At 46.2% G+C, this 40,743-nt stretch carries 36 protein-coding genes; 18 read left to right on the top strand and 18 right to left on the bottom strand.

The window, feature by feature from the left end; all coding sequences use genetic code 11:
• Both QUB20_RS17515 and lnt read left to right on the top strand, forming a co-directional pair.
• Positions 1–255: hypothetical protein (locus QUB20_RS17515; RefSeq protein ID WP_333291523.1), on the top strand; the 255-nt coding region annotated here is incomplete at its 5' end.
• Positions 195–1,949, top strand: coding sequence for an apolipoprotein N-acyltransferase (lnt, locus tag QUB20_RS17510; protein WP_445299414.1), 1,755 nt, complete (start codon positions 195–197; stop codon positions 1,947–1,949). The genes QUB20_RS17515 and lnt, both read left to right, overlap by 61 nt.
• A gap of 73 nt (positions 1,950–2,022) precedes the next feature.
• Here the strand turns inward: lnt and QUB20_RS17505 are convergent, their stop codons facing one another.
• Positions 2,023–2,928 (bottom strand): bestrophin family ion channel, encoded by a 906-nt coding sequence (locus tag QUB20_RS17505; RefSeq protein WP_333236675.1) that lies wholly within the window; start codon positions 2,926–2,928, stop codon positions 2,023–2,025.
• A gap of 375 nt (positions 2,929–3,303) precedes the next feature.
• Here QUB20_RS17505 and QUB20_RS17500 point away from each other — a divergent pair, with 375 nt between their 5' ends.
• Positions 3,304–5,451 (top strand): DHH family phosphoesterase, encoded by a 2,148-nt coding sequence (locus QUB20_RS17500; protein WP_333247729.1) that lies wholly within the window; start codon positions 3,304–3,306, stop codon positions 5,449–5,451.
• Positions 5,452–5,557: 106 nt separating this feature from the next.
• On the opposite strand, the gene psb30 is transcribed toward QUB20_RS17500, so the two are convergent.
• The gene (gene psb30 / locus QUB20_RS17495) at positions 5,558–5,698 is read right to left on the bottom strand and encodes a photosystem II reaction center protein Ycf12/Psb30 (protein ID WP_333054512.1); all 141 of its coding nucleotides are present in this window, start codon (positions 5,696–5,698) and stop codon (positions 5,558–5,560) included.
• A 491-nt stretch (positions 5,699–6,189) separates the two neighbouring features.
• On the opposite strand from psb30, the gene QUB20_RS17490 reads away from it, so the two are divergent.
• From QUB20_RS17490 to QUB20_RS17480, 3 genes are all read left to right on the top strand, one after another.
• Positions 6,190–6,558 (top strand): YkgJ family cysteine cluster protein, encoded by a 369-nt coding sequence (locus tag QUB20_RS17490; RefSeq protein WP_333247731.1) that lies wholly within the window; start codon positions 6,190–6,192, stop codon positions 6,556–6,558.
• Between the two features lie 162 nt (positions 6,559–6,720).
• Positions 6,721–7,044, top strand: coding sequence for a hypothetical protein (locus tag QUB20_RS17485; protein ID WP_333054510.1), 324 nt, complete (start codon positions 6,721–6,723; stop codon positions 7,042–7,044).
• Between the two features lie 230 nt (positions 7,045–7,274).
• Positions 7,275–7,562, top strand: a complete 288-nt coding sequence (locus tag QUB20_RS17480; RefSeq protein ID WP_333102770.1) for a YggT family protein — start codon at positions 7,275–7,277, stop codon at positions 7,560–7,562.
• 259 nt (positions 7,563–7,821) lie between these two features.
• Here the strand turns inward: QUB20_RS17480 and QUB20_RS17475 are convergent, their stop codons facing one another.
• The 4 genes from QUB20_RS17475 to QUB20_RS17460 form a co-directional block, all read right to left on the bottom strand.
• Positions 7,822–8,253: a hypothetical protein gene (locus tag QUB20_RS17475; protein ID WP_190657424.1), complete on the bottom strand. Its 432-nt coding sequence runs from the start codon at positions 8,251–8,253 to the stop codon at positions 7,822–7,824.
• 107 nt (positions 8,254–8,360) lie between these two features.
• A complete protein-coding gene (locus tag QUB20_RS17470; protein WP_333247733.1) occupies positions 8,361–9,356 on the bottom strand; it encodes a shikimate dehydrogenase in 996 nt (331 codons plus the stop codon).
• A 96-nt stretch (positions 9,357–9,452) separates the two neighbouring features.
• Positions 9,453–10,817: a P-loop NTPase fold protein gene (locus tag QUB20_RS17465; protein WP_333247735.1), complete on the bottom strand. Its 1,365-nt coding sequence runs from the start codon at positions 10,815–10,817 to the stop codon at positions 9,453–9,455.
• Between the two features lie 1,365 nt (positions 10,818–12,182).
• Positions 12,183–14,954 carry a phycobilisome rod-core linker polypeptide gene (locus tag QUB20_RS17460; RefSeq protein WP_333247737.1) on the bottom strand — a complete coding sequence of 924 codons (2,772 nt, stop codon included), beginning with the start codon at positions 14,952–14,954 and terminating at the stop codon, positions 12,183–12,185.
• A 655-nt stretch (positions 14,955–15,609) separates the two neighbouring features.
• Between QUB20_RS17460 and QUB20_RS17455 the strand changes: the two genes are divergently transcribed.
• Positions 15,610–16,794 carry a class I SAM-dependent methyltransferase gene (locus tag QUB20_RS17455; protein WP_333247739.1) on the top strand — a complete coding sequence of 395 codons (1,185 nt, stop codon included), beginning with the start codon at positions 15,610–15,612 and terminating at the stop codon, positions 16,792–16,794.
• A 114-nt stretch (positions 16,795–16,908) separates the two neighbouring features.
• Here QUB20_RS17455 and QUB20_RS17450 read toward each other — a convergent pair whose 3' ends face one another.
• Positions 16,909–17,109 (bottom strand): hypothetical protein, encoded by a 201-nt coding sequence (locus tag QUB20_RS17450; protein ID WP_333054503.1) that lies wholly within the window; start codon positions 17,107–17,109, stop codon positions 16,909–16,911.
• A gap of 478 nt (positions 17,110–17,587) precedes the next feature.
• Positions 17,588–17,986 (bottom strand): DUF4342 domain-containing protein, encoded by a 399-nt coding sequence (locus QUB20_RS17445; RefSeq protein ID WP_333054502.1) that lies wholly within the window; start codon positions 17,984–17,986, stop codon positions 17,588–17,590.
• An 828-nt stretch (positions 17,987–18,814) separates the two neighbouring features.
• Here QUB20_RS17445 and QUB20_RS17440 point away from each other — a divergent pair.
• On the top strand, positions 18,815–18,982 hold the full coding sequence (locus tag QUB20_RS17440; RefSeq protein WP_333247742.1) for a hypothetical protein: 168 nt from the start codon (positions 18,815–18,817) through the stop codon (positions 18,980–18,982).
• A gap of 432 nt (positions 18,983–19,414) precedes the next feature.
• Positions 19,415–20,899: an ATP-binding protein gene (locus QUB20_RS17435; RefSeq protein ID WP_333247743.1), complete on the top strand. Its 1,485-nt coding sequence runs from the start codon at positions 19,415–19,417 to the stop codon at positions 20,897–20,899.
• Between the two features lie 189 nt (positions 20,900–21,088).
• On the opposite strand, the gene QUB20_RS17430 is transcribed toward QUB20_RS17435, so the two are convergent.
• The 4 genes from QUB20_RS17430 to QUB20_RS17415 form a co-directional block, all read right to left on the bottom strand.
• Entirely contained in the window at positions 21,089–21,469 is a 381-nt protein-coding gene (locus QUB20_RS17430; RefSeq protein ID WP_333247745.1) for a hypothetical protein, read from the bottom strand.
• Between the two features lie 116 nt (positions 21,470–21,585).
• Positions 21,586–22,554, bottom strand: a complete 969-nt coding sequence (secF, locus tag QUB20_RS17425) for a protein translocase subunit SecF (protein ID WP_333247747.1) — start codon at positions 22,552–22,554, stop codon at positions 21,586–21,588.
• Between the two features lie 194 nt (positions 22,555–22,748).
• Complete coding sequence (gene secD, locus QUB20_RS17420; protein ID WP_333247749.1) at positions 22,749–24,146, bottom strand: protein translocase subunit SecD; 1,398 nt, start codon at positions 24,144–24,146, stop codon at positions 22,749–22,751.
• Positions 24,147–24,285: 139 nt separating this feature from the next.
• Positions 24,286–25,269 (bottom strand): alpha-ketoacid dehydrogenase subunit beta, encoded by a 984-nt coding sequence (locus tag QUB20_RS17415; protein ID WP_333109434.1) that lies wholly within the window; start codon positions 25,267–25,269, stop codon positions 24,286–24,288.
• Between the two features lie 378 nt (positions 25,270–25,647).
• Here QUB20_RS17415 and QUB20_RS17410 point away from each other — a divergent pair, with 378 nt between their 5' ends.
• Positions 25,648–26,211: a Uma2 family endonuclease gene (locus QUB20_RS17410; RefSeq protein WP_333247751.1), complete on the top strand. Its 564-nt coding sequence runs from the start codon at positions 25,648–25,650 to the stop codon at positions 26,209–26,211.
• Positions 26,212–26,419: 208 nt separating this feature from the next.
• Here QUB20_RS17410 and QUB20_RS17405 read toward each other — a convergent pair whose 3' ends face one another.
• Together QUB20_RS17405 and QUB20_RS17400 are read right to left on the bottom strand one after the other, a co-directional pair.
• Positions 26,420–26,653: a type II toxin-antitoxin system HicB family antitoxin gene (locus QUB20_RS17405; RefSeq protein WP_333247754.1), complete on the bottom strand. Its 234-nt coding sequence runs from the start codon at positions 26,651–26,653 to the stop codon at positions 26,420–26,422.
• 81 nt (positions 26,654–26,734) lie between these two features.
• Positions 26,735–28,102, bottom strand: coding sequence for an NACHT domain-containing protein (locus QUB20_RS17400; protein WP_333247756.1), 1,368 nt, complete (start codon positions 28,100–28,102; stop codon positions 26,735–26,737).
• A 245-nt stretch (positions 28,103–28,347) separates the two neighbouring features.
• On the opposite strand from QUB20_RS17400, the gene QUB20_RS17395 reads away from it, so the two are divergent.
• Positions 28,348–29,187 carry an SH3 domain-containing protein gene (locus QUB20_RS17395; RefSeq protein ID WP_333247758.1) on the top strand — a complete coding sequence of 280 codons (840 nt, stop codon included), beginning with the start codon at positions 28,348–28,350 and terminating at the stop codon, positions 29,185–29,187.
• Between the two features lie 73 nt (positions 29,188–29,260).
• Here QUB20_RS17395 and QUB20_RS17390 read toward each other — a convergent pair whose 3' ends face one another.
• Complete coding sequence (locus QUB20_RS17390; protein ID WP_333247761.1) at positions 29,261–29,986, bottom strand: M15 family metallopeptidase; 726 nt, start codon at positions 29,984–29,986, stop codon at positions 29,261–29,263.
• A 300-nt stretch (positions 29,987–30,286) separates the two neighbouring features.
• Positions 30,287–31,582 carry an adenylosuccinate lyase gene (gene purB, locus QUB20_RS17385; protein WP_333141872.1) on the bottom strand — a complete coding sequence of 432 codons (1,296 nt, stop codon included), beginning with the start codon at positions 31,580–31,582 and terminating at the stop codon, positions 30,287–30,289.
• Between the two features lie 232 nt (positions 31,583–31,814).
• On the opposite strand from purB, the gene QUB20_RS17380 reads away from it, so the two are divergent.
• The 3 genes from QUB20_RS17380 to QUB20_RS17370 are packed head-to-tail and all read left to right on the top strand — an operon-like array spanning position 31,815 to position 32,520.
• The gene (locus QUB20_RS17380; RefSeq protein WP_333236627.1) at positions 31,815–32,045 is read left to right on the top strand and encodes a type II toxin-antitoxin system HicB family antitoxin; all 231 of its coding nucleotides are present in this window, start codon (positions 31,815–31,817) and stop codon (positions 32,043–32,045) included.
• A gap of 32 nt (positions 32,046–32,077) precedes the next feature.
• The gene (locus QUB20_RS17375; RefSeq protein ID WP_333247763.1) at positions 32,078–32,299 is read left to right on the top strand and encodes a type II toxin-antitoxin system HicA family toxin; all 222 of its coding nucleotides are present in this window, start codon (positions 32,078–32,080) and stop codon (positions 32,297–32,299) included.
• Positions 32,296–32,520, top strand: coding sequence for a type II toxin-antitoxin system HicB family antitoxin (locus QUB20_RS17370; protein WP_333236623.1), 225 nt, complete (start codon positions 32,296–32,298; stop codon positions 32,518–32,520). Before QUB20_RS17375 ends, QUB20_RS17370 begins: the two co-directional genes overlap by 4 nt.
• On the opposite strand, the gene QUB20_RS17365 is transcribed toward QUB20_RS17370, so the two are convergent.
• Positions 32,486–33,661, bottom strand: a complete 1,176-nt coding sequence (locus QUB20_RS17365; protein ID WP_333247765.1) for a DNA cytosine methyltransferase — start codon at positions 33,659–33,661, stop codon at positions 32,486–32,488. The genes QUB20_RS17370 and QUB20_RS17365 overlap by 35 nt on opposite strands.
• Positions 33,662–34,048: 387 nt before the next feature.
• Between QUB20_RS17365 and QUB20_RS17360 the strand changes: the two genes are divergently transcribed.
• The 4 genes from QUB20_RS17360 to QUB20_RS17345 all read left to right on the top strand — a co-directional run bounded on the left by QUB20_RS17360 (position 34,049) and on the right by QUB20_RS17345 (position 39,770).
• A complete protein-coding gene (locus tag QUB20_RS17360; RefSeq protein WP_333247767.1) occupies positions 34,049–35,104 on the top strand; it encodes an alpha/beta fold hydrolase in 1,056 nt (351 codons plus the stop codon).
• Positions 35,105–35,946: 842 nt separating this feature from the next.
• Complete coding sequence (locus QUB20_RS17355) at positions 35,947–37,548, top strand: metallophosphoesterase (RefSeq protein ID WP_333247770.1); 1,602 nt, start codon at positions 35,947–35,949, stop codon at positions 37,546–37,548.
• A gap of 145 nt (positions 37,549–37,693) precedes the next feature.
• Positions 37,694–38,422, top strand: coding sequence for a DUF3891 family protein (locus QUB20_RS17350; RefSeq protein WP_333236616.1), 729 nt, complete (start codon positions 37,694–37,696; stop codon positions 38,420–38,422).
• Positions 38,423–38,801: 379 nt separating this feature from the next.
• Positions 38,802–39,770 (top strand): YegS/Rv2252/BmrU family lipid kinase, encoded by a 969-nt coding sequence (locus QUB20_RS17345; protein WP_333247772.1) that lies wholly within the window; start codon positions 38,802–38,804, stop codon positions 39,768–39,770.
• 52 nt (positions 39,771–39,822) lie between these two features.
• Here the strand turns inward: QUB20_RS17345 and QUB20_RS17340 are convergent, their stop codons facing one another.
• Complete coding sequence (locus QUB20_RS17340) at positions 39,823–40,179, bottom strand: hypothetical protein (protein ID WP_006631047.1); 357 nt, start codon at positions 40,177–40,179, stop codon at positions 39,823–39,825.
• Between the last annotated feature and the right edge of the window lie 564 nt (positions 40,180–40,743).

The raw sequence follows: 40,743 nt of genomic DNA, 5'->3' as shown, positions 1-40,743 counted from the left end.
GTTCCACAAAGAGTGAATTTTCTTGTGGAACAGGCCGGAAAGCCTGTTCATAAAAAGCTTATTGAGAATGGTGCAACTTCTCAGTTAAATCCGTTAAATCTATTAAATCTCGTACACTGCGCGTTTCCGAGCTTTCTTCTTCCCGATCGATCTGATATATTGATTAAGAATTATTATTTTTGGCAAGCATCAAAGTGGCGATATTTAACAGGCACAAATTTGAAAAACTCGTGGTTCATAAATCAAAAACATTAGCCTGGGCGATCGCACTTTTCAGCGGCATTTTGATGGCATTGACAACCGCACCAGTAAATGCTTGGCTATTAGCTTGGGTAGCATTAGCTCCCCTGTGGATTTTGGTTGTCAGTTATCAAAAGCCAAAAATAGAAGAACAAAAACAAAAATTCTTCCTTCTTCCTTCTTCCTTCTTCCTTCTTCCTTCACTGTGGGGAATTGGCTATCACGGATTAGCTTTATCTTGGATTATGGGAATTCACCCGATGACTTGGTTGGGAGTTCCTTGGTGGCCGAGTCTGGCGATCGCACTTTTTTGCTGGGCATTCATCACCCTCTGGGGAGCCGCCTTAGTCGCCGTTTGGGCGTGGCTATTTGTAATTCTCAACTCCCTAACTTTACCCCGAAAAAATCAAAATCTTATTCTTAACTCCCCCCCTTTACAAGGGGGGGCTGGGGGGGGTAGCTCCGATCTTATTCTTCTTAACTCCCCCCCTTTACAAGGGGGGGCTGGGGGGGGTAGCTCTAAATTTTTAGCATTAACTCGCGTTTTAATTGGCACAGCTTTGTGGTGTGCCTTAGAAAGTATTTGGAGTACAGGTTCGCTGTGGTGGACATCCCTATCTTACACGCAAAGCCCCCACAATTTAGCAATATTACACCTCGGTCAACTCTCCGGGCCCAGCGCAGTAACAGCCGCTATTGTAGCAGTAAATGGCTTAATCGCCGAAGCTTTTATTGAAGGAAGAAGGAAGAAGGAAGAAGTCAGAAGGAAGAATTGGATTCCTTATATTTTGCCTGCGAGTTTGTGTTTAGTTTTGCATATTGCAGGCTGGAGTTTGTACAATCGGCCTTTAATTCAAGAGGCGGGAACATCATTAAAAATTGGCATTATTCAAGGCAATATTCCTAACGAGATTAAGTTTGACTCAGCGGGTTGGGGGCGCGCTTTAGAAGGTTACACCACTGGATACAAACAGTTAGCCGACAGAAAAGTCGATGCTGTGTTAATTCCAGAGACAGCTTTGCCTTTTATCTGGACAAACGAGTATCAGCGTTCTACTCTTTCTTTTTACCAAGCTATTCTCGAACGCGGCGTTGTGGCTTGGGTTGGAGGATTCGGCCAGCAAGAAAATAGTATCACTAACAGCTTATTGGCGATCGATCGCACTGGAGAAATTGTCGGCCGCTACGATAAACTCAAGCTAGTGCCTTTAGGCGAATATATCCCTTTTTACGAAATCTTAGGCGGGATTATTAATCGACTTTCGCCCTTAGATGCTCATTTAGTACCCGGCAATTCTCAACAATTGTTTGATACGCCGTTTGGCCGCGCCATTGTCGGAATTTGTTACGATTCGGCCTTTGCGGAAATTTTCCGATATCAGGCGGCGAATGGAGGCGAATTTATGCTCACAGCTTCCAACAATGCCCACTACAAACCGCCCATGTTGGATCAACATCATGCTCTAGATGTGATGCGGGCCATTGAGACGGATAGATGGGCAGTTATCGCAACTAATACGGGTTACTCTGCTTTTGTAAATCCTCGCGGCGAGACGGTTTGGAAGTCTGGGATTAATACCTATGAAGTCCGACATGCTACTATTTATCGGCGGCAAACTCGGACTTTTTACGTGCGGTGGGGAGATTGGCTGACACCTGTATTGTTAGTATTAGCGGGGTTAATGCGGTTGATTGTTAAAAAAAATTAATCCGAAGCTTTTAGATTTTAGATTTTATGTACCAATCTAAAATCTAAAATCTAAAATCTAAAATCGAATGACTCTACTTATCTTTCACGTGTTCGTGAACGCTAGGAGATAAAGAAATTAAATCGTCGATATTGCGCTGCATGGCAGCACAAATATTGTCCAAAGGCAAATCATTGTCATCGTGCCCGAAGGGATTTTCTATTTCAATGCCGATTTCTTCGATGCCGAACAAAGTAAAACTAATTAAAGCCACAACTAAGCCGGTTCCCCAACCCAAATCTTTCACCATTTGAAAGGGGAGGGCTAAACAGTAAAGCAACAATAGTTGTTTCAGGTGAATCGCGTAAGCCAAAGGGATAGGCGTCTTCAAAATCCGCTCGCAGCCACCTAATACATCAATCATAGAGTTGAGCAACTCATTCATACCAGTTAACTGATAAACATCGAGGCAATTGCGCTCGTACTGCTCGTGCAAGTAATCCTCAATCCAAAAGGCAATTTCTAGAGGCGGATTGTTCATTGATTTGAGCTTTTGGTAGTGCGCTGGGGACATTAACGGCTCCAACTCTGGATTGACTGATTCTTGCCGCAAGTGCAGTTTTAGGGCCACTGCAAAGGCGGGTAACAGGCGCAGGACTGACTTTTTGAGTTCGATATCCTGCGGGTCTTTTTCCTCAATTGCCACCCAGATTTGGCGCGCCAAATTGCGGACGTTGTTGACTAAAGTTCCCCACATTTTTCGGCCGTCCCAAAATCTTTCGTAGGCTGTATTTGTACGAAAAACTAATAGTAGACCCAGGACTATACTGGGTACAATACTCGACAAAATTGGTAAGGAAACTGGCCACTTAAAAAAGTGCAGTAGGGAAATAAAAACTCCAAAGCCGCCGCACAGCAAAACGCGGGGCAAAATTGAGAGAATGACAGACCCCCGAACCTGTAATGCCATTTTAAACCAAGGTGGTCGATCGTCACTCATGCAAGTCTCCTCATTAAATTAAATTAGCCTCGCCCTAGCACGGGCGGCACAACTGCCTGCTACACTTATTTCTTCGGCTCCCACCAGTCGATTTGAGATTCGAGATTTTAGATTGACTCCACAGATAAATCTGGGGCGTTTGAACTTTGGTCTAAAATTTTTTGGTCTCCATGACTGTGGGCAGGGCTTTGATCCCTATTTGGGTGCGGTGAGAGCTTCCGAAAAAAGCTTTCCTACAAACAACCTTTGGATTTTACCCAAAAAACTCATCAGCATCAATCTAAAATCTAAAACCTAAAACCTAAAATCTAAAATTGATTGACTGAGGCACTTAATTCGGTAAGATTAATCATGTATCTTTAAACCTCAGCTTCCGTGCAAGAGCGACCGACATCTGTGCCCCCGCATTTTCACCGATTGCCAAACCAACGGTGGCAAATTTATTCGCCTCAACCACAGCAAGCCGAACAGTTTGCCACTGAAATCGGTTTGTCGCCCTTGCTGGCACAGGTACTGATTAACCGGGGCATCGACTCTCTGAAAGAAGTGCAAGGGTTTATCGAACCGGAATCTCTGGTTTTGCCCGCGCCAACTGATGAGTTTCCAGATTTGGCTGCGAGTGTCAAATTGTTGCGGGAGGCGATTTCGAGAGGGCAAAAAATTGCGATTTGCGGCGACTACGATGCTGACGGGATGACGAGCACGGCTTTGTTGTTGCGAGCTCTGAGGGCTCTGGGGGCGAATGTGGATTATGCCATTCCCAGCCGGATGCGAGAAGGTTATGGGATTAACGATCGCATTGTAGAAGAATTTCACTCGGAAGGTGTCGCTCTCATTCTCACGGTTGACAACGGAATTGCAGCCTACGGCCCGGTTGCCAGAGCACGAGAACTCGGTGTCAAAGTTATTATTACAGACCACCATGATTTGCCGCCAAAACTGCCGCCGGCTGATGCTATTCTCAACCCGAAATTAATCGCGGAATCTTCACCTTATCGCGGTTTAGCTGGGGTAGGCGTGGCTTATGTTTTGGCTATTACTTTGGCTCAGGATATGCAGAAAGTTGGGGGGTTGGTGAATCCGCTGCTGGAGTTATTTACCTTGGGAACTATTGCGGATTTAGCGCCTTTGACTGGAGTTAATCGGCGCTGGGTAAAGCGTGGTTTGCGGCTGTTGCCTCACTCGCAATTGGCGGGTATTCAGGCTTTGATTCAGGTGGCGGGAGTGCAGCCTGGAAGTGCGGAAAGTTCATCTATTCTCAACTCAAAACTCAAGGGCGGGCACGGGGGCACCGCCCCTACTCAAAATTCGTTAAAGCCTGAAGATATTGGTTTTAGGCTTGGCCCCCGGATTAATGCTGTGGGGCGGCTGGCTGACCCTCAAATTGTGATAGAGTTGCTGACTACGGACGATCGCGAATTGGCTCTCAAAAACGCGATGCAGTGCGAACAAATTAATCAGCGCAGGCAGGAGTTGTGCCAGGAAATTGAGCAGGAAGCAATTGCTTGGTGTGAGGAAAGGGCGATCGATTTGCAGCAAGAACGAGTGTTAGTTGTCGTGCAACCGGGTTGGCACCACGGGGTGATCGGGATTGTAGCTTCTCGGTTGGTGGAACGCTACGGCGTGCCTGTGTTTATCGGTACTTTTGAGGATGAGGGCGGGCACGGGGGCACCGCCCCTACAACCTCATCCTCCTCCGTTCCCCCGTGCCCGCCCGCTAAAATTGTCCGGGGTTCGGCGAGGGGAATTCCTGAGTTTAATGTATTTGATGGGCTGAATTTTTGCGCGGATTTATTAACTAAATTTGGCGGACACAAAGCGGCTGGCGGTTTTTCTATGCCTGCTGAGAATCTCGACCAATTCCGCAGCCAATTGTCAATTTTTGCCAATCAATGTTTGCAGCCGGAACACTTAAAACCGCTGGTTTCAGTTGACGTGCGAGCGGATTTGGCTGAGATTAATCTCGACCTTTACCGACAAATTGATGCTCTGGAACCTTGCGGGATTGAAAATAAGGCTCCTGTATTTTGGACGCCTAATGTTTGCATAACTGAACAGAAAATTGTTGGTAAAGGAGGTCACGTTAAACTAACTGCAACTCAAGATGGAAATGTATCGGCTAGTGTGAAGGCGATTGCTTGGCGTTGGGGCGAATATTTTCCTTTGCCTCGGCGGGTTGATCTTGCTTACCGATTGCGGGAAAATAGTTTTAATGGCAAGACATCGGTTGAGTTAGAATTGTTGGGCGTTCGGCTACCGGCAAGTGTTGCTAGTTCCAGGCCGCCGAGGTTCGGAAAAGTTGAGTTTGATTATTGCGATCGCACTTATTCTTGCAGTCTGTCTCCCGCCGGCTCGATCGAGGAATTGAGAATTCGCAACTCTCAAGGACAAGTTTTGGCTGTTGCACCCGGACAAAACATCGGTTTGTTAGGTAACTCCCGCAAAGATGCTAGAGAAGTCGATGTATCTCTACCTTTTTTTGAGAATTTGATTCAAACTGCTAAACACGCCCTTGGTATTTGATAAGAAAGCTCGTGCTGCTGGGAAATTTGGCGATCGAGCGTTGTGAATTTTGCATAATGTGAAACTCAAAACTCCCAACTCTCGATCGCCGCCTAGCGTGCTATAATTACAGGTCGCCGCCTTTAGCTGCCAAGAGAAAAATCACGATCGGGCCAGAAAGCACGACGGCTGCGAGTAAAGCTACCTGAACAATGAGTTGGTAGTCTACACCACCCATACCACTGAAAAGATCGGTTATAAAGTCCATTTGTCCTCCTGACTGTAGTGATTAAGTCTAGATTGTTGCATTAGAAAATCCGCTTCTGATTTTACCGGGCGATCGACCATATTTTTTAAGGAACTTTACAAAATTCAACAAAATGTAAACTACGATCGACCTCTCAGTCATTCGATTTTAGATTTGAGATTTTAGATTTTGGATTGACCCCAGGGATAAATTCGGGGGACGCAAGGATTTTCAATTTTCGATTTTGGATTGATTCCACGGATAAATCACGTGGCGGGTACCACCTTTGAAAGTCTTGGTCACAGGGAACTGCGGACTTGATGCCCCTTCCCGGAAAGTCTCCCAAATCTCAAATCTCAAATCTCAAATCCAACCGCCCCTTCGGGATATGGGCCTCCGGCGCTGGCAATTGATATACTTGAAGAGCCCAAATCTCCTAAAGTTTGGCATTTTCCACATAATGCTCCGAATCTAAAATCTAAAATCTAAAATCTAAAATCTAAAATCAAACTATGGCTACTTGGCGTTGCGTAAAGCAGTGCGGTGCTTGTTGTTACCTCGACCCAACAGAGCGCCCAGACTTAGACGAGTATTTATCAGAAGACGAATTATCGCTCTATTTGAGCTTAGTCGGAGATGACGGTTGGTGTATCAATTTTGACAGAGAGACGCGAGAATGCGGAATTTATGCCGATCGACCGCGCTTTTGTCGGGTAGACTCAGAGGTGTTTGAGGAAATGTACGGCGTTGAGCCGGCCCAATTGAACGATTTCGCGATCGAGTGCTGCTTGGAACACATTGAAGATTTGTATGGCGATCGATCTTTGGAAATGATCCGCTTTAACTCTGAAGTCGGAATTCTCGCCTTACCTGACAACTAACCGACTTGATGCTCATTAGGCTTTCTCTTTGCGGATGATTTTTCGCGCTGGGCATCTCAATCTAAAATCTAAAATCTAAAATCTAAAATCGTCTGCCGGTTTCTCACCGGGAGAGTGTCAAAATAAACAAATCAAAGAAATATCGCGCTGTTGAGTTGAGCCATGAGCAATCGAGAGGGTTTTACGGGGGGATTTATTGCCGGAGCCGCAGTTGGCGGCTTGGTGGGTGCAGTTTTGGGCGCGGTGCTGTCGCGGCGCGCTGCTGAAGCTTTGCTGAGTGAACCTTCAGAAGCAAAGACAAGAAAGATCCGCCAGAGGAAAGCCAGCCAACTCGAAGCCGAAGGGATGGAAGTAGCAAGGCTGAGTTTAGAAGATAAAATTGCCCAGCTCAATCAGGCAATAGATGACGTGCGGCTGCAACTCGGCGACGTAAACGGCAACGCGCCGGCGTCGGGCAGCGAGGGTTCGATCGCCCAAGACTCCTGAATCCCTTTAAAATTTTAGATTAGTCTGGCCGATCGATGGGGGCTACTGACATCTTGCACCATTCTCGCTTAACAGGCCTTTCGGGCCTGTGAAGCCAAGAGTGAATTTTATTGTGGGCCGTTACTCTTCTAGCCCGCCCGTAAACAGCCTCATGCTCCCCCTCTCCCCGACCTATGCTAAACTTTAAGTTAAAGTGTCTGTAAACTTTACTCAAACTACAAGCAAAATTTATGAGTTCTTCCATAGGCCTTTTGGCAACCACGCTGTCCACATTTCTGCAAATCTATGTAGCCCTGATGATTATTCGGGTGCTGTTAAGCTGGTTCCCTAACATCAATTGGTACGACCCCCCGTTTTCAATTTTGAGTCAGTTAACAGACCCTTACCTCAATCTATTCCGATCGATTATCCCCCCCTTGGGAGGGATTGATTTTTCGCCACTAATTGCGTTTTTTGTACTGCAATTCGGCTCGGAATTCTTGATTGGTCTTTTGACCAGCTTGCAAACATCCTTGTAGTTTGAAAAGCTTAAGTTTTTAAGCATCGAGCGTAAATTGTTTTGCCGACCTAGCTGCCGACAACTAAATTTTAGATTTGACATTTTTAGATAAACTCCCCGGTTGAAAAGCTGGGGAGTTTATCGTACATGAGAAATGAGAAATTGCCAGCCACTCAACAATCGAAAATCGAAAATCGAAAATCGAAAACTGCATCGCAATTTCACGGCTAGCCAACCCAAAATCTCAAATCAGCAATCTAAAATCTCAAATAGTTTCGTTAGCGGCGAACCACGCCAGTAAAACCTGTAGCTTTAAATTGCTTGAGCTTCAAAGGTGTTCTCTGATTGGCTGCAACGGAAATTCTGAGCTGAAAATCGCTAACTCCGGGAGGAACTTCTTCTATAGAACCCAACCGAGTCCGGTTTTGCATCACCGGATTGTCGTCAGCATCATAAATGCGGCCGAAAATATCGGCATTGACAACTGGTTTGCCCGTGCTATTTTCAGCTTTCCCAGTAATCAAAAAGCAGGTAGCTTCCATAGAACTGCCGCTGGTGACTGTTCCTTCTCCCATTTCTGCGGGACATTCGCGATAAGAAAGGTCGGAAAGTTTAATCTGCGTCAGAGCCCAAGCAGGTGGAGTGAAGACCAAACTAAAAATTCCGATTAGGCAAGTAGCAAAAAAAAGGCTGATAGCTCGAAATTTCATAAATTGCGGGGCAAGTATATTTTAATTCTCAGCTTAGCGCGAATTCAGCCTCAAATTCCTACTTATAGGAATTCGGAAAACTAAAGCTACTTTTTGAAGAAATGGCATTAGTCTAGACCTAAATGCTGACGTAAAGCTTGGCGCATCACATCGACTGGGACAGATTCTTTATCCAGCCAAATTTTTAAGGCGGCTGCTCCTTGTTGAACTAGCATTTCGAGTCCGTCAATAGCTCGCGCTCCCCGAAGCTGTGCATCTTTGAGAAACTGGGTAGGATTAGGGGTGTAAATTAAATCATAGACGATCGCACCTGCTGAAATTCGATCGATCTCACCAGCCGCAACCGGCGACTTTTCCCCCTGCGGATACATCCCCACAGGCGTCGTGTTCACCAGCAAATCTGCCTGCGAGATTAAGCTTGACAAATTATCCCAAGTATGCACCTGCAAATTCTGCACGGGCATCGGAGAATTGACCCAACTCTGCTGAAATTCCGCTAAATTTTGTTCGTTGCGGCCGACAACGTGAATCTCTGCACATCCCAATTGAGCGCATCCAGCCACAACAGCTCTCGCGGCCCCGCCATTCCCCAAAATTACCGCTACTTTCTGACTCCAATCGGAACCCGGAGATCCCCCTAAATCCCCCTTAAGAAGGGGGACTTTGAGTGAATTCTCCCCCCTTTGTAGGGGCGGTGCCCCCGTGCCCGCCCTGCGGGGGGGATCTGAATCTGATTGGAAAGTTTGAAAAACCCCCGTTTGCAGCGGCGCGAGAAAGCCTTCAACGTCTGTATTTGTGCCGCACCAACCTTTGTCAGTCAGGTATACGGTATTGACTGCGCCGATCGATCGGGCGATCGGGGAAACTTCTGACAACAGCGGTAAGATTGCTTGTTTGTGGGGAATCGTGATGCTAAATCCCCGAACGCCGATCGCCGCAAATCCTGCAAGAGCAGCTTTTAAATCCCCTGGTTTTACCGGAAACGGCAAGTAAACAAAATCGACTCCCAAGTGGGAAATAGCAGCATTGTGCATCGCCGGCGACAAAGAATGTTCGACGGGATGACCAATTACTCCTAACAGTTTAGTCGTGCCTTTAATCATTTTTGTTAGTTGACTGTTGACTGTTTATGATTAGGCGGAGATAACTCTCAACCATCAACCATCAACTCTCAACCATCAACTGTCAACTGTCAACTCTCAACTCTCAACTGTTTCCCGAAACTCTTTGGCGTCAGCCAAAATCGGATTGACATCAAACCAATAATCTTCGCCGTAACGGTATTCAAACACCCAGAGACTCCGCAGCAATATTTGGTATTTAGTTTCCCCGTTCACAGTTTTGGTAACGGATACTTGGCGCAGCAATTGCCACTCATCAGGTTCGATCGCCAAAGTAAGCTGGTGGCGGCGCTGGACGATCACATTTTCCAAAGTTTCCCGCGACAGAGGAGGGTCTTGTTTCTGCAGACAGCCATACAGTAGTTGCAGCAAATTGCGGACATGACCACCGCTAACTCGACACAGGCGATCGAGAGTTTCCGCAGAGTCGAAAACTTTGCCCACCAAAGCATAGCGCTGTGAAGGATGCACGGTGGGAAAAGCCCGCGCCAGAACCATTTGCCGCAGCAATTCCACACCCTCAGAGCACTCAGAACCGTCGCTAAACTGCACCGGCACCATCGGCAAAACCTTCGGATCTACCCCAAAGCGATTGGTCAACTGGCCCAAATCGTTAGAGAAAATCAGCACCAAAGGAATTGTATACACGACGTGGCAATTTAGTCTTGCCAATTGTTCGCCGCGATCGACAAACAGATATTCCGGCTGCAGTCGCCCCGTCGGTTTCGCGCACAGGTGTATGCGATCGAGATTGTCGATAATTACTACAAGTCCTTGTTTCCCTTGGCGTTTGAGTTCTTGATTAGCCGGCTCCAGCAACTCCTTATTAAGCGCATCTAAAATTACGTTAGTTCGGGGCTCCAAATATTGCCTCAACTCCGATCGCAGATTCGGAGCATCTTTCGCCTTAGCAGTAATTTTGCCAATTCCCAACGCCAGAGAAAACTCTCCCTCCGTGCTGGCATTTATTTCCCCAAAACCAGGGACATTAGCTTCAGCGCTCAAGTCTATTTGAGTTTGAAAAACATCAGCAACCCCTTTGAGCAAAGCTTTAAAACCCCTCGGTTGCAGCTTGATTTTCATTTTCTCAATGCTTTCGCTCACCTGACGAGCAACGCTCAACAAAATGTCAGTGATATCTACATCTGCCATGTCTAAGTCTTTACTCGACTCAAAATAAACAACATGAAATCCTTGTTGCTGCAATTGAGCTTGTAGCCGCAGCAATTCAGTTGATTTACCAGAGCCGATGTGACCGGTGAATAATTGACAGGTAGGTGAATCGGGGGACAGACGGCTGATGGTGCGCTCCAATTGTTCTACGATCGTGCCGCCCCGCACTGAAGAGAAATCGATATAGTATTGTCGGTCTTGTTGATTTGCTACTGCCAGGGTGTAGCTGGGATTGCAGGCGCTATAAAATTTCTGTAAATTTAGTTCCATACCCTGTTCCATCTTTCACAACATTATGCCCTAATACCTTATTCGTTTCGCTACTTTACTAATCAGAACAAGTGGCCCGTTTATTGTGCTGTTTTATTTTGCGGTCAATATCTTGATGTAGCTCATACAATTTTAGATTTTAGATTTTAGATTTTAGATTTTAGATTTTAGATTTTAGATGGGTAATGACTCATCACTATCGGGTTTGGGTTCTTCCCTCCCTGGCTATTCTTTTTTTAAACTTTTATCATAATACGCGCTAACCAATTATACCTAATTTTTGCCTATAGGGAATGAAGGGAAATCACTAATACCCGATAACTAGGCAATCGCTCTGTCTGTGCCGATCGCAATTTTGTATATTGAAATCAACGACGAAGAGTGGGCGGTAATGTTCTCGCGTTAAAGTGGCTATTTGAGTACGGTTAACCGAATATATAAAGGGCGGGTGCAAGTTCCCGCCCCGACTTCATAAACCAATATATTGTGTTTTCTATGCTGAATTGTCCGATAAATTATCTATATTCCGCCTCGGATACAAAAAATACTTGTTGTCAGTTTGAATAAAAAAAACACGCTAGTATAGAAACCGCCAAGGCGGTTGCTATATCCCCATTAACCGATTAATCATGGCTATAATTACTAATCCTAAGATTAGCGAAATCAATCAGCTAATCCGCCTTGAAATTGCATAGTAAAATAAATTTTTCCTCTTGTGGGGAGTAGGGGTTGGGCAGGAAATCCCGCCCTCAATATACAAATTAAATGCACAACAGCTTAGATCAACAAACCCATATTCTTTTCGTCCTATACTTTGTAGTTTGGTATTCTTGAGTGGCAGTTAGTTTGATTATTCAAATCCTAAATATACTCAGTACAGTCAATCGATTTTAGATTTTAGATTTTAGATTTTAGAGGCGACCCCACGGATAAATGCGGGGGCTTGAGGATTTTCGATTTTCGATTTTGGGTTGATTCCACGGATAAATCACGTGGCGGGTACCATCAAGAAATTCGTGGTCAGAGACCATACTGAATTGCCAACCATTTCTCACGCTTGCCTGCCCGTTATCAAATTTCTCAGTCTCATCAAACTGTGGTTCAATTTAGTCCACTTAAGTGGACTTCAGCTATGAGACAGGGATTGAAATCCCTGTCGGATTCTCGGACTCATCGATCGACCCCGATCGCACTTTTGGGGCGATCGGGTTTTGCTTTCAGTCCGCCGGGGATTTCAATCCCTCTCGGACTATGGGACTCGCAGATCGATCAACAGCGTAACATCACCAAAAATCCCCCGCTACAGCATTACCATAGCGAGGGATTTTTGTCAACCTAGAAAATCAACTTTCTTGCAGTTTGTTGTTAGCTTCTGTCGATCGCAGCCACAGGCTCAAAACTCGGAACCACAATTTCACCATTCTGCTTAGTCAACTGGTTGTACAGTCTTTCAGTATTCGGGAAATTAGCAGCCGGTAGAGTCGGGAAGCGGCGGTAAGGAACAGTATCCTCACCAAAAGCCTCAGCATATTCAACGCTGTTCAACATCGCGTTGATAAAGCCCTTAATCCCTTTACTTGCCAAGATTTGGTTATAAGTCCGAATCTCCGCTTGATTGCGGGGAGCACGGCCCAAGAAGTGCTTGGTTCCCAACTCAATTACCTTAGTATTGGGATAAGGTGCGTAGAACTGTTTGACGTACAGCGACGAGCAGCCCAAAGCCTCAATGAACTCCTTGAGATTGATTTCATTGTTGCCCAGTTTGCTTTCCAGCGCCGTGAATTCATTCTTCACAACGTAGGGATTCAAGTCGCGTTCAAAAACTTGACGGTAAGCAGCTTGAATTAAAGTTTTCAAAGCTACTTTGTCCGAAGTAGTCGTCAGCTTGAACACCTTAGTTTGTTCGCGCCGCTTGCTGACACCTTGAGCGAGGCTATTTTGTAACTCGAAATCGCCCCGATCGAGCGCAGTGCCGAGTTCGATAAACCGAGGAGTTTCAGGAGTCTTAGCTTGGACATTTTGCTCAGCGACGGAACCCGATCGCATCGTCCGCATAGACAAACCACCGGGAGTTACATAGCGCTCGTAGGGCACTGTATCTTCCCCGAAAGCTTCGTTGTACTCCATGCTGTCCATGATGCTATCGACCAGCGCGTAGAAACCCTTCTTGGCGCAAATGTCAAAGTAAGCGTTCATTTCCTGACGGCCATAGGTAGGGCGTCCCAGGAGTCGGCGGTGAATGTACTCGATCGCCTTACAAACGTAGAGCTTGCTCCAGTACATATTGCGGAACACATCAGACTTCGCCAACATCCGAATAAACTCGCGCATCGGAATCTCGCCGTTTTCCAGCTTAATTTCCGCTACCTTTTGGCGCTGGCCGTCGAACACGTCGCGACCAAACACTTGCAGGTAAGCTGCCCGAATCACCGCTTGGGTGGAACTTTCGGTAAATTTGACACTGGAAGCATTGCTGTAGCTGCTGGAGACACCGCGGGCAGTTTTCTTGGAAGCGACATAGTTGCTCGGTAACTGGTCTAATTTAAAGACCTTGGGGCCCAGAGAACCAGGAGCAGCACCGCGAGCCGCCGGATTGCTCAACTGATTGTCAATACCTGCACCTTGACGGATCAGGATACGGCGAGTGTCTTTGCCGAAGGGAGCCGGACGGCTCTTGGGGTTGCGAGTTTCTTTCGGGAAAATCGCGCCGAACTGAATTTCTAAGGGGTCATTGCCAACACCGTAAACGTGCTGGTCTGGCAGAGGCTGGTTGTAGCCAGCAAACAAGGTGATGAACTGAGGAACCTTGCGGAACGGAGCGCTGAAATTGAACAAATCAATTTGCGGGCCCCAGTTGCGACACTCCTGAGCTTCTTGGCCCAAACCGCGCAGGTAAGGCACTGTTTCTTCACCGAAGTAGTCGGAATATTCTTGCGAATAAACCATCGCGTCTACGAGGGCTGCCAGACCCCCTTTGCTGACGATCGCAAAATACTTGCTAAATTCCTCCCGCGAGCTCAAACCGCGGCCGAGGAAGTGGCGGGCGGCAAGTTCTACAGCGCGGCTGTTGACAAACGGCTCGTAGAATTGCTGACGGTACAGAGGAGATTTGCCAAGGCGGCGAATAAACTCTTTCATCGAGATTTCGCCATTTTTGACCTTGGATTCCAAGTCAGAAATGCTTTGGCTGTATGCGCGGCTAATGTCGCGCTCGAATACTTGGCGGTAAGCTGCTTTGATTACTTCTAGCTTTTCGGCCGAAGACAGACCGGTTTTCATGACGAATTTCGACCGTCGCTCGGCTGCGTTGAAGTAAATCTGAGGCAGTTGCAGCCCTTGCTGGTCGTTGCTTTCGCGCTGCCGCACCTTGTCTGAAGGTGTGGGAGCTTTGAATTCGGTAATTGCTACGTCGAAATACTGTCCGACGATCGCACTTGCCTCTGCATTGTTTCGGAAATAGCCCAAAGATGCTGCCTTCATTTCCTGCATTGCCACAATTGTGGCCGCCGAAGAGCAAGCATTTTCGATGATTTCCCGCAATCCGCGCACGTTCACCGAAATAATATTCGGGTCGCCAGCGACAATTGCGTAGGTGATGTAACGCAAAAACCAGCTCAAGTCCCGCAGAGATTTGGTCATGTTGCCCGGGCCGTAGCGCGAGACATTGATCGGCTGAAATCCTGCTGGGATTGGGCCGCTGTAGCCGCCACCGTTGCCAGAAAATAGATTTCCTAGCCCCAAGAATCCGCCGCCGCCACCGCCGTTGCCGCCAGAGCGGCTTTCTACGTAGGTGACATTTCCCAGTTTCATGCCTTCAGAGACATTCGCCGAACCGCCACGTGCCGCCCCTGCTACAGCCATCGCAGGTTCTTGTGGTCTTTCCAAAAATGCCAGCGGGGAACCGCCGGTAAAAATCCGGTTAGCTGCGCGGGATACTATCAGTTCCGAGTTTTGGGTCAGCGTCGCAGAGATATCGATCCGAAGAGCCCCGGAACTGAAATAACTTGCTAGTTCGCTGAGTTCGCCCCGCTGTAGAAAGCGGTCTTGCTGTTCTGCTTGCGAAATTGTTGCGACCGGTACAGTTTGATATAGTTGCGGACGCGCAACCGAGCTTCCACCACTTGCTTTTACAGTCATTAGACTCTTTCGCTCCCTATCTAAATCGTTGCAGCATTTAACCAGACTAACCTTGCCTTCTCATGCAGGTCAAAGTAGGTATTTTTGCTTTGTTTACTTTTTGCCTTTACCTGTCACGAGGTTCGGGCGCGCTTACTTTCTTAGATTAAAATGTTTTGGTTTCATCTTTCTGCCTGCGGGTAAATGTCCGATCCGAAGGCAGGCACGGGGTACTCCCTCCGCTGCGATCCGTCGGTATACCCGTGGAAAAAAAGACTCGGCAGGAGAGTTGCCTTTGGGCGATTGCAGCCAGTGCCTTGAATTAAAGGAAAAGAAAATCAAAAATTTTCTTCTGCCTGTTTCGAGACCTGTTGCTCTTTTGAAAGACGCCTCCGCTTTACCCGACAGTTCAGCGGTGGGCTATTGACAGTCCTCGTTTGTTAAAAAGCCTGTCGAGATTTATTGTATAGATTTAAGAGAGCTTATATGAGAAAAAATGATAAGTTTTATTACGCAGAAGCTGTCAACCGATTTTAGATTTTAGATTTTAGATTTTAGATTGAAGAATCGACCCCACCGATAAATCCGGGGGGCGCGGATCAAATTGCTGTCGGTCAGTGGTCAGCGGTCAGTTGTCAGTCCAATCCCGAATCCCCAAGCCCAACAAATGTCACCTATGGATACTACACCCGATATCAGTGCTGCCGTGCGGCGGCTTTACGATACTTTTCCTTTCCCGCCCGATCCTTTGTCAGATGAACCGCCCCCAGGCTACAACTGGCGCTGGAGTTGGCCTGATGCTTACAATTTTTGCACCGGCCAAAAGCCGCCAAAACTAGATGTTCGGATTTTAGATGCTGGCTGCGGCACGGGTTCGAGTACCGATTATCTGATTCACCTCAATCCCGAAGCTTCGGTGACGGCGATCGACCTGAGTGAAGGTGCTTTGAAGGTAGCACAAGAACGCTGTCGGCGATCGGGAGCGCGGGAAGCTGATTTCCGCCACCTCAGCTTGTACGATGCCGCCGAGTTAGAGGGCGAGTTTGATTTGATCAACTGCGTGGGCGTGCTGCACCACTTACCCGATCCGATCCGGGGCATTCAAGCGCTGGCGGCGAAGTTGGCCGAGGGCGGTTTGATGCACATTTTTGTGTATGCTGAGCTCGGACGCTGGGAAATTCAACTGATGCAAAGGGCGATCGCACTTCTCCAAGGCCCGCAAAAAGGTGACTATCCCGATGGTGTGAAAGTCGGTCGTCAAATCTTTGCTTCTTTACCAGAAAACAACCGTCTTGTCAAGTACGAAAAACAGCGTTGGGCAGGAGAAAATCAGCGGGACGAATGTTTTGCTGATATGTACGTTCACCCGCAGGAAATTGACTACAATATCGAGACTTTGTTCGAGTTAATTGACGCTTCGGGATTGGAATTTATCGGTTTCTCAAATCCGGGATATTGGCAGTTAGAAAGACTTTTGGGCAAAGCGCCGGAATTGATAGAAAAAGCTCAGGGTTTGACGGAACGGGAGCTTTATCGATTAATTGAATTGTTGGATACGGAAATCACTCATTACGAGTTTTTCTTGGGCAAAAAGCCTGTTAATAAAATTGATTGGTCGGACGATGAGGCACTTTTGGCGGCAATTCCAGAGTTGAGTGGTTGTATGCACGGTTGGCCTAGTCAACAAGTGTTTGATTGCAACTACCAATTAGTCAATTTGTCAAGTGCTGAATTTGAGTTTTTGCAAGGTTGCAATACCAGAACTGTGGGAGAGATTTTGGCGGATGTGGAGATTGGATTGGATGAAGTGCGATCGATCTTATCAAAACAGCTAATTTTGCTAACACCCGGTAAAATCTAAGGGCGGGATCTCCGGCTTAACTCCTACTCCCCACAATCAAATTAGCTTTTTGTGGAACAGGCCGGAAAGCCTGTTCTTTGCTCGGAGTATAATTTCTGTTAAATCCCCAATTAATCAAGGCTTTACAGTTGGAGGATTAACAGCCGTAATTTGTGAATAACGAGCGAAATCAGCAATGTTAAAAGTTAGGATATGGGTTAAACCATGAACTAGCATAGCAGCAACTAGCCGCGCATCATAAACGTTAACACCTACAACCTTATTTGCGATCGCCAGTCGCTCCCATTCTTGATAAATTGCTTCGGTATCCAACAACAGAGGAAAAAGCTGTTTTAAGCGATTAATTTCTGCCTATCCTTCTATTTCAGTACGCCCTAATCCATGTCTCTGAATCGGGCGCGTGCAAACGTTGCTTAACTCTCGGTTTGGACTAAGGAATGAGAATTAAATAACTTCCACAAGTTTGTGGAAGTTATTTCTCATTCCTCAGTTCCCAGGCTGGAGCCTGGGAACCAGTTAATCCTGGATGCACGTACTAGGATTTCCTGTCATTGCGAACGTAGTGAAGCAAGTCTGACTGGTGGTTGGATTTTTGCCCGTAGCAATCCCTAGTTTTTCTTGCAATTATTCAATGATTTTTTGCAGCCCCAGTACCATTTCTACAAGTTCAGCTTGGCTCAACTGCTCTATTTCGGTTTTTTTCTGCTTTCTGGTTGCTGCGGGCTTTTTCATTGGTTTATTTTACCAACTTTTGTCACCGAAGTTTTTTTGACCTGAATCCTTACGAATTTTTTTATTCTGTTCTTTCAATGATGATGGTCATGTGAGCTACTAATGCACCTATCGCTCCTACTGCTGCAATGACTGGAAACAAGGCTGCACCGATGACTCCACCGACTACTCCCACCGTCAAAGGAACTTCTACTAATATCCGTCCCTCTTCATTTTTGATAATGATGCGGCGGATATTTCCTTCGTGAATCAATTCTTTAACTTTAGCAACCAAATCGTCGCCGTTAATTTTTACCTCCTCGACGCTAACTTTTTCCTGAGTATAAGCAGGGGTTTCTAGAGGAGTCGTTTCAAAATTAACCTCAGAAACTTTTTGGGCAGAAACTTTTTCAGATACAGGTATTGATTCGAGCTCTCTTGTCCCGACTGGTTCTTGTGCGCGATCAGTAGGTGTGTCCATTTTTTGTTCTCCTTTTAGGTAAAAGTATTTTTGTATAGAATGATATTGAAATATAACACGCAACTTTTTTTGAATCAATCATTCTTTTGGGTGATATTGCTGCTGCTGTCGTGATTTTCTGAAGGTATGATGATGAAAATTCTCTGACTCTCTCGCTTCTGGGCTTATCCCATCTGTCCCTATCTCCTTGTGCCGTTTGGTTAACTGTCTGCTTCTGGCCCTCGCATCGCCTAATCCTTGAAAAGCGTCCAATCCAGACAACGAAAGGATGAGAGCGACTTCCACACTCTCAGAGACTCAGACTCAACAGGTGTACAGGTTGAAATACTGACATTGTACTGAAAGTACGATCGTCCCGCCGTGTATACAATTACCACCTCTCGTTCGGGAAACCGCACATGAAAACCGTCGCTTACTTTCCTCAAATGTTATTTCAATTTAGCTCAGTGCGATCGCCACATCAAACCCGACCCCCCGAGGTTCCTCAAATCAACATCTTAGAGTTTCTAATGAGAATTGCCTAAAATCAAGGGGAGGAGAAGTAATAATGATCGAAATATTACCGCAACTAAACCAACTTGTTCACATTGAAGTTGAATTTGGGGAAACGGAAAGGTAAAATAGAATTATTTGCTTCTGCTTCCTCTTGATTCTCCGTGTCCGATTTGCCAGCGACAAAGTTTGAATCTCAAGTTGGGAACCCGATGGTACTTTTCTGGAAAATTTTAAGGCACATCAAGCGGATGTGTCGAATGTGAGTTTTAGCTGCGATCGCACAACTTTAGCATCTGCCGGGAAAAATTTCGTTGGTGAAGCTTTGGAGTCTCGATGCGGCTAAAGTATAAGCTGCCGAACTTGACAAATTGCTCGCCATCGGCTGTCCTTGGCTCGGAGACTACCTACAATACAATCTTCGGGTTGAGTGCGATCGGCATTGGTACAAAAAAACTGACAATTGAGATTCATTGGCAATTGCCGGAAACCTGTTTTGCCTGAATTTTAAAATCGGGCGATCGGCTGCTGATTTGTCGCTATTCTTGTCTTATTGTAATATAATTTTACGCAAGGGGCAATACGAAATGTACTGCCACAGGTCGCAGATGTCTATCCATCTGAACCAATTTAATGTCATCAAACATTAAAAATAGTTATGACTGTTATATTCGGATTAGTAAAATCTTGGATATATAAAATTCAATACATAGTCAGGTTTCAAAGGGGTGTCTGCTGTTAAATCAATCTAACCTGCAATATCATTTCTGGTGACACCAGCACGATTTAAGGAAAAAAATCCTGCTGAATTAACTGGATTCGAGGGAGCAGAGGAAAGTTGATGACTAAGCTATAAAAAGAGTTGAAAAAGCCTTCTAAATAGTAGGCAATACTCCAGCAGCAAACCACAACTGCCAATTACCAAAGGAGGGAGCAGTGTATGAAACTGACGGGTTGAGTCCCCTAAAATCGTCGCTTGGTTTGCGATCGACTCTACAGGAATTAACCCTGTACGACTTTCTCCTAGAATCTGAGTGTCCGGGAGACGAAGTTGCTAAAATTTTTCAAGCAAACCCTTTAGTTCCGGGCATCATCATCACTCAGCAAGGAAAGTTTATAGGGATGATTTCGCGGCGGCGTTATTTTGAACACATGAGCCGCCCCTACAGCTTGGAGTTATTTTCTCAACAGCCTTTGTTCATACTCTACCGCTTTACTAAAACTGATATGTTGGTTCTCGATCGCGACACCTCAATTATGACAGCAGTGCGGCAGTCTTTGGAGCGATCGCCCGAACTAATCCACGAACCAATTGTAGTACAAGTAGAACCGGAAACTTACAAACTTTTAGACGTACACCAACTGCTGCTTTCTCAGTTGCAAATTCACGAGTTATCAACCGTGGCGATGCGCGAGTCGCAAGCACAATTGAGACATCAAGCCCAACAGCTCGAACTTGCCCTGCTGGAACTTCAGCGCACTCAAACTCAACTAATTCAAACAGAAAAAATGTCTTCTTTGGGGCAGTTAGTAGCAGGAGTAGCTCACGAAATCAACAATCCCATCGGCTTTATCTACAGCAATTTGCACCACGCTAAAGAGTACACGCAAGCTTTAATGCAGATGCTCGAAATCTACAGGCAGCAGTGTCCCGCATTCATACCGGAAATTGCAGCGGAAGCGGAAAAAATAGAACTAGATTATTTGCTAGAAGACTTGCCCAGAGTCTTAAATTCTATGCAGCAAGGTGCAGAAAGAGTGCGCGACATCGTTTTGTCGCTGCGGAATTTTTGCAGATTAGACGAAGCTGAAATGAAGCAAGTCAACATTCACGACGGTATCAACAATACGATTATGCTTTTGCAAAGCCAGCTTAAAGGAAAACCGGGGCAGGAGGCGATCGAAATTCACAAAGAATACAGCGACTTGCCACTGGTGCAGTGCTATCCCGGACAACTCAATCAGGTATTTATGAATATTTTACTTAATGCAGTTTACGCTCTGGTTGAGTCTAATAAATACGAAAATGTCGATAAAAAAAACGCAAATAAGTCGCAATTAGGCGAAAAAGATCAGTCTAGTACAAAGACTCAATCATCAGTTTCTAAGTCTACCCGCCTGATTCCTACGATTCTGATTCGCACCGAGTTAATTGAGAAAAAAAAGGTAATAATTAAAATTTCTGACAACGGCCCGGGGATGACAGAAGATATTCGGAAGCGGTTGTTTGACCCTTTCTTTACTACTAAGCCAGTCGGCCAAGGAACGGGTTTGGGACTGTCGATTAGCTATGAAATTGTTGTCAACCAACATGGCGGCGCATTGAAGTGCTTTTCGGAACCGGGAAAAGGAGCCGAATTTGCGATCGAAATTCCGCTTCAACAGTCTTCCCTCGCACAGATTTTGCCTCGCTTTGCGTGATACAACAGAAGGAAGTTCGGCAACGAGCAATGTACGGGATTTAACGGATTTAAAATAATTAGCATCTACTCAAAGGTGGTCAGAAACCGGGTTTTTCACCCTCATATTTGCTTGCAGCGCGCAGATTCGGTAAAAAACCCGGTTTCTTAGGTTGGAGTGCGTCTAGGACTAAAGAATAAAGCCCGTCGGCTACCGCGAACCTTTGCAAACCCACTTCCACAAAGGATGACTCGGCCCCTGTTGGCGAATGCGGCGAACTTGTTGTTCCAAACCCTGTTTTTCCCGCAGGGGCAACCCTCGCACCATATTGCGACTTTGCCAAGTTAGCACTCCCAAAGTCATCCCCAAGCACAAACCTAAACCGAGAGTGGGCCAGCGATGAAAAGATAAACCATAGCGCACCGCCGCCCAAGTGAAGTGTTCTAACCACAAACCGATTTCGCGGCGCAAACCCCAAATGCTCAAAGAACCGACGCTAATCCACAGCAATATCACCGTTAACCAGCGGCCGTAAACTGTTAGTTTATGAAGCCTTTGGACTTCAATTTGAAAAGTTTGGTCAGTAGTCATTTGTTATTTGTCATTTGTCATTTGTTATTGGTTATTGGTTATTGATGATTTATTATTAGTCAGTCAACAGTTAACCGTCAACAGTTAACCGTCAACAGTTAACCGTTAACAGTCAATTAAACTTCCTCTGACTGGTTGATTCCTTCTGCGGGGACGGGGATGGAGTGACCGGTGCGACTGCGCCACCAAGCTAGCAGCGTACTGGCAACGAAAATACTCGAATACGAACCAGCAATAAAACCGACAATCAAAGCTAAAGCAAAGTATTTGAGGGTTTCGCCGCCAAACAAAAAGATTGAAAACAATGTCAGCAGCGTGGTAAACGTTGTGTTAATTGACCTTCCCAGCGTCTGCATGACAGCATCATCGACAATTTGATCGATCGACTGTCCCGGATTTAGCTTGATTACTTCTCGCACGCGATCGTAAATTACCACAGTATCGTTAACAGAAAAACCGATAAGTGTCAAGAGCGCGACCACAAATAAACTATCAACTTCCAGTCCTTGAACTAAACCCAAAAACGAGAAAACACCAAGCGTGACCAACACGTCGTGAAGCACAGCCACAAAAGCAAAAAAGGCATAATCCAACTGAAATCGGAATGTCAGATAAGCAGTAATTCCAGCAAAAGAAACCAACAAAGCCAGCAAACCAGAAGTAAACAACTGTTTGCCGAGGGTAGGCCCAACCGTATCAATTTGAGTAGATTGAGGAGCAAAAGCGCCTATCTTTTCGCTCAAAGCTGTTTGCAAATTAGTCCGCTGTTCGACATCCAAAGTTTTTGTTCGCAGCGACAAACCCTGCTGTTCTTGGCCGATAACTTGAATGCTACTGCCCGCTAAACCTTGGGTGTCCAGGACTTCACGGACAGCAGCAAGATCGATGGGTTTACAATTTTCCGGTTTTGTGCAGTCGAGTTCAAATTGGAGCCGAGTGCCGCCGATAAAGTCCAAACTGGGGCGCAGTGGTGCGCGGATGTCGGGACGAGTCCAAGAAATCGCCATCGACACTATACCTGCGAGGATTATAGCGGCGGAAATACTCCACCAGAGCGATCGATATTTGATTACACTGAATTTCATAATTTGAAGGAAGAGGGAAGTTCGGCAACGGATTGTGTAAGCTGTTACGCATCTAAATTGTATTTTTGGGCGGGCGGGACGCCCACCCCACAAGAATTTGCTCGAATTTGATTGTCAAATGTAGATGCGCCTCAGCTTAACGAATGTAACGGATGTAAGAAGGAAGGAAGAAGTCAACAGTCAACAGTCAACAGTTAACTATTAGCAGTTTTCGACAAATCGGGACAGAACAACTGAGGTTTCCGCAATGCTGGAAAGCTCAATACTACGAACAGCAGAGTGCGGCTGCAAGTGAGCGCAGTAAACATACTCACTAATACGCCCAATCCCAGAGTTACAGCAAACCCTTTAACTAAACCTGCGCCCAAGGAGAACAAAGCAACACAAGCAATAACTGTTGTGACGTTACCGTCTAAAATGCTGGAAAAAGCGCGGTAAAAACCCGATTCGACCGATCGATAAAGCGATTTTCCCGCCCGCAACTCTTCGCGGGTGCGCTCAAAAATCAGCACGTTAGCATCCACAGCCATCCCGATGCTGAGCACAAAACCAGCAATTCCCGGCAGCGTTAATGTCACTCCCAAAAGCACGAAAGCTGCCCAAGTTAACAGAGCATAAATTAACAGCGCAATATTGGCAATTACGCCAGGGAGTCGATAGTAGGCAACCATGAAAATCAAGACTAAAATCAAGCCGCCTATACCTGCGTTAATACTGCTTTGAATGCTGTCTCTACCCAAGGTAGCGCCGACAGTACGGTTTTCTACAATTTCGACTGGCACAGGCAAAGCGCCGCCCCGCAGTTGCACTGCCAAATCGTTGGCTTCTTGGGTTGTAAAGTTGCCTTGAATTACGGCACTTCCACCAGTAATTCCTGTCTGGGCAAATTCAACGCCGACGACTGGAGAACTGATCATTCTATCGTCTAGGAAAATACCGATACTGCGTCCGGTGCCTGCTAAATTTTTAGTGAGTTGGGCAAATAGTTCGCCTCCTTTGGTATCGAAAACAAGAGCAACGTTCCAGTTGTTCCCAGAAGCCAAGGGTTGAGGTTGAGCGTCTTTGAGGTTTTCGCCACCGAGGCCGCTGCTTTTGAAGAGTTTGGCGATCGCCTCATTGCTTCTTGTCAAAGCAGCCTGATTTTCTTTAATAGCTGCCTCATTCGGGCTAATTTTCAGTTCTGCTTGTTTGACCAGCAATTCCTGCTGCAACTGCCTTTCAATGCCCAATTGTGCTTCTGTTCCGGGCAGTTGTTCCAGAAATTCTAGCTTGGCCGTACCGCCCAAAACTCGTTCTGCTTGCTGCGGGTCATTTACTCCGGGCAACTGCACGAGAATTTGGTCTTCTCCTACTGTTTGGACTAATGCTTCGGAAACACCCAAACCGTTGACCCGGTTTTCGACAATCCGCCGCACTGCTTCTAACATTCCCTGGTCAATTTTGGGAATTGTGGGGGTAGTTTTTACCTGAATTGTGAGTTGCGACCCTCCTTGCAAGTCTAATCCCAGCCGCGTCGGAATAGTTACTATTACAGTAATGGCGGCGATGATTAAAACAAAAATTAGGGCTAATAGGGAACGTTGTTTTTGCATATTTATTTATTAGTCATTATTAGTAGGTTGGGTTGAGTTAGTAGTAGGTTGGGTTGAGCCACGAAACCCAACATCCAATTTAATGAGTGTTGGGTTTCGTTCCTCAACCCAACCTACAGATTAGCTGACTAATCACTATTTATACTCGCAAAGCTACCATTTTTTGGACTGCCTCAACAATTTGATTGGGCTGGACAATTGTCAGTCTTTCCAAATTGCCGTTGTAAGGTGTGGGAATATCTTGTGAAGACAGGCGCAAAACTGGTGCGTCGAGTTCGTCAAAAAATCGATCGCTGATTGAGGCAATTAGTTCGGCACCGATGCCTCCTGTTTTCATGCACTCCTCTACAATAATTACTTTGTGAGTTTTGCGAATGGATGCGCCGATGGTCTCCATGTCCAAGGGTTTGAGAGAAATTAGGTCGATTACTTCTGGATCGTAACCTTCTTTTACCAGGGCGGGCACGGCTTGCATGACGTGGTGTCGCATCCTCGAATATGTCACGATTGTGACATCTTTGCCCGATCGCACAATCTCTGCTTTGTCCAGCGGCACTAAATATTCTGTTTCTGGCAAATTTTCTTTGAGGTTGTAAAGAAGAACGTGCTCGAAAAACAGAACGGGGTTATCGTCGCGGATGGCTGATTTTAAGAGTCCTTTGGCGTTGTAGGGAGTCGAACAGGCGACTATTTTCAAACCCGGTACTGCTTGGAAATATGCTTCTAACCGCTGGGAGTGTTCGGCGCCGAGTTGCCGGCCCACGCCCCCGGGCCCACGAATTACCATTGGCATTTTGAAGTTGCCGCCCGATGTGTAGCGCAGCATTCCGGCGTTGTTGGAAATTTGGTTGAAGGCCAGCAGCAAAAAGCCCATGTTCATGCCTTCGATGACCGGCCGCAGCCCCGTCATTGCTGCGCCTACTGCCATACCCGTAAAGCTATTTTCGGCGATCGGGGTGTCGAGCACTCTAAGTTCGCCGTATTTGTTGTAGAGGTCTTTGGTGACTTTGTAGGAACCGCCGTATTGGCCTACGTCTTCGCCGAGTACGAATACGGCGGAGTCGCGGGCCATTTCTTCGTCTAACGCCTCGCGGAGGGCGTTGAAAAGTAAGGTTTCTGCCATAGGATGTGAAGCAATGATTGCAGGAGGGTCAGACTAGAATATTAACCTTTTGGGGGTGTCGATCTAGGAGTCGATCGCAAATTCGGCAGTTAAAACCTTAGATTTTGCAAATCTTTATCATAACATTTGTATTATGTCAATTAATTTTTAAGTCATGCAACCTTAGCTGTAGGGTGTGTCGCGATCGACAATCCTCAAGAAAAAGCGACAATCTAGTAGCGACGCACCTGTGTTTGCAAGACTCGTGGAAACAAACCTATATGTAGGGTGCGTCGCCACTCGAAAAGTCGATATAATTTAGAGATTAAAAATGGCGACGCACCCTACGAATACTAAGCTTTTGTCGCATTCTATGCCGTTTAACAGCAGAAAAACACCATGATCCAGACAAAAACTCAACTAACTCTGGAAGAGTTTCTCACTCTTCCCGAAGGAGAAGGCGATATTACCTACGAACTTATTGACGAGCAAGCAGTACCGAAGATGTCACCTAAAAAATTTCATTCTCGCCTCACCCGAAGCCTACTAAAAATCCTCGAACAGTGGGGTGAGGAACGGGGAGAAATTGGTGTAGAATGGGCGGTAAGATTAACCAGACTGGGGCGAGACTGGGTGCCAGTACCCGACCTTTTATATGTTTCTTACCAACGCTTATCTCCTGACTGGAATCAAGATGAAGCCTGTCCTGTAGTCCCAGAATTAGTCATAGAAATTATTTCACCAGAACAAACTTTCGGTCAGTTAGCTGCTAAAGCGAGAGATTATTTAGATGCTAAGGTATTGCGGGTGTGGGTAGTAGATAGCAAGGCTAGAAGCATTACAGTTTTTTACCCCGATGCAGCACCGCAGACTTATATGGGAGATACCCTATTAACAGATCCACTTTTTGATGGATTAGAATTTACTGCTGAACAGCTATTTCAAATGGCAAAAATACCATAAACTTTTTTGGGATGAGTCTGTGTTAGTTCACAAGCTATTCCATATTTAAATCAATATTGTCAATGACCACGAATTTCAAAGGTGGTACCCGCCACGTGATTTATCCGTGGAATCAATCCAAAATCGAAAATCGAAAATCCTCAAGAAAGAGCATTTATCCGTGGGGCCGCCTCTAAAATCTCAAATCTCAAATCTCAAATCTCAAATCTCAAATCTCAAATCGATTGACGGGCATTCGATGTCGCAATTTCAACCCTAGCAAAATCCAGTCTTCCAAAGTTGATCGCAACTCATTTTGACACTCTTTTAACGTTGAACCAAAGGCGATGACTCCCTTGCAAACAGGAATTTTCCCCACAAAGCTATGATCTTCAAGTTTGTCATACATAGCCTCAGCCATTGCTTTGTCAACGTATTCGCTCAGAATGAATTTTACAGTCATTGAGTTTCCTTTTGCTTGTCGAATATTGGAATCTCCTTCACAGTTACATCCATTATATTTGTTTTTGTCAACCTCCGGCATTTAGATTTCTGAAAAATGTTTTTGCAATAAATCGTGAATAAATCGATAGCGCCGATCGCCAGTTTTTTGCAGCAACAAGCGATCCGTCGCAGCATCGAGAAAACGCTTGTAATCCCAAGGAATGTAGCCGTTAGACCACAGAACCAGGCGCAATATAAAACTTTCAATCGTCGGAATTCCCGGCAAAAAAGCACTAATTACCGCAGCAACAGCACCCGCAATTAATCCCCAAATCGACCCGGAGACTAGGGTGGCAATTAATCCCAAAATCACCAAAATCAGCCCGCCAAGCAGCTTGACTCCAAACTGATACTTGCGCCGTTCCTCGCCTGTTTGCAGCCAGCTAGACGGTATGCGATCGAGGTAAAATTCTTGAATTCCTTCCTGTTCCATCCTTCGGGCCAACCATCCCAGCCAGTGGCGAATTTGTTCCGGCCGCAGTTCCTTACCTCTGGGATACTGCTTGACTTGCCCGGTCATTTGGTGGCGAATATAGGCAGTTAACAGATATTTGCGCTGTTCTTCTGCGGAAGTTATGCGCTTCCAAGCTTCAATTAAAATATCATCGTAAGCCAGAGCCATCATGCTCAGAAGCAAGGGAACTTTTGCCAATTTCAACAACTCCGGCTCATGCTCAATGCTGTACCAAAGTTCGCGGCTTCTGGCTTCTAGCAGATAATTTTGGATTTTAGTTTCTGTTAAAGGTTTCAATAAAACCGCTGCTTGCAGGCGAAATCTAGTGGGACAGTTTTTGTAAGCTTCAAAACTGCTGCAAGCTACTAAATGTTTGGGTTTAAATTCGCTTTCAACAAAGTGATTGATTGCTTGAATGCAGATATTTTGGCGGTGGGTTTCCACTTCGTCCAAGCCGTCGAGGAGAGGCAGCAATTGTTGTGCGGCAAGCCATTTTTTGCCCACAGCAGGAGAGATGCCGTATTTGAAATGAAGTTGAGCAATTAACCAATCTGCGATCGCCCCGGATTCTGCTTTCCATGATCCGAGTTCAAACAGCACTGGTACTGGCAAACTAGCATCTTTTTGGGCGCGGGAAACTAACACGCGAGCTAATTCTAGCAGCGTCGTAGTTTTGCCTGCACCCGTCGCTCCCAAAATTACCAATTTGCCACCGGTGCGATCGAACACTTTGGCAATGCTGGCTTTGGGAGGAAGCCGAAAACTCGGACGGTTGCCCGCTTTCACTTCCACATCCCAACAGCGGTTAACACCCGTTGGCGGCGAGTCTTGGCTGAGGTTAGCGATCACAGCAGCGTGCACAGACTGCGCGAGGCCTGCTTGGACTTCCTGCTTCACCTCCTCCAACAATCGATCGCGAGGCGGTTGTAATCTCAGAGGAATCAATTTTGACATTTTATGTACCTCGCGCTGAACGCTTACCTTCGCAAATTTGCGCGCCAATAACCCAGAGCAAGATTACCATCAGTATAGGCGTCCAGTATATATTGACTCAAATTATTGCGACAATTATGGATCTGAAATTTTATCTAAAAATCCTGACCCTGTGGCCCGCACTAGGTATTTCCACTATAAATTAACTGGCGATCGCCTCAACTCCCAAACAAAAATTATTAGTATAGATACAGAGAGGGTTTTTTATGTCATTTACGAAGCGTCAAATCATCACAGTAAGCTTAGCAGGAGTGGCAACAGCGGTGGGAGTGGCTGTTGCAACTATACAGTCGGGTGCGATGAAACAATCCGATCTTCCCCTTGCAGAATCGCCCGCATCCACCAGAAACCAGATTGCAGGGCCGACGAAAAACCCTGAATCTCGGCAACCAGAACCTCTGCAAGCACAAACCCAGGCTGCTGAATCTCCGAAATCCCAGCCCCAACCGGCAAAAACACCAGCACTTGAATCCTCGCTAGTTGCAGGAGTCCCTCCACGAAAATTTGAGCCCGTAGTTGTCACACCGCCAAATTCGGGTTGCAAAATCAGTATGGCTGTAGTCAGCGATCCGAATCCACCGCTAAATGTGCGATCGATCCCGCAAGTAAGGGGCAGCCAAATAGTAGGAAAACTTAAAAATAATACCTTTGTTTCAGTCGCCGAAGAACAAAACGGTTGGCTGCGAATTACAGATCCGCCCGGTTGGATTGCCAAAAACCGCACCGAAAGCAGTTGTTCTAACGTCAACCAGCAGATTAATTTTCGGCCGGGAGGAGATGAGGCAATTGTTAAAGGTCGAATTATCGGCGGCGGCAGCCACTCTTACCGGATTCGCGCCCGAAAAGGTCAAACAATGACTGTTAGGAATCGGAAAGATGTTTTTCCGCAAATTATAACTCCTCGTGGCCAACTATTAGCAGGAAATCCTTATGAAGGCAATGAAACAGAGTGGACTGGAAAAGTGCCAGTAACAGGCAATTACACATTACAATTAGACTCGAATTTCCGGGGATACGAATACGAATTTTCGGTGCAAGTGCGATAATTTTCCTGACATCTGTGGGATACAGCAGTGCCGTCTTCCTACCCGGATCTGCGACGTTTAATCAATAGTATAATTAAGGAATCGCCCCAAGGGATATATCAAGAATTGCAAATTTCTGCCAATCTTCCGAATCAAAGTGCCACCATTCGGTTGTGATACCCATAAATCCGTGTTTTTTCATCGCATCCTTAAGCACTTGACGATTTTTCCGAGATTCCGCGCTGCCCCCTTGATAATCTCCGTGAGCTTTTTCGGTAAAATCATCGTAAGGTGTAGGCATTTCTAATTCTTTGCCAGTGCGATCGACTAAAGTCAAATCAATAGCAGCACCGCGATTGTGCCGCGAACCCCTAGCAGGATTAGCAACATAGCGCGGATCTGGCCAAGCTTGCCACATTTGCTTAGTGACAGAGAAAGGCCTGTAGCAATCGTAAACTTTCAAACCAAATCCAATTTTTTCCAAATCTGTTTGAACTCGCCCTAACTGTTGAGCAACAGAACTTCTCAAAGCGCATTTCGATATAGGGTAAAGTTTCCGTTTCAAGAAATTGTTAGTAGTTGCGTATCGGATATCGAGCCGAATGTTGGGATTTACGCTGCGGATGTCAACCAGTCGTGCTCCACTGGGAAGTTGACTCATGAAAATGCTTTCAGGTACTACTGGGTTTGGTTCTGGTTGGGTAATTTGCACTTGTGGCGGCTCCTGGGCGCTAATAGATGTTGTATAATTCAGTGTGGTTGTAGATAGTAATATTAGAGCGAATACAATTAAATATTTTGTAAATCGGTTTAATTTCATAGCTGTGTTAAGTGGATATTTAATAGAGTTTTTACATTGGATATTTTGGGGAATTTTCGCGCTTTTCGTGTTGTCTGTCATCCCGCCAGACCGACAGGGGTTGAAACCCCTGTCTCATAGCTAAAGTCCTCTGAAGAGGACTGAAATATTTCTCTAAAACTTTTATTTTATGAGTCTTTCAGTCGGTTTTAACCGACTTTAGCTATGAGACGGGGGTTTTAACCCCCGGCGGACTGTGAAACAAGCGCGAGAACGCTCGCTCTCTTTTCTCTCTGAGTCATTTTTAATTGTTAATTGTCCTCAAATTCCCAAGCGCTGATACACTAAATCTAAGTGCCTCAATTGATATTGCGGATCGAAACAATCATCAATTTCTTTGGTCGTCATTTTAGCTGTTACCCGATCGTCCTTAGCAATTAAATTGTAGAAATTGCCGCCCGGTTTGTTCCAAGCTTCGTGAGCACAAGATTGCACAATTTTGTATGCGTCTTCGCGACTCGTGCCTTTTTCTACTAAAGCTAACATCACGCGCTGGCTGAAGATGACTCCGCCGTAAAGGTTCATGTTTTGCTTCATGTTTTCGGGATAGACTAGCAGGTGTTTTACTAAGTCTGTGGTTTCTACTAACATGAAGTGAGTTACTGTAGAACTGTCGGGCAAAATCATCCGTTCTACGGAACTGTGAGAGATGTCTCGTTCGTGCCAAAGCGCTACGTTTTCTAAGGCTGCGACGGCGTTGGCGCGGACGATTCTCGCCATCCCTGTCAGTCTTTCCGATCGAATCGGGTTGCGTTTGTGGGGCATGGCGGATGAGCCTTTTTGCCCTTTGGAAAAGAATTCTTCGACTTCGAGAACGTCGGTGCGTTGCAGGTTGCGGATTTCTACTGCAAAACGCTCGATCGATGCTGCTAAGAGTGCTAAGGTTTGGACGTATTCGGCGTGTCGATCGCGCGAAATGACTTGAGTCGATGCGGTATCGGGTTCGAGTCCGAGGTTTTGACAGGCGATCGCTTCAATTCGCGGATCGATATTAGCATAGGTTCCGACTGCGCCGGAGATTTTGCCGACTGCAATGGACGATCGCAAATTCACCAATCTTTCTCGGCTGCGAAACACTTCTGCCAGCCATCCTGCTAGTTTAAAGCCAAAGGTGATGGGTTCGGCGTGAATTCCGTGCGATCGGCCAACCATCACCGTATTGCGATGTTGTTGGGCTTGATAGCGAATAGCTTGACTCAATTCTTCGACACGTTCTAACAAGATATTGACGCTAGCGACTAATTGCAGCGCCAAAGCAGTATCGAGCACATCGGAACTGGTTAAGCCGAGGTGAATGTAGCGGCCGGCATCGCCTACATATTCGTTGACATTTGTCAAGAAGGCGATCATGTCGTGGCGGACTTCGGCTTCAATTTCGAGGACTCGTTTCGGGTCAAAATTAGCCTTAGCTTTGATTTCTTCGACTGCGGCGGCGGGGATGTAGCCGAGTTCGGCTTGAGCTTCGCAGACAGCGATTTCTACTTGCAGCCAGGTTTTAAGCTTGGCGGTTTCAGTCCAGATGTTGCCCATTTCGGGCAAAGTGTAGCGCTCTATCACGGTGGGAGTTGGGGAATGCGATCGTCCTATTGTACCTCTGCGAGGGGATACAAGGGCCATAGGATTTAGCATGGGGCCCAGAAACCGGGTTTTTTACGAAAATACTTTGTTTCAGCCCGCAGATTTGGTAAAAACCCGGTTTCTTAAATCAACTCGGTTTTTGTCGTTTGGGCGATCGGCTACAATATCCTAAACCTCATTAGCTGGCATTCTTCTCTATTAGCCTATAACCATGAATAGCCATTATAGTCTCATCATCCAGTGGTCAGAAGAAGATCAACTTTTTGTGGTCAGTTTGCCTGAGTTTACCGATGTCATGCAGCCTTGCACTCACGGACACACTTACGAAGAAGCGGCAAAACACGGACAAGAATTGTTAGAAACCTTGATTGAACTCTATCAAGAAGATGGCAAACCTCTACCAGAACCTCAGACTTTGGGGAAACGATTACAGATAGCGTAAAATTCTTGTACAATGTCTGCTACCATTCACTTATGCCTAAGAAGATTAGAGAATTGAAAAGCCTATTACTAAAAGCAGGATTCGTTTGTCAGCCAGCAAAAGGCAGTCATAGTAAGTGGAAGCATCCCAAATTAGCCAAGGTAATTATCATAGCTGGCAAAGACGGAAATGATGCTAAACTATATTTAGAGAAGTCAGTCAACGAAACACTTGAGGCGCTAAGGCAAATCGAAGCAGAGGAAACAGAACCATGAAATATACAGTTGTTATCCAATGGTCAGAAGAAGATCGGTGCTTTGTCGTGTTTTTGCCTGAATTTGAGGATGTAATGCAGCCGGTAACTCACGGAGATTCTTATGAAGAAGCTATCTACAATGCACGAGAGGTACTGGAGTTACTAATCGAGAGTTGTCAGGCTGAAGGTAAAGCATTGCCAGCAACTAAGAAGCTAGAACGATTATTTCAGGCTGCTTAAATTTGTTCAAAGCAATATCAGTCAAGTATGGAATAAGTGCAAAGCCGATACACTCTGCTAAACGAGGCGGCACGGCATTTCCAATTTGCCACATTGCCTTTTTCATAGAACCTTCAAAAATAAATGAATCCGGGAAACTTTGCAATCTAGCCATTTCACGAGCTGAAATAACGCGATTAAGATAAGGATGAATATGAGTGCCGCCGTGATTTTCCTTAACAGTCATGCTCGGTTTTCCCCGATACTGTCGCTTGAAAGCATCGGCGTAGCTTTCATACAAAGAACCGCCTGGTGGAACTTTAGCAAGTCTTTCCATGTACCCAACAGAATGACGAGTCCATTCGTGGTTAATTTCCGGTATGGGAGTATACTCTGGTAAATCATCAATTGCCGACTCAATCGCTTTGTATTGTTCGGGCAACAATTGCGGCTTCGGATAGGGATTTTGCATCCCGAATCTATTGGCAATAAAAATGGCTCGCGGGCGGATTTGCGCGACTCCATAGGCGGCTGATTCAAGAACAGCAACGGACATATGGGGATAGCCAATTTCCTGAAAAGCATCGCAAATGGCTTGCTTAACAGCTCCTTTTTGTATAGTCAATATTCCGGGTACGTTTTCCATGACAACATACCAAGGACGTATTTCCGAGACAACGCGGACAAACTCTCTAAAGAGGCGATTTCGAGGGTCGTTGGGGTCGCGTTTTCCTGCAACTGAGAAGCCTTGACACGGCGGCCCGCCTACCACAACATGAACTTCTGGCGAACCAATTTCAGCGAGCAACTTTTGGGGATTTAAGTTTTTTATATCGTCGCACAAGTGATGGCAATCGGGAAAGTTTTTTGTATGAGTTGCCGAGGCGATCGCATTAATTTCAACACTTGCTACTGGTCGAAAACCAGCTTGCAATAAACCTTGGGTCATGCCGCCCGCCCCGCAAAAAAGATCGACAAATGTATAGTGGGATTTTGGCAGTGACTGAGATTCAATATCAATGAATATCTTGTAGGGGTCGCAGTCATTTGATTCTAGTTCGCGTTGGATGCGTTCGTAACGCCCTAATTTTGCTTTCTTCTGCTTTTTGACAGGAATTGGTTCTGACTCATTTGAGAATAAAGACAGTTGTATTGCTTCCATTTTATATTTGTTTACTGCATTCTATCTGATGTTGCCGACTTGGGGCAGGGTGTAGAGATCGATCGCGCTTGGAGTCGGAGAGTGCGATCGTCCTATTGTACATCTGCGCGGGGATGCAAGACTCAGAAACCCTGTTTCTGAAAGCAACCAGGTTTTTGTTTGTAGTTTGGGCGATCCGCTACAATATGCTAAACCTCGTTAGCTGGCATTCTTCTCTATTCGCCAATAAATGGTTCCAAATGAATAGCCATTAATATTTTGGCTTGACTTCGCCCTTGAGTGCATTTACTCAAAAAGTATTGCGATTTTCAGGGTTATTCGCTAAAATAGCCAACCTGTCAAGTAAAAAAATCCCACCAACAAGACAGACATTTCCTACATCCGCTTATGACCATTGCCTATACTCCACCTTGGCTGCTGAACAACGGCATGTTAATGACGTTGTACACCGCATTAAGGGCTAGTCGCCGCTGGGAAAAGACGATCGCTCACCCAGAACCCCCTTACCGAGAACACATCTTTACTGGTGCCTGTGGAGTCCCGATTTTCGGCTGGGTTGCCATCCCCGAAAATCCCCGATATACCATTGTCGGCACTTACGGCATTACTGGCGATCTGGATAATCAATGGTATCTCAAGCTACTAGGCCGTAAAGCTTATGCCCAAGGCTGTGCAGTGGTGTTATTTGACTGGCGAGCTCACGGCAAAACTGCCCAACTCTCTCCCACCCTGACTTCTGATGGCCTATACGAAGGCGAAGATTTCGTTCGGATTGCTGCGGCTGCTAAAGAAATGGGATGTCCCGCCCCTTTTTGGTTCACGGGTTATTCTCTGGGCGGACAATTAGCCTTGTGGGCTGTAAAATCAGCTCAGACGATCGCAGATTGGGGGCCGGACTTAGGGATCGAAGAGTCAGAACTAGCAGGCGCGGCGGTGATTTGCCCCAGCTTGGACTCGAACCGTTCTCTGTCTTATCTAGTTAAAGATGAGTGGGGGAAATTTTTAGAAAAAGCGATCGCGCGACAGTTAAAAAAACTAGCAAAAAACATCGCCGCATCGCATCCAGGGGCGATCGATCCTGCCGCCATTCAACGCGCCAACAGCATTTGGGGCTTTGACCACGAACTGGTAATTGGCCCGTTAGGTTTCTCCTCTGTGGAAGAATACTATGAGGCTAGCAGCGCTCTACACATTTTGCCTCACCTCAAAAAACCCACTTACATCCTTTATGCAGCAGATGATCCGATGTTTGATCCGGTGCTTGTCTCTGAGTTGCAAGCCATTGGCGCGAACAATTCTGCCTTAGAATTAGTGGTGACAGCCTACGGCGGTCATGTTGGGCATATCAGTAGTAAACGTTGTCAGCATCAATTTGGTGATAGCGATCGGTGGTGGGCATGGAATCGGATTTTACAGTGGTTCGATGCCTTGAGCGTTGATTAAGATTATCAAATAAAACCTTAACACTCCTCGGCAATAGTTGCGGGGAGGAAAGGATTAGGGGGTTTAATCCCTCCAGTCCCGAAGGTTAAAAATCTTTCGCAAAAACACTAGACATCGGGGTGCAAGCTGAATGGATTACTGAGACACAATTGTGCATAATTTGCACAGCCAATTGACTTAACCTCGATGTGACAACAGCATAAGGATGAGAAGCAATTTTAGTTAAAAACTGGTGAATAACTATCGATTAATTTATTCATTTTTTTGATAATTGTGTCAGCTATTAACTAGGTAAAACTAAAGCTCATACTCTCAATCTAATCCAACCGCAAATAGCGAGAAATACTCTCTCGTAATTCCTTTTTCTTAACCGAAATTTTTCTTGAGCCAGTCGAAACCAGCATTCCCCCACCACTAACCGTCAGGGGTAGAAATTCCTGTCGAGAGAGCGAAAGTCCTCGCTTAGAAGACTAAAAGCCTTTTCCTATCAGCTTTTCAGTCGGTTAAAACTCACATCTTGCACCATTCTCAAGAACAGGCAAGATGCCTGTTCCACAAAGAGTGAATCTTCTTGTGGAACAGGCATCTTGCCTGTTCATAAAAGGATTATTGAGAATGGTGCAACATATGAGTTTTAACCGACTTTCGCTGTCAGACGGGGGTTTCAACCCCCGGCGGGTTAAAGAGAATGGCGCAAGATGTGAGTTTTAACGCCGTATTCTCCTAAAAAACCCGGTTTCTGACCACCAGCGCCTGGATTTTCAGCTTTTAGAGAGATGTAAAAACTCGCCCGATCGCTACACTATTAACTAGGAACTCAGCAATTTTGGAGAAGAGGTGAATTGAAATTCGTTTCCGACCCGCAAATAAAAGTCAAAATCCGCAAAATGAACGAGCGGGTGCGGTGGCAAGAACAGTCGATCGTCGATCGGGGAATCGACCAAACTCGGATGGTTTTGGAATCTCCAACCACCGACTCTCCAGAGTTTTCGTTTTTAGTTGTAGGCGACAGCGGCACGGGCAATCACCGCGGCTACAATCCCCAGCGGCAGATTGCCGAACAGATGCTCTCCGAGCGCGAAACTTGCCGTTTCGTCCTCCACACGGGCGATGTCGTTTATCTCGTCGGTTCCAGCGAATATTACTTGCAAAACTTTATTCGCCCCTACCGAGAATTTATAGTCGGCGGCGAGCATCCCTCTCGGATTGCGTACGATCGCATGGTGTTTAACTTTCCGTTTTTGCCCGTACCGGGAAACCACGACTATTACGACTTGCCCATAGTCTACGGCATTCTGTCGGCGACAGCTTTGCCGTTGCGCCGGCTGTTGGGTTCCAAGTTGGATCTCGATGTCGGCTGGCACGGTTCCGATCGCGGAAACACCTACGCCAAAGCCTTTCTCGACTACCTGAAAGCTCACAAAATGCCGGGAGAACTCGATCGCCACCTAGACGCCCACTACACCGCCAGCACCAGCACAGGCCGCTGCATCCGCTACCAACCCGGACGCTTTACCCGCTTACCCAACCGCTACTACACCTTCCGCAGCGGCGGCATCGACTTCTTCGCCCTCGACTCCAACACCTTCAACGAGCCCTTACCGATCCCGAAAACCAAACAGGGCGACATTCGCCGCCAGAATTTGGAACTCGATCGGCAGAAGTTGGAACAAGAAAAATTGGCAATGATCGAAATCTGCGATCGGCTCAAGCCGGAGATTCCCGAGGAAGCCGAACAGCTAGACGACTTGGGCGCCAAGTTAGAGCAAGTTGACGAAATGTTGATGGATATTGACAAACAACTGTCGTCGCACAAAACAGCCGCCACAGACGTTGAACAGCTCGAATGGCTGAAAAAAAGGCTGATTGACTCTTGGCGCGATTCCGAGGTGCGGGGGCGGGTAATTTACCTGCACCATCCCCCCTACGTGACGGAAGCGACAAAGTGGAATCAAGCTCAAACTTTGGCGGTTCGGTTGCGATTGCGCGAGGTACTCGACGCGGTGGCCGATGCAGTTGGGGATGTGGCGCGGGGGCGTCCGCTAGTAGATTTGGTGCTGACTGGCCACGCTCACTGTTTGGAATACCTGCGGACTGGGGATACTGGACACGGCGACTCTGGGATTAATTGGATTGTCTGCGGGGGAAGCGGCCACAGTCTCCGCCGCCAGCGCCCGGAAGGGCCGATGTTGGAGGAAGCATTGAGTCCTGAAGCTTATCGGTTGGCGCGGCAGTCTGGTTCCGAAACAGCCAGCCGGCGGGTAGCGGAGTCTTTGCTATTTGTCGGCCGCAGCGGTCAAGGTTCCCACAAACGTCGTCCTTATTCGTGTTTGCGGATTGATGTTCTCGATGGGTGTCCCCCCAAATTCCGCATCCGACCTATTGTTGTCGAACGATTTGAGGGGAAATGGCAGGATATCTCGATCGAACCTTTTGTGATTTAACTTTCGTTTTTCTGTAAGTCTCGATCGCCCTTAAACAGGTGGACTTTGACCGATTCCGGTTCCCCCTTTTTTAAGGCTAGAGGGGATCGAGAGCGGAATGATCGCACAAAATACTTGTATCAATTTAATTCAGGACAAAAATTCAATGATTGCTAACTTAACCGCCACCGGCTGGGAAATAATTTACCACCGCGCCCATGCTTTACTCGCCGCCCAACTTGGCGGACAGTGGAAGCGCTCGAAATCTCCGCTTCGGTTGTACGAAACCATAGCCGCGATTTCGCATCACGATGATTTGGAGAAAGAGTGGGAAGAAAATATTTTAACTGAAGCGGGCGCGCCCTTTGATTTTACGTTGCAGACGGAAACTTCTCTGCCGAAAATTAAAGTCATGACGCAGAATGCCCTATATCGCGGTAGGTGGGTAGCCATGCTGATTTCTATGCACATGAGCTATCTCAATGAAGGAAAGCGGGGAGAGTCGAAGGAACTAGACGAGTTTTTGGACGAACAACTGGAAAATCAAAAAAAATGGCAAAAAGAGTTGAATATTTCTGAGGAAGATGCTAAGGCAGCTTATGCTTTTTTCCAGTGGTGCGATCGGCTATCATTAATTCTTTGCAGTCGCGAGTTACCCGCCGGAGAACGAGCTTTAGAAATTAGTGTCGGCCCGGACGGCAAGCGCTACGATATTGTACAGAACAGCAACGAACTCGTGACTGTAACTCCTTGGCCTTTTGAAGAAGATAAGTTTACGGTGAACGTCGAAGCGTGCCTTTTGGATAAAGTTAAGTTCGACAGCAACAAAGAAATAAAGGAAGCGTTGCACAAAGCTCCCCGCGAAGTCTTAGAGTGGACTTTTGTCAAGTCTTAATTAAACCTTTGAAACATTGGTGAGGGTTGTTGTCGAAGTTTAGCGGGCATGGCCTTTGTGTTAACTTAATCTTAAAACCATGTCTCATATTATGTCGGGTCGATTACCCCTAATACGGTAGGGGCGGGTTCACGAAAAATATCTGCCAATAATTGACAATCTCAAAAACCCGCCCTGTTAATTGCGGTCACTCGATCCGACATGATATCAATCAGCATTATAGTTGAGTCTTTATCCCCCCTAACCCCCCTTAATAAGGGGGAGTAGGGGGTGGACAAGAACACTCAAAGTCAACTCCTACTCCCCTTATTAAGGGGGATTTAGGGGGAGCGAAACTTCGATATAAACGTTACGTATTACCTATTACCTATTACCAACTATGAAACGTTCAGCTTGCCTAATTTTCAATCCCGTCGCCGGCAACAGCAACCCAGACCAAGACTTAGCTAAAATTCAGGAACTTTTAGAGCCTTTTATTGACTTAGACATTCGTCTGACAACCCCAGAATTAGACGCAGATCAAATCGCCCGCGAAGCAGTTGCTAGGGGAGTTGAAGAAATTATTGCTTCTGGGGGCGACGGCACATTATCAGCAGTTGCTGGGGCGATTGTGAGCACAAATATTCCTTTAGGAATTATTTCGCGGGGAACGGCTAATGCTTTTGCGAATGCTTTAGATATTCCGAATACAATTGAAACCGCCTGCGCCACTATTTTGGGAGGGTTGACGCGGGTGGTAGATGCGGCGATTTGCAACGGTGAAATGCCGATGGTTTTGTTAGCGGGAGTGGGTTTTGAGGCAGAAACTGTCGAACTAGCCGATCGCGAAATGAAGAATCGCTGGGGAATGCTGGCTTACATTTTGTCAGGAATTAAACAGTTAAACAATTTAGAAAGATTTGAAGCGGAAATAGAAACCGACGATAAAATTATCCACCTTACTGCTGTGGCCGTAACAGTAGCAAATGCAGCGCCGCCTACTTCCATTTTAGCTCAAGGCCCGGCGGGGATTGTTTTTGATGACGGCTTGCTGGACGTGACGCTGGTTGCGCCGGAGAATAAAGCTGGGGCGATCGCAGCTTCTTATCATCTATTGCAAACAGCTTTGAGCGGCAATCCTACCGATCGCGATGACATCGGTTATTTGCGGGCAAAAAAAATAAAAATTACTACCGATCCGCCTCAAAAAGTGGTTTTAGACGGGGAAATTATCGGCATGACTCCGGTTTCTATTGAGTGCGTTCCGGGAGGTTTAACTATTTTTGTACCGCGAGTTGAAGAAGCACCAGTGGTGGAAAAACTCACTGGTTTAGCGGACATCGAAGTTACATTGAAGCCCTCAACTTAAAAATTTTAGCGAAACAAACAAAAAGAAAGACCGCCCGGGCGGTCTTTTGTTTTTAGGCGTCTAAAATTTGGCGAATGCGGCGCTCCAAACGTTCGAGATCGAGTCCGCCTTCATCGCGGCTGATGCGTCGCACGGTGACGTTAACATTGCTCAAATCGGCAAGCAAATCTTGCAGGATTTCTTGTTGCTGCCGAGCTTGAGTTATTTCGCGCGGTTCCTGCACCAAATCGCGAACAATTGTATCTTCCGCGCGCGAAGCAACGATCGGGTCTGCTTCGCCGTCTACGTGCACGAAAGTGCGCCGACCGGGCCCCCGTTCTTCTTCAATTGGTATTACTGCTGTTACTCGATCAGAGCGTACATATTTGCCAAATCCCAGGTGGACTAAGACAGAAGATTGTATTTTCATAGATAGCAATTTTTATTTGTTAGTTATCTATATTTTAACTTTTAGGATTACGATATAACAACTAAACTGAGAGCTATTATTACTACAATATGTGTCGGTTTTTTCTCGATATTATAGTTGTCAATTTGAGGGAAATATGGTAATATATTTTACGAGATTTCCACGCTGTGGCAGGGGTTGAAATATTCGCATCATCCCACAGTGTGCCAGGGGTTGAAATATTCGCATCATCCCACAGTGTGCCAGGGGTTGAAATATTCGCATCATCCCACAGTCCGGCAGGGGTTAAAATATTCGCATAATCCGACAGTCCGGCAGGGGTTGAAACCCCCGCCTCATAGCGAAAGTCCTCTTAAGAGGACTGAATAATTTATTGAAAATTATCCTATTTGTGGGTAAAAAATTCTCAAATAATGTTAGTGCATATCAAGATAATACCTGGGTCGAATCAAATTACTAAATAAAATATGATTCCCTAGTCCTCTTTAGAGCGTTCCACCGGCGTCGCACGCCGGTTATGAATAAAAGAAACAGTAAAGCTAGCCCAAAAGTTGCCATCGATCA

This window comes from Microcoleus sp. B4-C2, from assembly GCF_036705265.1.
Classification (GTDB): Bacteria; Cyanobacteriota; Cyanobacteriia; order Cyanobacteriales; family Microcoleaceae; genus Microcoleus.
This window is presented reverse-complemented; position numbering and strand designations above follow the sequence as displayed.

Excerpts from the sequence above, each read along its gene's own strand:
- QUB20_RS17505 (WP_333236675.1), bottom strand. The coding sequence starts at position 2,928 with ATGAGTGACGATCGACCACCTTGGTTTAAAATGGCATTACAGGTTCGG.
- psb30 (WP_333054512.1), bottom strand. The coding sequence starts at position 5,698 with ATGGACTTTATAACCGATCTTTTCAGTGGTATGGGTGGTGTAGACTAC.
- QUB20_RS17490 (WP_333247731.1), top strand. The coding sequence starts at position 6,190 with ATGGCTACTTGGCGTTGCGTAAAGCAGTGCGGTGCTTGTTGTTACCTC.
- QUB20_RS17485 (WP_333054510.1), top strand. The coding sequence starts at position 6,721 with ATGAGCAATCGAGAGGGTTTTACGGGGGGATTTATTGCCGGAGCCGCA.
- QUB20_RS17480 (WP_333102770.1), top strand. The coding sequence starts at position 7,275 with ATGAGTTCTTCCATAGGCCTTTTGGCAACCACGCTGTCCACATTTCTG.
- QUB20_RS17475 (WP_190657424.1), bottom strand. The coding sequence starts at position 8,253 with ATGAAATTTCGAGCTATCAGCCTTTTTTTTGCTACTTGCCTAATCGGA.
- QUB20_RS17470 (WP_333247733.1), bottom strand. The coding sequence starts at position 9,356 with ATGATTAAAGGCACGACTAAACTGTTAGGAGTAATTGGTCATCCCGTC.
- QUB20_RS17465 (WP_333247735.1), bottom strand. The coding sequence starts at position 10,817 with ATGGAACTAAATTTACAGAAATTTTATAGCGCCTGCAATCCCAGCTAC.
- QUB20_RS17460 (WP_333247737.1), bottom strand. The coding sequence starts at position 14,954 with ATGACTGTAAAAGCAAGTGGTGGAAGCTCGGTTGCGCGTCCGCAACTA.
- QUB20_RS17455 (WP_333247739.1), top strand. The coding sequence starts at position 15,610 with ATGGATACTACACCCGATATCAGTGCTGCCGTGCGGCGGCTTTACGAT.
- QUB20_RS17445 (WP_333054502.1), bottom strand. The coding sequence starts at position 17,986 with ATGGACACACCTACTGATCGCGCACAAGAACCAGTCGGGACAAGAGAG.
- QUB20_RS17440 (WP_333247742.1), top strand. The coding sequence starts at position 18,815 with ATGCGGCTAAAGTATAAGCTGCCGAACTTGACAAATTGCTCGCCATCG.
- QUB20_RS17430 (WP_333247745.1), bottom strand. The coding sequence starts at position 21,469 with ATGACTACTGACCAAACTTTTCAAATTGAAGTCCAAAGGCTTCATAAA.
- secF (WP_333247747.1), bottom strand. The coding sequence starts at position 22,554 with ATGAAATTCAGTGTAATCAAATATCGATCGCTCTGGTGGAGTATTTCC.
- secD (WP_333247749.1), bottom strand. The coding sequence starts at position 24,146 with ATGCAAAAACAACGTTCCCTATTAGCCCTAATTTTTGTTTTAATCATC.
- QUB20_RS17415 (WP_333109434.1), bottom strand. The coding sequence starts at position 25,269 with ATGGCAGAAACCTTACTTTTCAACGCCCTCCGCGAGGCGTTAGACGAA.
- QUB20_RS17410 (WP_333247751.1), top strand. The coding sequence starts at position 25,648 with ATGATCCAGACAAAAACTCAACTAACTCTGGAAGAGTTTCTCACTCTT.
- QUB20_RS17405 (WP_333247754.1), bottom strand. The coding sequence starts at position 26,653 with ATGACTGTAAAATTCATTCTGAGCGAATACGTTGACAAAGCAATGGCT.
- QUB20_RS17400 (WP_333247756.1), bottom strand. The coding sequence starts at position 28,102 with ATGTCAAAATTGATTCCTCTGAGATTACAACCGCCTCGCGATCGATTG.
- QUB20_RS17395 (WP_333247758.1), top strand. The coding sequence starts at position 28,348 with ATGTCATTTACGAAGCGTCAAATCATCACAGTAAGCTTAGCAGGAGTG.
- QUB20_RS17390 (WP_333247761.1), bottom strand. The coding sequence starts at position 29,986 with ATGAAATTAAACCGATTTACAAAATATTTAATTGTATTCGCTCTAATA.
- QUB20_RS17380 (WP_333236627.1), top strand. The coding sequence starts at position 31,815 with ATGAATAGCCATTATAGTCTCATCATCCAGTGGTCAGAAGAAGATCAA.
- QUB20_RS17375 (WP_333247763.1), top strand. The coding sequence starts at position 32,078 with ATGCCTAAGAAGATTAGAGAATTGAAAAGCCTATTACTAAAAGCAGGA.
- QUB20_RS17370 (WP_333236623.1), top strand. The coding sequence starts at position 32,296 with ATGAAATATACAGTTGTTATCCAATGGTCAGAAGAAGATCGGTGCTTT.
- QUB20_RS17365 (WP_333247765.1), bottom strand. The coding sequence starts at position 33,661 with ATGGAAGCAATACAACTGTCTTTATTCTCAAATGAGTCAGAACCAATT.
- QUB20_RS17360 (WP_333247767.1), top strand. The coding sequence starts at position 34,049 with ATGACCATTGCCTATACTCCACCTTGGCTGCTGAACAACGGCATGTTA.
- QUB20_RS17350 (WP_333236616.1), top strand. The coding sequence starts at position 37,694 with ATGATTGCTAACTTAACCGCCACCGGCTGGGAAATAATTTACCACCGC.
- QUB20_RS17345 (WP_333247772.1), top strand. The coding sequence starts at position 38,802 with ATGAAACGTTCAGCTTGCCTAATTTTCAATCCCGTCGCCGGCAACAGC.
- QUB20_RS17340 (WP_006631047.1), bottom strand. The coding sequence starts at position 40,179 with ATGAAAATACAATCTTCTGTCTTAGTCCACCTGGGATTTGGCAAATAT.